The organism is Aeromonas sp. s10, assembly GCF_040907975.1.
Lineage (GTDB): Bacteria > Pseudomonadota > Gammaproteobacteria > Enterobacterales > Aeromonadaceae > Aeromonas > Aeromonas caviae.
Window position 1 is genome coordinate 1 of record NZ_JBFOCV010000043.1, and the last position, 55,528, is coordinate 55,528.

The window sequence follows — 55,528 nt, forward strand, 5'->3', positions numbered from 1 at the left end:
GCTACAACACCAGCACCTACGGTACGGCCACCTTCACGGATGGCGAAACGCAGGCCGTCGTCCATCGCGATCGGGGCAATCAGGGTAACAACCATCTTGATGTTGTCGCCCGGCATTACCATCTCTACGCCTTCCGGCAGTTCGATGGTACCGGTCACGTCGGTAGTACGGAAGTAGAACTGCGGACGGTAGCCCTTGAAGAACGGGGTGTGACGACCACCTTCTTCTTTGGACAGCACGTACACTTCGGATTCGAACTTGGTGTGCGGCTTGATGGTGCCCGGCTTGGCCAGTACCTGACCACGCTCTACGTCTTCACGCTTCACGCCACGCAGCAGTGCGCCAACGTTCTCACCTGCACGACCTTCGTCCAGCAGTTTGCGGAACATTTCAACGCCGGTACAGGTGGTCTTGGTGGTATCTTTGATACCAACGATTTCCACTTCTTCACCAACCTTGACGATACCGCGCTCTACACGACCGGTTACTACGGTACCACGGCCTGCGATGGAGAAGACGTCTTCGATAGGCATCAGGAACGGCTGGTCAATGGCACGCTCCGGCTCCGGAATGTAGGTGTCCAGGTGGCCAGCCAGTTCCAGGATCTTCTCTTCCCACTGAGCTTCGCCTTCCAGCGCTTTCAGTGCGGACCCACGGACTACCGGCAGGTCATCACCCGGGAAGTCGTACTCAGACAGCAGTTCGCGAACTTCCATCTCGACCAGTTCCAGCAGCTCTTCGTCATCTACCATGTCGCACTTGTTCATGAACACGATGATGTACGGAACGCCTACCTGACGACCCAGCAGGATGTGCTCACGAGTCTGCGGCATCGGGCCGTCAGTCGCTGCTACTACCAGGATTGCGCCGTCCATCTGGGCAGCACCGGTGATCATGTTTTTAACGTAGTCGGCGTGACCCGGGCAATCTACGTGAGCGTAGTGGCGGGTAGCAGTGTCGTATTCTACGTGGGAGGTGTTGATGGTGATACCACGCTCACGCTCTTCCGGTGCCTTGTCGATCTGGTCGAAGGCGAAAGCTTTACCACCGAAGTGCTTGGCCAGCACGTTGGTGATAGCGGCGGTCAGGGTGGTTTTACCGTGGTCAACGTGGCCGATGGTACCCACGTTAACGTGCGGTTTATTACGCTCAAATTTTTCTTTAGACATGATCGTCCCTCTAAACTAACGCTGAGTACGCGGTGGCAAGCTAACCACAGAACAGTTTATATGATGGATTTGAATCAAGGGGAGTAGAGAGGTTGGTGCTGACAGGCTGGTTCGATTGCCGAACTCACCCTAAGGTGTGGCTCTCAGAATTACCTGAGCCATATCAGCATCTTGGAGCGGGCAGCGGGAATCGAACCCGCATCATCAGCTTGGAAGGCTGAGGTAATAGCCATTATACGATGCCCGCATTTCTCTAACCCAAAGAACTCAAACCGCAGAGAAATATGGTGGAGGGAGAAGGATTCGAACCTTCGAAGGCAGAGCCGTCAGATTTACAGTCTGATCCCTTTGGCCGCTCGGGAACCCCTCCAGTTGCATAAATGCCACAACGGTAATTCTGCTTGCACCCGTTGTTTTTGTCGCTTTTGCTGGGCAAATAGACGACAGACATCCAAGCGTCGCGCATTTTATGGTAAGGATTTTGGGGATGCAACCATTGCACCTTGCAAAATGTGCATTTATGCCGGGATCCAGGCAAAAAAACGCTCCTTCTCCGTCCCGACCGGACGCGTCCCTTGTCGCTCCCGATCCCTTGGTGTATGGTCGCCCTGCCCAAGAAACAGTGATGACACCATGACGACAGAGCATAACCCCTATTTGCAATTCACCCGCGAACAATGGGCGTTATTGCGCGATGCGGTCCCCCTGACCCTGACCGAGCACGATCTGCAGACCCTGCGCGGGATCAACGAGAAGGTGTCATTGCGGGAAGTGGAAGAGATCTATCTGCCCCTCTCCCGTCTCCTCAATCTCTACGTCAAGGCCAAGCAGCGCCGCAGCCGGGTGTTGGAACAGTTTCTCGGTCAGTCCCGCGGCAAGGGCACCTATATCATCAGTATCGCCGGCAGCGTGGCGGGGGGAAAGAGCACCACGGCCCGTATCCTTCAGGCACTGCTGGAGCGCTGGCCGGAGCACCCCAGGGTGGAGCTGGTCACCACCGACGGCTTCCTGTTTCCCAACAAGGAGCTGGAAGCCCGTGGCCTGATGCGCCGCAAGGGGTTCCCCGAGTCTTATGACATCCGCCATCTGGTGGAGTTTGTCGCCAATATCCGCGCCGGCCACGAGAAGGTCGAGGCCCCCGTCTACTCCCACCTCATCTATGACATCCTGCCCGACGAGAAGAAGGTGGTGGAGCAGCCGGACATCCTGATCCTGGAAGGGCTCAATGTGCTGCAAAGCGGCATGGACTATCCCCAGGACCCTCATCGCGTGTTCGTGTCGGACTTCGTCGACTTTTCCATCTATGTGGATGCCGATGCCGAGCTGCTGCGCACCTGGTACATCGATCGTTTTCTCAAATTCCGCAGCGGCGCCTTCTCGGATCCCGACTCCTATTTCCACCACTACGCCAAGCTGGCCGAGAGCGAGGCGACCGAGATCGCCAACAACATCTGGCAGGATATCAACTACCTGAATCTGCAAGAGAACATCTTGCCGACCCGGGAGCGGGCCAACCTCATCCTCACCAAGGGCAACGAGCACGCCATCGAGCAGATCAAGCTGCGCAAGTGACCACTGTCGCAGTGCATACATGAAAGAGGGGGCCCGCAGGCCCCTCTTTCATTCAGTCGTCATGAGCGTATGGGCTCAGTCCCCCCGCCGCAAGGAGAGTTCCCCTCCCAGATAGAACTTGAGCCCCTCTTCCGTCTCCAGACGCAGGGCTCCGCGTTCGTCGATCCCCCGGGCAATCCCGCGGATCACCTGCTCTCCCATCAGCAGCTTCACCGGCTGGCCGGCGAAGTGGTCGAGCCGGTTCCAGCTCTCGACGAAACTCGCCAGTCCCGTCTGTTCGAAGGTCTGCATGGCCTGCTGCAGGTGCAGCAGCACGCAGGCGGCCAGCTCGTTGCGATCCACCAGCTCGGGCTGGATATGGCGCAGCTCGGACCAGGCCTGATCGATCTTCTCCCCCTCCCGACTCGGCATCGCCAGATTGAGGCCGACCCCGATCACCAGATGGCAGCTGGCACCCGCACTGCCGCTCATCTCCACCAGGATGCCCGCCAGCTTGCGGCCCTGGTAATAGAGGTCGTTCGGCCACTTGAGCTCCACCCCGGGATAACCGAGGGACTCCAGCGCCTCGACCACCGCCACGCCGACCGCGAGACTCAGTCCCATGGCGGCCGCCATGCCCTGCTCAAGCCGCCAGTACATGCTCAGGATCAGCTGGCAACCGAAGGGAGAAACCCAGGGTTTGCCACGACGTCCCCGCCCGGCGGTCTGGCACTCGGCCAGACAGCTTTCGCCGGAGCTCAGGGTGTTGACCCGCTCCAGCAGGTACTGGTTGGTGGAGTCGATGACAGGGAAGCAGTGCACTGGTGCCATCGGTGCCTCTGCCTGCAGCCGCCCCTCGTCATAGAGGGCCATGGGCACCGCCAGCCGATAGCCCTTGCCGGTCAGGCTGAAGAGATCCAGCCCCAGATCCTTGAGCGCGGCCATGTGCTTGCTCACCGCCGCCCGGCTGATGCCAAGGCGCTCGCCCAGCTGCTCGCCGGAATGAAACTGGCCGTCGCTGAGCAGGGTGATCAGGGTCTGTCTGACGGGGGTCAGGGTCATGCCAGTACCTCATCGAGCCAGGTTTCACCGCTGCGCCCCATGAAGCGCACCTCATGTTCCAGCACCACACCGAACTGGTGCTCCACGCTATCGCGGACATGGGCCGCCAGCGCGATGAGCTCCATGGCGCTGGCGCCCCCCAGATTCACCAGCACCAGCGCCTGCTCCTGATGGACGGCGGCACGACCGATGGCAAACCCCTTGAGACCGCACTGATCGATGAGCCAGCCAGCCGCCAGCTTGGCCTGCCCTTCTGCCGCAGGGTAGCAGGGCATCTGCGGGTATTGCTGTTTCAGGGTCTCGGCCAGGGCGGCGGGCACCACAGGGTTTTTGAAGAAACTGCCCGCGTTGCCCAGCACCGCCGGATCCGGCAGCTTGGCCATGCGGGTGGCACAGACGGTGTCGAAAATGGCCTGTGGCGAAGGGGCATCCCCCAGCGCCGCCAGCGGGCCATAGCCGGCGACCGGGCGCCATGCCTTGGGCAGGCGCAGACCGACGGCGATGATGAAGTGGGAGTCCTGATAGTCGTGCTTGAAGATGCTGTCACGGTAACCGAACCGGCAGTCGGCCGCCGCGATGCGCTCAACCTCGCCACTCTGCCAGTTGAACGCCTCCACGTAGGCACAGACGCTGGCCAGCTCGACCCCGTAGGCACCGATGTTCTGTACCGGGGCCGCCCCGACCGTCCCGGGAATGAGTGCCAGGTTCTCCAGCCCGTGCCAGCCCTGTTGCAGGGCGTGACATACCAGCTCGTGCCAGTTTTCACCTGCCGCCACGTGTAGCAACCAGTGCTCGGACTCCTCGTGCAGCGTGATCCCTTTCAGGCCGTTGTGGACCACCAGACCGGCAAAGTCATCGCAGAACAGGATGTTGCTTCCTCCTCCCAGCACCAGGCGCGGCAAGGTGGCCAACTCCGGGTTGGTCCGCAGTTGCGCGAGATCATCCGGCCGGGTCACATCGGCCAGCCAGAGGCAGTGTGCGTCCAGGCCCAGAGTATTGAGGGTCGACAGGGAGGCGTGGGGGGTGAGTTTCATCTGTGTGTTCCGACAAGGACAAGGGCGCAGTTTACCCCAGATCCCCCGGGACAAAAAACCCGGACACTTTTCGGACTCAGGGCTCTGGAGTAGAGTAACCCCTTCATCCCGCTGAGGAAGCATGCATGAACAATCAATTCGCCGTCATCGGCCTGGGCCTGTTTGGCAGCGCCTTGTGCGAAGAGTTGCAACGCCAGAATGCCGAGGTACTGGCCATCGACATCGACGAGAGCAAGACCCGCCAGATAGCCACCCTCTGCAACCACGTCATCGTGGCCGATGCCACCGACGAGGCCACGGTCGCCGAACTGGGCCTGGCGAATTTCGACATCGTCTTTGTCGCCATCGGCGACAACCTGGAGACCAGCATCCTGACCACGCTGGTGCTGAAAGAGGCGGGCGTGAAGAAGGTCTGGGTCAAGGCCCGCGACAAGTTCCACGCCAAGATCCTGCAGAAGGTGGGCGCGGACAAGGTGATCAACCCGGAGTGGGACATGGGCCGCCGGGTGGCCCAGAGCATGCTGGACAACCGGCTGTTCGACTACCTGGAGCTGGGTCACGACATGGTGCTGACCGAGTTCGTGATCGGCTTGCAGCAAAACACCCGCACCCTGGCCGACTTGCGCCTGCTGCAGCAAAGCGATTTCCAGCTGTTGGCCATCAAGCGGGGTGAGGTGCTGCACAACGTCCTGACCGGCAAGATGGAGCTGCAACTCGGTGACATCCTGATCCTGGCCGGCAACAAGCACGCCATCGATCACTGGCTCGACACCCTATGATCAACTGGCGCAGCAACTACGCCTTCACCCTGCATCGGGAAGACAACTCCCGCTGGAGCGAGGCCAAGCTCATCCTGGGCAGTTTCCTCATCATCCTGCTGGTTGGCACCCTGTTTCTGGTCCAGCCCTCCAGCCACAAGGGTGAGGTCACCGTCATCAACGCCCTGTTCACCGCCACCTCCGCCATCAGCGTGACCGGCCTCGGGGTGGTGGATACCGGCACCGCCTTCACCCTGCAGGGGCAGATCATCCTGTTGATATTGATGGAGATTGGTGGTCTCGGCCAGATGACCATGACACTGCTGCTCATCGCCATGTTCAGCAAGCGGGTCGGGCTGCGCCAGCAGGTGCTGGCCAAGGAGGCACTGGGCCAGGAGGGATCCGTCAACATCGTCCAGCTGGTGAAACGCATCGTCCTGTTCGCCCTGATTGCCCAGCTGATCGGCACCGCCATCATGGCCATTCGCTGGGTGCCCGACATGGGCTGGGGCCACGGCCTCTACGTCAGCTTCTTCCACGCGGTGTCGGCTTTCAACAACGCCGGCTTCTCGCTGTTTGCCAACAACCTCATGGACTACCGGGATGACCCCATCATCAGCCTGACCATACCGGCCCTGCTGATCCTGGGGGGGGTAGGCTTCACCGTCATCGTCGACCTGGTGCGCAACCGCCGCTGGCGCAAGCTGAAACTGCACAGCAAGCTGATGCTGCTGATGACCCCTGCCCTGCTGCTGCTGGGGACCCTGATGTTCTGGCTGCTGGAGCACAACAACCCGGGCACCCTGGGCAACGCCTCCTTCGGGAGCCAGTGGCTGGCCGCCTTCTTCCAGTCGGCCACCGCGCGCACGGCGGGCTTCAACACGGTGGATATCGGCCAGATGGTGCCGGCCTCCTTGCTGTTCATGATGATGCTGATGTTCATCGGTGCCGGGGCAACCTCGACCGGGGGCGGTATCAAGGTCACCACCTTTGCCGTCGTCCTGCTGGCGACCCGGGCGTTTCTGACCAAGCGCCCCCATGTCACCGCCTTCGGCCGCACCCTGTCACCCCAGATAGTGACCCGCTCCCTGGCCATCATCATCGTCAGTACCATGGTGCTGATGCTGGCGATGTTCCTGCTGATGCTCACGGAGTCGCAATCATTCGACAAGATCATGTTCGAGACCATCTCGGCCTTTGCCACCGTGGGACTGTCCACCGGCATCACCGCTTCTCTGAGCGAACCGGGCAAACTGATCCTGGTGCTGGTGATGATCTGCGGTCGTCTGGGGCCCCTCACCCTGGCCATCATGCTGGCCCGCCCGGTGGAGACCCGCATCCGTTATCCGGAAGAGAGCGTCTACACGGGGTAAGCCGCTCCATCCATGCAAAGAGGGGCCACTGGCCCCTCTTCTTATTTTTATGTGATCACGGCGCTCGCCAGCCTCAGGCAGCCTTGCCCCTGGTCGTCCCCTTGCCAGTGCTCTTTCCAGGGCTCTTCCCCGCACGAGCACTCTTGCCCGTGCTCGTACGGGGGCGTGCGGCGGTGGACGCAGTCCGCTTGCGGCGGGCAAATCGCTGCTTGCTGTCACCGGGCGCCGCCTTGGGCAGTGCGCTGAAGCTGGCGCCGGAATCCTGCCGGGCCCCCTCGATCAGGCCGTTGAGCTGCTCGGTGAGCGGCCCCATGAACTGCTGGTAGCTGCCGTGACGTTCGGCGATCTGACCCAGACTCTGCTCCCACAGTGCCGTCATGTCCGGTGTCGTGGCGGTCGCGGGCAGCGCCTGGACCAGGGCTCGCCCGGTCGGGGTGGCCTTGATGCTCTTGCCCTGGCGCACCAGGAAGCGGCGCTTGAACAGCAGATCGATGATCCCGGCCCGGGTCGCCTCGGTGCCGAGGCCATCGGTCTCCCGCAGGGTCTTGCGGATCTCGGGATCCTGCACATAACGGGCGATGCCGGTCATGGCGGCCAGCAGGGTGGCATCGGTAAACGGCTTGGGGGGCTGGGTCATCTTCTCCAGCAGCTCCCCCCGCTCGCACAGCAGTTCCTCCCCCTCTTTCAGGGCAGGCAGGGTTCCCGCCTCCTCCTCGTCATCCTCTTCCACTCCGAGCAGCGCCTTCCAGCCCGCCTTGAGGATGCGGCGCGCCTTGGCCTGGAACAGCCCTCCGGCGATGCGCAGCAACACCTTGCTGTCGTTGTACTCGAACGGCGGGTAGAACTGCAGCAGATACTGGCGGGCAATCAGGCCGTAAAGCTTCGCCTCGTCGGCCCCCAGGCTCCCCTCGTTCCCCCTCTTCTCGGTGGGAATGATGGCGTGGTGGGCATCCACCTTGCTGTCGTTCCACGCCTTGCTGCGGATCCTGCCATCCGCTTCGGCGACCGCCCTGGCCAGCGCAGGGGCCGTGCTGGCGATGGCCTCCCGCACCTGGCCGGCCCGGTTGAAGTGCTCGCTCGGCAGATGGCGGCTGTCGGATCTGGGATAGGTGATGAGCTTGTGCCGCTCGTAGAGGCTCTGGCAGATATCCAGCACCCGCTTGGCATCCATGCCAAAGCGCTTGGCCGCGTCGATCTGCAGGCTGGAGAGGTTGTAGGGGAGCGGCGCCGCCTGCTTGCGCGCCTGCTCCTCCACCGCCTCCACCCGGGCGGGTTGCCCCTGGATCCGCTCCACCACCTTGGCGGCCAGCGCCCGGTTGAGCACCCGTCCCTCCTCATCCTGCCAGGGCAGGCAGGCCTCCGATGGCAGCCACCTGGCGGTGAAGCGTTCGTTGCCCTGGGTCAACAGATGGGCCATCACCTCGTAGAACGGCTTGGGAACGAAGGCCTCGATCTCGAGATCCCGGCGCACCACCAGACCGAGCAAGGGGGTCTGTACCCGGCCCACCGACAGCAGTTCGCTGCAGCCCCCCTTGCGGCCAAGCAGGGTATAGGCCCGGGTCATGTTGATGCCATAGAGCCAGTCGGCACGGCTACGGGCCAGCGCCGACACCGCCAGCGGCACGAACTCCTTGTTGTCTCTGAGCTTGTCGAGGGCGCGGCGCACGGCGGGGGGATTGAGATCGCTGATGAGGCAGCGCTGAACCGGTTTGGTCTTGGGATAGCCGAGAAAGTCGATCACCTCGTCCACCAGCAGTTGCCCTTCCCTGTCCGGGTCACCGGCGTTGACCACGCAGTCCGCCTGCTTGATGAGCCCCTTGATGACGGCCAGCTGGGCCTTGGTCTTGGGTTTGGCCACCAGCTGCCACTGGGTCGGGACAATGGGAAGGGATTCCATGCGCCACTGCTTGTAGGCGGCATCGTAGGCATCGGGCTCGGCCTGCTCCAGCAGGTGGCCGATGCACCAGGTCACCACGTCTCCCTGCGCCGTCTCGATGAAACCATCCCCCTTTTTGTGCGGTTTGGGGAGGACATCGGCGATGGCGCGGCCAAGGCTGGGTTTCTCGGCGATAAAGAGTCGCATGATGGATACACCTGAATACTGTATATGTGAACAGTATACAATCCTCTCGCCACAAACCCCAAGCCCCGGGGTGGCGTACTGCCTCCTCGCCCCGGCTTGGGCATCGCTCTCACCACAGCGCATCCCGCTCCCGCTGCATGGGAAAAATGCGATTTAAATTCAAGAAATCATGCCAAAACAAATAACAAAACCAAAAACTAATTATATGACGAAATAAAAACCATGACCGAGGTCAACCCTTTGAATCTTGGGACTACTACTATATTGGTAATACCCGAATTCGAAGGACACCGTCACCATGCTTGGAAAACTGTTGAGAAAGACCTGGTTCTGGCTTCTGCTGCTCGGGGCCCTGCTGGGGGTCGCTGCACTGGGCGTCACCGTCACCGTGCTGCACAAGACCAGCTCCACCGAATTCTGCGTCTCCTGCCACTCCATGCAGACCCCGCTCGCCGAATATCAGGGCAGCGTCCACTTCCAGAACGTGAAGGGGATCCGCGCCGAGTGCGCCGACTGCCACATCCCCAGTGAACCCGCCGCCTATCTCTGGACCAAGATCCGCGCCGTGAAGGACATCTATCACGAGGCGATCGGCACCCTCGACACCCCGGAGAAATACGAGGCCCACAAGCTGCGCATGGCCCAATCCGTCTGGGACGAGCTGAAAGCCAACGACTCCGCCACCTGTCGCAGTTGCCACAGCTACGCCGCCATGGACATCCTGGCCCAGCGCCCCAATGCCCGCGCCGAGCACCCGGTCGCCATCAAGGAGGGTCAGACCTGCATCGACTGCCACCGCGGCGTCGCCCACATCATGCCGGACATGAGCGGCCTGGCCGCCGCCGGTGCCAGCGAACTGGCCGCCGCCGCGGCCCAGACCCCGGTAACCGTCACCACCCGCTATGCCATCGCCACCACCCCGCTCTATCTGGATGCTGGCGCCAAGACTGATGAAGGCACCCTGATGCCCTCCACCCAGGTGGAAGTGCTGGCCAACGACAACGGCCGCGCCCAGGTGCGCATCGACGGCTGGCAGCAGGACGGTGTGAGCGAGGTGTTCTACGCCGCCCCCGGCAAACGGATCCTGAGCGTGCTGGTCGGCGAGGCCGCCAGAAAAGTCCTCGTGACCGGGAAAAGCGAAACCGACAGCGCCACCAACCTCACCTGGCATCAGGTCAGCCTGACCGCCTGGGTCGACCAGAGCCAGCTCATCGGCGACCAGGGCAAGCTGTGGCAATACGCCTCCACCCTGATGTCCAACAACTGCACCGGCTGTCACGGCCTCACCGCGCTGGATCACTTCAACGCCAACCAGTGGATCGGCGTCATCAAGGGGATGGAGTCTCGTACCTCCCTCACCCCGGAGCAGGCGCGCATGCTCACCCAATACGTGCAGAAACACGCCAGCGACATGAGCGCGGCCCATTAAGGCAGGAACAGAGGACTCTCCCATGACTTTTTTCAATGACCAACAGACCAACCTCTCCCGCCGTACTCTGCTCAAGGGGCTGGGGGCCTGTGCCGCCTTGCCCCTGCTGGCCGGTATCTTCCCGAAAAGCGCCCTGGCCAAGGCCGTCAGCACGGCCCTTGAGCAGTTCCCCACCCTGGTGCCCGCCCAGAAGGGCATCCTGACCGGCGCCCACTGGGGGGCCTTCGAGGCCATCGTCTCCGAGGGCCGCATGGTGCGGGTCCAGCCGGTGGCCGATGACCCAGCGCCGAATGACCTCATCGACATGGCGCCGTTCCAGGTCCACGCCAAGAACCGCATCAAGTACCCCATGGTGCGCAAAAGCTGGCTGGAGCACGGCCCGGGCGCCAGACCGGTGTTGCGCGGTGCCGACGAGTGGGTACGGGTGAGCTGGGAAAAGGCCATCGACCTGGTGGCCGGCGAGATCCAGCGCGTTCAGTCTGATTTCGGCCCGCAGGCGATCCACGCCGGTTCCTACGGCTGGAAGAGCGTGGGCATGTTCCACAACAGCCGCACCCTTCTGCACCGCCTGATGAACCTGGCCGGGGGTTTCACCGGCTATGCCGGGGACTACTCCACCGGCGCGGCCCAGGTGATCATGTCCCACGTGATGGGCTCCATCGAGGTGTACGAGCAGCAGACCGCCTGGCCCAACGTGGTGGAGCACGCCGAACTGGTGGTGCTCTGGGGGGTCAACGCCCAGGTCACCCTGAAGAACAGCTGGAACATGCCGGATCACGAAGGTCAAGCGGGCTTCAAGGCGCTGAAAGAGAAAGGCACCCGGGTCATCAGCATCGATCCCGTCTACAACGAGACCGCCAAGCTGGTCGGCGCCGAGTGGATTGCCCCGAACGCCTATACCGACGTGGCCATGATGCTGGGGGTGGCCCACACCCTCTACAGCGAGAAGAAGCACGATCAGGCCTTCCTCGATCGCTACACCGTCGGCTTCGACACCTTCCTCACCTATTTGCTCGGCAAGGAGGACGGCCAGCCCAAGAGCGCCGAGTGGGCGAGCAGCGTCTGCGGCGTCGATGCCAAGGTGATCCGCCAACTGGCCCTCGACATGGCCGCCAAGCGCACCATGATCATGGCCGGTTGGGGCATGCAGCGTCAGCACCACGGGGAGCAGCCGAACTGGATGCTGGTCACTCTGGCCTCCATGCTGGGCCAGATCGGCCTGCCGGGGGGTGGCTACGGCTTCAGCTACCACTACTCCTCCGGTGGCAGCCCCAGCGCCAAGGGCGGCATTCTGGCGGGTATCTCCGCCGGCAATGCCCCGAAGAACAGCCCGGCCCCCATCCCGGTGGCCCGCATCGCCGACTGTCTCGCCAACCCGGGCAAGACCATCGACTTCAACGGCCGCAAGGTGACCTATCCGGACATCAAGCTGGTCTACGTGGCGGGCGGCAACCCCTTCCACCACCATCAGGACACCAACAACCTGCTGCAGGCGTGGCGCAAACCGCAGACCGTGATCGTTCACGAGCCTTACTGGACCGCTACCGCCAAGCACGCCGATATCGTGCTGCCGGTCACCACCAGCTACGAGCGCAACGACCTGGAGATGGGGGGCGACTACTCCCAGCGCTATGTGTTCCCGATGCACCAGTGCGTGCCGCCCCAGCATGAGTCCCGCAACGACTTCGACATCTTCAGCGCCATCGCCGCCAAGCTGGGTGTGCAGGAGCAGTACACCGAAGGGAAGGACGAGATGTTGTGGCTCAAGCAGATGTACGACGGCATGGCGGCCCAGGCTCGCGGTGCCCGGGTGGCGCTGCCGCCGTTCAACATGTTCTGGGAGTCCAACAACTACATCCGCTTCCCGATCCCGGAGGCCAACCGCCAGTGGATCCGTCACGCCGATTTTCGCGAGAACCCGCTGCTCAACCCGCTCGGTACCCCGTCCGGCAAGATCGAGATCTTCTCCAACACGGTGGCGGGGATGGGTTACGCCGACTGCGCCGGTCATCCCAAGTGGTATGAGCCCAAGGAGTGGGTGAAGAGCGAGGTGGCGGCGCGCTATCCGCTGTCGCTCAACACCTCCCACCCGACCCAGCGGCTGCACTCCCAGCTCGACAACACCCCGCTGCGGGACAAGTTCGCCATCGCCGATCGGGAGGCGATCCTGATCCATCCGGACGACGCCAAGGCGCGCGGCATCCAGGATGGCGATCTGGTGCGGGCCTTCAACGAGCGCGGCCAGATCCTGGTGGGTGCCCTGCTCTCCGCCGATATCCGGCCCGGGGTAGTGCGGGTGTGTGAAGGGGCCTGGTACGATCCGGCCAAGCCGGGCGAAGCGGGCAGCATCTGCAAGAACGGCAACGTCAACTGCCTCACCTTCGACGAGGGCTCGTCCAGTCTGGCCCAGGGCAACTGCGGCCACATGGCCCAATTGCAGATAGAGAAGTATATCGGGCCAGTGCTCGCCAACACGGCGCACGAGGTACCGGCCAACGGCTGAGTAGAGGACTGAGCAACAAAAACGGCGCCATCAAGGCGCCGTTTTCTTATCGCAGTTTGTGGTGTGGCTCAGAAGTCTCCTTCCACCATGTACTCTTCGGCGCACTCCACCAGCTGGGGCCAGAGATCTTCCGGCACCCAGGCCTCGGGGTCATCCTCGTCACCGTCATATTGGCTCCAGAAGAAGGCTCGCAGCCCGCTTGCGAAGTCGTCGCTCAACTCCGCCAGTTCGGAGAGGGGCCCCAGCCAGGCAATGCGGCGCAGGCCGGAGGCGAGATCGTTGATGGCATCCATCAGGGTGCGATCATCCAGGCTCTGCTCCACCAGCAGGGTGAAGCGCTCGCGGGCGCTCTCGGTCTGATCCTCGTCCAGCTCGCCCACGTCGGCCAGCAGGTCGACAAAATCCTCCAGCAGGAACTGGATCAGGGCATCCCTGTCCTCGAACCACTGGATCTGGGCCCCCTTGGTGCCCAGCACCGAGGCATCGAACGAATCATCGAGATGGCACAAAGCCCAAGGATCGTCAGTCATTGCTACCCTTCCTACACCTGAAACAAGAGACGTATCTTATGCCGGGTGCCGCACCCTTGCCAGCACGGCGGCACAAAAGGGGCCCCCCGACGGGCCCCCGTCACTCGACCCTGGCCACCTTGGGCAGGGAGAGGGAAGCGGCGAGCCCCCCCAGCTCGGCCCGCCCCATGATGAGGCTGCCACGGTAAGCCTCCGCCAGGTCTGACACTATGTTGAGACCGAGCCCGGAACCCGGCACCTTCTCGTCGAGGCGCACCCCCCGCAGCACCGCCTTGGCGATCTGATCCTCGCTCATGCCGGGACCGTCGTCCTCGATGCGCAGGGTGATCCAGCCCCCCAGCTCGGCGCTGGAGATGCGCAGCTCGCTGGCGGACCACTTGAAAGCGTTCTCCAGCAGGTTGCCCACCATCTCGTCGAAGTCCTGCTCCTCCACCCCGACCGCCAGATTGACCGGCACCTGCAAGTCCACCGTCTTGCCGGGATAGAGGCGGGAGAAGGCGCGGCAGATGTACTCCACCCGTGCCCGCACCGGGGTCGAGACCCCGAGGATCTTGGCGGCGCCGGTCACCCGCGCCTTGCCGAGGTGATAGTCGATGTGGCGCTGGATCTGGTCGAGCTGCTCGCCGAGGGCGGCCTGATCCTCCGGCGGCAGCTGGGTCACCTGGTTGCGCATGATGCTGAGCGGCGTCTTGAGGGCGTGGGCCAGGTTGCCGGTGTGGGAGCGGGCCCGTTGCAGCAGCTCGCCATAGTGGTGCAGCAGGCGGTTGATGTCCTCCACCAGCGGCTGGATCTCCAGGGGGTAGCGCAGCCGGAATCCCTCCTGATGACCCTGATGGACGCGGCTCAGCTCGCGACGCAGCAGGTGCAGCGGGCGCAGGCCGTAGAGGATCTGGAACATGAAGCCGAGCACCAGGCCGGTGGCGGCGAAGCCGAGGCCGAGGAACAGGCTGATGCGGGTCTTCTTCAGGGTCTGGGTCAGGGCGCTGCTGTCCTTGGCCATCACCAGGGTGAAGACCCGATCAGACCCCGGCAGCAGCACGGTACGGGTCATGATGAGCAGGGGCTCCTTGTTGGGCCCCTTGCCGACAAAGAGATCCGGATCGCCGAAGGCCGACTTCAGGCCGTGGGCACTCAAATGGGCATCCCACAGGGAGCGGGAGCGACTGACCACCGTCTCCCCCAGCTCCAGTTGCCAGTAGTAGCCGGAGTAGGGCTGGCGATAACGGGGGTCGGCCATGGGCTCGGTGACCACCGGCATGCCGTCCGGCTGGATCTCGAGGCGGGAGAGCAGATCGTAGAGCTGCAGGCGCAGGCCATCGGCCTCCGCCTCCTGCCAGTAGTTGCGCATCATGGTCTGCAGGCTGAAGCCGGTGGCGAACAGGAAGAGACCGCACCAGACCATGGCGATCACCACCAGCCGACCTCGCAGGGTGCGTACCAGCCTCATTCAACCCACCCCGCCATCGGTTGCGAGGGTGTCATTCGTTGATCCGGTAGCCGAGGCCGCGCACCGTCTCGATGAGATCGGCGTGGGTCTTCTTGCGAATGCGGCCGATGAACACCTCCACGGTGTTGGAATCGCGATCGAAATCCTGGGCATAGATGTGGTCGATCAGCTCGCTGCGGGACACCACCTTGCCCCTGTGCTGCATCAGGTAGCCCAGCACCCGGAACTCGTGGGCGGTGAGCTTGATGGGGGTCCCTTCGTACCATACCTGGGACGCCGCCATGTCGAGACGCACGCCACCGATCTCGAGGATGGAGCTGGCGTTCCCCGCCGCCCGGCGCACCAGCGCCTGCACCCTGGCCACCAGCTCCGCCACCTGGAAGGGCTTGGTGAGGTAGTCGTCAGCCCCGGCGTTGAGCCCTTCAATCTTCTCGTGCAACTGGCCACGGGCGGTCAGCACCAGCACCGGGGTGTCCATCCCCTTGCTGCGCCACTCCTTCAGTACGCTCAGGCCGTCGCGACCGGGCAGGCCGAGATCCAGGATGATGGCGTCATAGGGTTCGGTCTCGCCGAGAAAGCCCGCCTCGTTGCCATCGTGGCAGAGATCGGTGACGAAACCGGACAGACGCAGCTGTTCCGCCAGCTGGCCCGCGAGGATCTTTTCATCTTCAACTATCAGAATGCGCATACATGGGTATCCAAAACAGGGTTGTGCCGGCACCGGCAACGGTTGGGGGGACGAACCGGATGGCGGTACGTTCGCGGACTCACGCCGTTACTCCTCTTCCGGGGGCGGGCGCGGAGCGAACAGGCGTTCCAGATGGTGGCCCTTGAGCCACACCATCTCCAGGTTGTCAGCCCGGTAGCCCACCTTGATGACGCTGTTCTCCTCGTCGATGAGCCTGAGCTCGTAGAGCCAGACGCCATCCTCCTCACCCAGATCGACCCGCAGCACCCGCACCGGCAGGCGGGAGGCCACCGCCATCAGCTCATGAAAAGGACGGACCCGCCCCTCGCTGACCGCCTGTTGCAGCAAGGCCTCGTTCGGCTGGGCCGCCTGAACCAGCATCGGCAGCAGCAATCCCAGCAGGGGCAGCGCGCTATTCATGGGTGATTCATCTCTCAAAACCTAACATAATGCCGTTTATAGTGTGCCAGCCATGAATCCGGAATGAATATGATCCCACGCAGTATCCTGCTGATCTTGTGCCTCTTTTCCACCTTTGGCTGGGCGGCGCAGACACGTCTCGACATGGCCGGACTGGTCAAGTTGTTGCTGGCACAAGGGTATCACGACATTCGGGAAGTGGAGCTGGAAGGGGACAAATTCGAGGTCGATACCCTGAATGCCGACGATCAGCGCGTCCAGTTGCAGGTCGATGCCGACACCGGCGAGATCACCAAAAAAGAGGCCGAATAGGCCTCTTTTGCTATGGGCGTGATGGCTGTTGCGCCGCCCCCTTCCCGGCCACTTGCGGGCGCTTGCGCCAGGGGCGCAGCAGCTTTTCCCGACGGGGCCACAGCAGGGCGCAGGCCAGCACCAGATAGATGAGCGGCTCCTGCCACCCGCTCTTGACCGACCACCAGTAGTGTACCGGCACCAGCAGAGCCACCCCGTAGATCCAGTTGTGCAGCTTCTGCCAGGCCGGCCCCATGCGTCGCAACAGGGCCGGGATCGAGGTGATGCCGAGCGCCAGCAACAGCAGCAGCGCCACCATGCCCACCACTATGTAGCTGCGCTTCACCAGCTCGCCGCCAATCAGCCCCCAGTCGAACTGCAGATCCAGCCCCAGCCAGACCATGAAGTGCAGGGACGCCCAGGCGGCGCACCAGAGCCCGAGGGGGCGGCGCAACTTGATGAGCTGCCCCTGGCGCCAGCGCTTGGCGAGCGGCGACACCAGCAGGGTCAGCAACAGCAGGTGGAGGGCCCCCTTGCCAAGGTAATGGGTCAGCCCCTGGACCGGATCCCCCCCCAGCAGCCCGGCTGGCACGGCATAGCCCAGCCAGAGCAGAAAGCCGAGCGAACCAAGGTGCACCAGCGCCCGCAAGCCGTTGACATGGGCTGTTTTCAGTCTCGGCGTCATATTGCAGTTCCCGTCATGTTTTTCTCGCTTCTCATCCCCTCTCCCACCAGTGGAGAAGGGGACAAGAGATCTGTCGGACAGAGCGTCAGTCTCAATACCATTTACGCAGATCCATCCCCTGATAGAGGGAGGCCACCTCGTCGCCGTAGCCATTGAACATCAGGGTCGGCTGGCGCTTGGCCCCAAAGATGCCCCCCTCGCCGATGAAACGCTCGCTCGCCTGGCTCCAGCGCGGGTGATCCACGCTCGGGTTGACGTTGGCGTAGAAGCCATATTCGTTGGGGGCCAGCAGGTTCCAGGTTGTCGAGGGCATCTCCTCCACCAGGCGGATGGAGACGATGCTCTTGATGCTCTTGAAGCCGTACTTCCAGGGCACCACCAGCCGGATGGGAGCCCCGTTCTGGGCGGGCAGGGTCTTGCCATAAAGCCCCATGGCGAGGAAGGAGAGGGGGTGCATGGCCTCGTCGAGGCGCAAGCCCTCCACATAGGGATAATCGATGCCGCCCCCCAGGGCACGGGAGGCCTGCCCCGGCAACTGTTCCGGATCATAGAGCGTCTCGAAGGCCACGAACTTGGCGCGACTGGTGGGCTCGGCACGGCGGATCAGATCCGCCAGCGCAATGCCGCTCCAGGGCAATACCATGGACCAGGCCTCCACGCAGCGCAGCCGATAGATGCGCTCCTCCAGCGTGCTCTTGTTGATGAGATCCCACACATCCAGGGTGAAGGGTTTGGCCACCTCCCCTTCCACCTTCAGGGTCCAGGGCTCGGCCCTGAGGTAATGGCCGTTGCGGGCCGGGTCCCCCTTGTCGGTCCCCAGCTCGTAGAAATTGTTGTGGGTGGTGGCCTTCTCCTCCGGGGTGAGGATCAATCCCTCTGGCCGGATCGCGGCACGGATGTCGAGGGGTCTGGTGGGGGCCACGGTGGCCGGCTTGTCCGGTGCGAAGAGATCCAGCAGGCTGGCCTTCACCGGAAACGCCAGGGTGGCGGCACCGACGCCCAGGCCCAGCCCTTTCAGGATGCGGCGACGATCCTGATAGACGGTTTCCGGCGTGACATCCTGTTCGGTGGGGTGATGAGAAGTACGGCGCTTGATCAACATGAAAAAACTCCCGGGACGATGAGGTTGACAACCATAAGACCCGCCCCGGCCGAGTTTTATTTCACACAGAATTACATGAGTTGGTAAAGGGGCAGTGCCTTGGCCATGGTACCGGCCAGGAAGAGCACTACGAACACCAGCAGAGGAACGATCACGTTTGGCACCATCAGACTCACTCCATGAGCAGGACAGGGCCTCTAACTATGGAACAAGGTCTGCGGCGCCTCCAATGAATTTTTTTCGCGAGCGCAAGCGTATTCCAGAGTTGCAAAGAGTGACCGGGATCACACACAATCCGGCCCCCGCTTGCTGCCGCTCTACCGCGGAGTAGGCTGCCTCCTTTTCCGGATTCAACCACTGAGAGTCACGCCATGAGCCCACTGTTCGCCATCGCCATCACGACCGGGATCCTCTCCGCCGTCTGGGGTGGACTGGCCGCCGCACTCGGTCTCATCTCCTGGGTCGGCTTCCTCGGCTGCACCAGCTACTTCGCCTCGAGTGGCGGTTACAAGGCGCTGTTGCAGACCCTGCTGTGCAACACCACCGGCATGCTGTGGGCACTCCTGCTGATCCACGGGGAGACCTGGTGGGGGGCCGGCATGGCGGGTTATCTGATGACAGGGGTGGTGGCCACCCTGATGTGCGTGCAGGCCAGGCAGCAGTGGCTCGCCTACATTCCCGGCACCTTCGCCGGTTGCTGTGCCACCTTCGGCGCCGCAGGCGAGTGGCGGCTCATTCTGCCCTCCCTCATCATCGGCGCCCTGTTTGGCTATCTGATGAAGGCGAGCGGCCTCTGGCTCTCCCAGAAGACTCTCTCTACCAGCGGTGTCAGCGACCCGGCCTGAGGCCGATTCTGTCGGAAACCAGAGGGGCGGCCCGTCATCGACGGGCCGCCCCTCTGTCATTTATCCCTTCGACTTGAAGTTGGCCGCCTCGATGCCGTGCCGATTCAGCAGCTTGTAGAAGTCGGTGCGGTTTCTCCCCGCCATGTTGGCCGCCAGGGTCACATTGCCTTCCGTGGTGCGCAGCAGCCGGATCAGGTACTCCTTTTCAAACTCGGCCCGCGCCTCGTTGAACGAGGGAATGCCGCCACCGCCGCCACTCAGGGCCGACTCCACCATGGCCGCGCCGATCACCGGGCTGCAGCAGAGGCTCGCGAGCTGCTCCACCACCCCGCAGAGCTGGCGCACGTTGCCCGGCCAGGCCGCGGCGGCCAGCAGGGCCAGCGCCTCAGGCGAGAAGCCGAGGGCGGCGCAATCGGGGTGACGGTTGCGGTAATCGTCCAGCGCCTGACGGGCCAGCAGGGGGATGTCCTCGCTACGGGCGCTCAGAGGCGGCAGAGTGATGTTGGCCACGTTGAGGCGGTAGAAGAGATCCTCGCGAAAACGCCCCTCTTCCATGGCGGTCACCAGATCCTGATGGCTGGAGCTGATGACCCGCACCTCGGGGGTGCCCTGACCATACTCCGCCAGCACCTGGAGCAACTTGGCCTGGAGTGACTCCGACAGATCCCCTATCTCGTCGAGGAAGAGGGTGCCGCCTTTGGCCTCGGCAAACAGGCCGGACTGGCCATCCTCGCCAAACAGCTGCAAGTCCAGCGCGGGCCAGGGCAGAGCCGCACAGTTGATGGTATGCAGCGGCTTGTCGCGGCGGTGGCTGGCCTGGTGCAGCACCTGGGTCATCACCCCCTTGCCGGCGCCGGAGGGGCCCAGGATCAGCACGGGCACGTCCATGGTGGCGATGCTGCTCGCCTGGATCAGCAACTGCTCCATCTGCGGGTTGCGGGTCTGGATGAGGGACTGCCACTCCTGCTGCTGCTTCGGACGGGTCAGGCTGAGAGCATGTTCTATGGTGACCAGCAGCTCGTCCTTGTCGATGGGCTTGGTGAGGAAGCTGAATACCCCGGAGCGGGTCGCCTGGATGGCGTCGGGAATGGTGCCGTGGGCGGTCATGATGATCACCGGCATGCCGAGCCACTGGGACTGGATCCGCTCGAACAGCGCCAGCCCGTCCATGCCCCCCATGCGCAGATCGCTCAGCACCAGGTCGGCCCGTTGCTGGCGCAGCCTGTCCAGCGCTCCTTCCGCGCTGTCGGCGGTATCCACCTCGTAACCCTGGCTGCGCAGGCGCATGCTCATCAGCTTGAGCAGGCTGGCATCATCGTCCACCAGCAGAATACGGCTCATGCTCTCACCCCCTCTTGGCGAAAAACGCGGTCATTGCGGCGCGGTCCGGAGCTGTCATGGCTGACCTCCCCCATTGAGCTTACGCTGGTTGAGCTGCTCGTCGATGGCGGAGAGCTGCTCTATCTGCTGGCGCAGACGCTTCACCTCCTGACTCTGATCGTCGCGGCGGCTGTCTCGCACCAGCAGCTCCTCCCCGAGGGCGATCCAGCTGCGCAGGAAGGCCTGGGCATCGAGACCGAGCTCCGGCAACAGAGCCTTCAGCTGATCCAGCCCGGCCCGGCGACTGGCCACCGATTCGGACGGGTGGGTGTTGACCATGGCCAGGCTGACCCGGCTCTCGAGGTCGGTGGCGCCGGCCAGTCGCTGGCGCTCCTGCATCCGCTGCTGGGGATGGCTGGCCAGCAGCCAGTCCGAGTATTGCAGGCGCACCTGCATCTCCTTGTTGGCAAACTCCATCCGCCTGGCGATCGCCTCCTGGGAAGGCTCGGTGAGGCTGGTAGAAGGCAGCAGGGAACAGCCAGCGAGCAGGCCTATCATCAATACGGGAATCACAAATCGTTTCATCTTGAATGTCACTTCAGATCCTGGTGGGGAACAGGCACCTGCCCGCTCCTCTCAATATTCGGTGTCAAGGCGCCACCCGCACCTGCGGGGTCGCCGCCACGCCCGTCAGCTCGGGCGCACGTTCAAATCCAGCCGGAAACAGACATCCGCCTGGGCATCCTCGATCAGCCTGAGCTCGCCGCCCAGACTCATGGCAGACTCACGGGCAATGGAGAGGCCCATGCCGGAGCCTTTCAGCAATCCCTGGCGCACTATGCTGCCCTGTTCAAAGGGCTCGAAGATGCGCTCCCGCTCGTCTGGCGGGATGACAGGCCCTTCGTTGGCCACCTCCAGCCAGCCGCCGCCCGCTCCCGCCCCGGCGCGGATCCAGATCTGTCCGCCCCTGGCGCCATAGCTGACCGCGTTGGAAAAGAGATTGTCGAGGATAAGTCGCAGGCGGTAGGGCTCTGCCCGCAGGCTGATGGGCTCGGGCGGCAAGTGTACACTGATTTGCTTGGATTCCAGCGCGAGCCGGTACTCTTCGGACAAGTCTGACAACAAGGGCGCCAGGGGCACCTCGGACAGGGTGAACACCTCCTGCTGGCTGAGGCGATTGAAGTCGAGCAGCCGCTCGATCAGGGTCTGCAGACGGCGGCTGTTCTCCTCCAGCATCTGGCAGATCTCCTGCTGATCCCCGTTGAGGGGCCCCACCAGCTGCTCCGAGAGCAGATCAGCCCCCTCCCGCAGCACGGCAAGGGGGGTTTTCAGCTCGTGGGATACGTGGCGCAGGAACTGGTATTTCTGCTGTTCCAGCTCCTTGAGCTTGTCGTGCAGCCAGCTGATCCGCTCCCCCAGCAGCACCAGTTCGGCCGGGCCATCCACCGGGCGCTGATCCGGCTCGACGCCAGCGCCCAGACTCAGGATCCGCGACTCAATCTGACGTACCGGGTGGATGATGAGGTAGGTAAAGAGCAACACCAGCAGCAGGCTGAGCCCGACCACGAAGCCGCTGACCCACCAGATCTGCTGTTTCAGCTCCACGATGGCGCCCCGCATGCGGGTCACGTGATCATCCACCTGGCTGCGGGTGACCACTTCCAGTTGCTGGTTCAGTTCGTTGAAGTCGGTGAAACGGGGGCTGGTCGCCTCCTGCCTGGCCTTGCGCAGATCCTGCAGGCCGTCGAGCCAGACCAGCGTCGCCTCGAGATCTCCGTAGACCTCGGCATCCGGAATGGAGTCCTGATGGGTCGCGAGCAGTTCCCGGTAGCGCACCAGCTGCTGCCGATAGCTGGCCAGGATGCGGTCATCACCCAGGACCGCATAGCGGCGCAGGGTGCGCTCCAGATCGATGGCCTGAGTGGAGAGCAGCGTCGCCCGGCGAGTGTCCCGCACCGCACGTTCCATCTCGTCGCTGGTGAGCTGGCCCAGGTGGGAGAGAGCCTGACTGTCGTGCCAGATCATGCCCCCCAGGGGCATCAGCACCAGCACGAAGCCCATCAGTACTACCTGGAGCAGGGAGCGGGGCCGAACCTTGGTCATCTTCTGCGGTCTCGATTCGTCATGGGGGAGCCAGCATATCCGCACTGCCCCAAAAAGCAAAACCGGCCATAAAGCCGGTTTGATTGCTCACCGAGGCCGGATTCACGCCAGGCCGACGGACGCCACACAGATGACAATGATCATGGCAAGGGCCCCTGACGCGGCCAACAGTGCCCATTTCATTTCTACGCTCATGCAAACCTCCTTTCTGCCAATCAGCGTTGGATCACAACAGATAACGACATGTTAATTCATAGTGAATCCCATAACCGTGAGCTGCGTATATATTTCAGACGAGCCCAACCCAAGGAATGGAAAGCATGTTTTACCTCTGTAGCATTGGATCCAATCTCGACCCCGCCCTGCACGTCAGTCAGGTCGTCGCCGAATTGCTGGCCCGCTTTGGTCGCCTTCACCTGAGTTCCGTCATCCAGACCAAACCCGTGGGCATGCATTCGCGCCACGACTTCCTCAACTGCCTGTTCGTCGTCCAGAGCGACCTCTCCCCCGTCCAGCTCAAGGCCGAGTTTGTCACCATGGAGCTGGCCCATGGCCGGGATCGCAGCAACCCCCTGTGCAAGGTGGCGGACAGGCCACTGGACATCGACATACTGGCCTGCGGCGAACGGGATGACTTCGCCGAGGCCGGGGTGGATGCCTACCTGGGGGATCTGCTGGCGGAGATGTATCAGGGCGGCAGTGTGGACTCCGGCAAGGTGACCCTCGGCCTGCCGGGCAGCAAGGTGTTTGCGAAGCAGCGCATCGGCCAGGCCCCCATCCATCTCTGCCAGCAAGACGAGGCCCTGCTTCCCGGCAACGGCCACCCCGGCCCCCCTTCCCGGCACGCCGCCATCCGGCACCCTTGAGCCGTTCACACACATGAGGCGCCCAAAGGCGCCTCATGTCATGGCGGCCCGCCTTGCCCTAGATGACGGCGAGGGCGCGCCCCCCGTCCACCCGGATGCTGGCCCCGGTCATGTAGTCGTTCTTCATCAGCATCTGTACCGCCTGCCAGATGGGCTCCAGACCCCCTTCCCGCGCCAGCGGCGTCTTCGCCAGCACCTGCTGGCGCCAGTCATCCCCGTGCTCGTCGAGAAACAGGATGGGGCCAGGCTCTATGGTGTTGACCCGCACGGCGGGTGCCAGTTCGCGGGCAAAGCTCATGGCCAGGGAATGGGCTCCCGCCTTGGTGGCCACGTAGGCGGCAAACTGGGGCGCCGGGGCATGGATGTAGATATCGGTGATGTGGATGATGCCCCCGTTGGGCTGGCGAGCAAGGGCGGGGGCCAGCGCCCGGTTGAGCTGGAAGGGAGCCGCCATGTGTACCCGGTAGAACTGATCGAACTGGGCCAGCTGCACCGCAGGATCCGCCGCCTGGGGCTCGAAGGCGGAGGCATTGTGGATGATCAGGGCAAGATCCTCATGAGCCGCCAGCGCCGTCACCACGGCGCCCACCTCCTCTTCCCGGGTGAAGTCCGCCTGTACCAGCTCGACGCCCACGTCTCGCAGACGATCCAGCTCGGGCCGTTCGCTGCGATAGCTGCCCGTCACCTGCCAGCCAGCGGCCACCAGCTGCTCGCACAGATAGAATCCCAGGCGACGGCCACAGCCCGTTACCAATGCACGCATACCCTCTCCTTGTGGTTGTCGCCCTCCCCGATCCATGCAGGATCGCACGGAGGGCCCATTCATCGGCCATGACCTATCGATGTCCGAGGCAAAACCCATTGGCCCCCTTTCACGGCCACCGGGCATAGTGGCCCCATCGACCCCCATGGAGCCACCATCATGCTACAAATTCGCGATCATATGCAGCCATTGACCCACTCACTGCACCCCGGCCTCGGTCTGGCCGAGGCGCTGGACAGACTCCATCGGGCAAACCTGGGGGGCCTGCCGGTACTGGATGACCATCAGCACCTCGTCGGATTTCTCTCCGAGCAGGATTGCATTCCCGCCCTGCTCACGGGCAGCTATCACTGCGACACCCGTACTCTGGTCGAAGATCTGATGAGCCGGGCCCCGCTGTTCGTCTCTCCCGATGACAACATCGTGGATCTCGCCCGCCAGATGGCCGGGGCCAGACCCAAGGTCTATCCAGTGATGGAGGGAGGCAAGGTGACGGGCATCATCAGCCGTCGTCAGGTGATGCAGGCCCTCAACACCCAGATGAAACAGTGTCAGGCAACCTGAGGCAGGCCACCTCGCACACGTGTCATGCCGACTACCCTCCCGCCCACAGCTGGCGAGTGGCTGGTCCATCCCGCCCGACTCTGCCACGGGGCGGCCTGTCGAGGCAGCCCGCCCCCCCTCCCACCGGCACCGTTCGTTTGTCCCCTCCCCATTTCAGGGTTTGCCATCCGTGGTCGTCTCTAGTTAGATAGGTGCCGGTCACAGTCCCTGCCGGATGCGACCCCGTCCCGAGTGCTCAGGAGATGTAACATGCGACGCTTGCTCGTATTCTGCTTGCTGCTGCCCTGCTGGCTGTCAGCCAGGGAGCTGGTCATTGGTGGCATCCTGGAGCCCCCTCTCAAGTGGCTGGATGCACAGGGACACCCTCGCGGGCTGGATGTGGATCTCGTCACCGCCATCTTCGGCACGCTCCATACCCCCATCAGGATTGAGCTCATCGATTCGGGAGCCAGGCTCACCCGCAATGCCGAAAGCGGCTTCTATGACCTGCTGCTGACCCACTCCTACAAACCGGAGCGGGAGGCCTATCTGCTCTACCCCAAACAGGCCCATATGCTCCATAGCTGGCACTTCTTCATACGCAAGGAGTCCGCAGGCCGGATCCATTATGACCAACTGACGGATCTCAAACCCTGGCGTATCGGTGTCACCCGGGACTTCTCCTATACCCCCGAGCTCGCGGCGGCCATGACAGACCCGAGCTATCACTTCCAGGAGATCCCCATCAACCAGTTGCAACTGCGCAAACTCATCGCCGGTCGCATCGACGTGGTGCCCATGTCCCTGGTCACCGCCTTCACCCAGATAAGAGAGGAGGGACTGGAAGGCAAGCTCGACTACCTGCCAAAACCCCTCAAGACCAGCCCCTACTTCAATGTCTGGACCCGTTCCCGGGCCGATGCCGACACCCCGGCCCTGATGGCCGCCTATGATGCCGAACTGCTGCACATGAAGCGGGACGGCCGGCTCAAAGCCCTCTACGACAAATACGGCATCCCCTATATCGAACCCTGATCCACCGGTCAGGGTGCCCTATCCCGCAGGGTCAAATTCTGCTGCGCGAACAGGGTCTCGCACGGGAGAGGGATCTCTACGCCCCCCTCAGACCACCCGACTCAAGGCTTCACATCCCGCAGGATCGGGTTTTGCAGCGAAATCAGCGTCTCGGTGGACTGGATCTCGTCGATGGTCTGGATCTTGTGGATCAGTACCGTCTGCAACTCGTCGATGGAGCGGGTCATCACCTTCATGAAGATGCTGTAGTGGCCGGTGGTGTAGTAGGCCTCCACCACCTCGTCCAGCGCCTGCAGTTTGGCCAGGGCCGACGGGTAATCCTTGGCGCTCTTGAGGTTGATCCCGATGAAGCAGCAGACGTCGTAGCCCAGCTTCTTGGGGTTCACCTGCACCCGCGTTCCCTCGATGATGCCCGCCTGCTTCATCTTCTCTACCCGCACGTGGATGGTGCCCGGGCTCACCAGCAGTTGTTTGGCCAGCTCGGCGTAAGGCAGGCGCGCATTCTCCATCAGGGCGGAGAGGATGGCCTGATCGAGATTATCGATCCGATAATTTTCTGACACTTTTTTGCGCTCCTTTTAATGATTCATCATTAATTGATGGCTTATTTTGAAGAAAAAAACACACAAAGCCTATTTCAATTATCGAATATTGAATTTAGTTGGCATTCTGTTGAAGAATCACCGCATTCAACGGATTCACGACAGGTAATTCAGCATGAAACAGCACTATATCCGCAGCCAACAGCAGATCAGCTTCGTCAAAGAGATGTTCTCCCGCCAACTCGCACTGCAACTCGGCCTGATGGAGGTACAAGCCCCCATTCTGAGCCGGGTCGGTGACGGCACCCAGGACAACCTCTCCGGCTGCGAGCATGCAGTGCAGGTCAAGGTGAAAACCCTGCCGGAGCACAGTTATGAGGTGGTCCACTCCCTGGCCAAGTGGAAGCGCCAGACCCTGGGCCGCTTCGGTTTCGGCCCGGGTGAAGGCATCTACACCCACATGAAGGCACTGCGTCCGGACGAGGATCGTCTCAGCCCCATTCACTCCGTCTACGTCGACCAGTGGGACTGGGAGAAGGTGATGCCGGGCGAGCGCCGGGATCTGGCCTATCTGCAGGAGACTGTGCGCGGCATCTGGACCGCCATCAAGGCCACCGAGCGCGCGGTCTGTGCCGAACACGACCTGACCCCCTTCCTGCCGGCGGATATCCAGTTCCTGCACAGTGAAGAGCTGCTGACCCGCTACCCGGACCTCGATGCCAAGGGACGCGAGCGCGCCATCGCCAAAGAGCTGGGAGCGGTCTTCCTCATCGGTATCGGTGGCGCCCTCTCCCACGGCGAACGCCACGACGTCCGTGCCCCGGACTACGACGACTGGAGCAGCGAGAGCGAGCTCGGGCTGGCGGGTCTGAACGGTGACATCCTGGTGTGGAACCCGGTGCTGGAAGACAGCTTCGAGATCTCCTCCATGGGGATCCGGGTGGACGCAGAGGCGCTGCGCCGCCAGCTCGCCATCACCGGGGACGAGGATCGCCTGCAGTACGACTGGCATCAGGATCTGCTGGCAGCACGGATGCCGCAAACCATCGGCGGCGGCATCGGCCAATCCCGTCTGGCCATGCTGCTGCTGCAAAAAGAGCACATCGGTCAGGTCCAGGTCGGCGTCTGGCCGGCCGAGATGAAGGCCGCCATTGCGGACATGCTGTAACGAATTGATTTGATTGCCTCTGTCCTCCTATCGCGGCAACACGGCGCGGGACAGACGCGATAGCGAAGCTGGTCAGCCGGGGTGGAGAGCGTATCCCGACTGACTGTAAGGCGGGCATGGTCGCTGACTGTGCCTGCCGACCCTGGGGCTTGCCCCTGCGATCCGCTCAACCCACGTCAGATCGCATCGAATACATTCCTCCCGGCAATCTTCGGATTGCCGCTTTTTTTACGCCGAAAAACTGTGCTCAAAACCCGCCCCGATCTGGTGCTGGCGCGGCAGCCCCGCCTTTCTGCTGCCGGTGCAGTGGCAGGCAAACAACCGCTCCACCGCCTCTTCCTGCAGATAGGCTCCGAGCGCCACCGCCCGCTCTGGGCCGGAAAACTTCAGGTGCAGGCCGCCGATGACGGCGTGGATCCGCTCGTCGCCACACACCTCCTTGGCCCACTCGACGATGTTCTCGACCCCGGCGTGACCGCAGCCGATAAAGACGATGAGCCCCTGCTCGCTCTTGTAGGCCAGCGCCGAGTCGTCGCTGATAAGGTCTTTCTCCACCCGCCCACCCCGCACTATGTAACCAAGCAAGGAGGGTTTGGCCTGCTCCCGTCGCAGTATGGATCCCAGGAACACCAGCCGCTCGGACAGCCAGACCGGCTCAGCTGAACAGTGAGGGAGCAGCCCTCTCGTCGCCAGTTGTCGCGGATCCAGGTCGCCCGAGAGGCGGTAGAGGTTGTAGCGTCGGGGCAGCAACGGCAGGAAGTAGCCCCGCTCATTGAACACATCCGGACAAGCGATCAATGGAATGGGATCGGAATAGACGGGCAGGGAGCCGATGCCTCCCACATGGTCGTAATGACCGTGGGACAGCACCACATGGGTGAGAGAGCCAAGATCTACCCCCATCACCTCGGCATTGTGCCGCAGCGCCCGGCCCCGACCACTGTCGAACAGCACCTTGAGTCCATCGCACTCCAACAGCAACGACAGTCCCTTTTCAGGCAGGCAGCCGGGTAGATGAACATCATCATCCACCAAAACGGAAAACGTCAGCATCTCAATCACCCTGAAAACAAAACGCAGGCACGAGGCCTGCGTTTTTCATCGACAATCCCATTACTGGGTCATGGTGAGGCCGTTGCTGTCGGCCCCCAGCCGCAGTGTCTTGCCCGGGATGACCCGACCGCTGAGCAGGGCCTGGGCCAGCGGGTTCTCCACCTTCTGCTGGATCGCCCGCTTGAGGGGGCGCGCCCCGTAGACGGGATCGAACCCGGCATGAACCAGCTTGGTCAGCAGCTCCTCGCTCACCTCCACCTCGAAGCCCTGGGACTCCAGACGGCTCATCAGGCTCTTGAGCTGGATGCGGGCGATGGATTTGATGTGCTCCTCACCGAGGGGGTGGAACACCACGGTCTCGTCGATCCGGTTGATGAACTCCGGCCGGAAGCTACGGGTCAGCACCTCCATCAACATGGCCTTCATCTCGTCGTAATCCTTCTCGGAGTGGTGCTCCTGGATGAGATCCGACCCGAGGTTGGAGGTCATGATGACGACCGTGTTGCGGAAGTCCACGGTACGCCCCTGACCGTCGGTCAGGCGGCCATCGTCCAGCACCTGCAACAGGATGTTGAAGACATCGGGATGCGCCTTCTCCACCTCGTCCAGCAGGATCACCGAGTAGGGGCGACGGCGCACCGCCTCGGTGAGATAGCCCCCTTCCTCGTACCCCACGTATCCCGGAGGCGCCCCCACCAGACGGGCCACGCTGTGTTTCTCCATGAACTCGGACATGTCGATCCGCACCATGGCGTCCTGGGTATCGAACAGGAACTCCGCCAGCGCCTTGCACAGCTCGGTCTTGCCCACCCCGGTGGGGCCGAGGAAGAGGAAGGAGCCGATGGGGCGGTTCGGGTCGGACAGCCCGGCACGAGAGCGGCGAATGGCGTTGGAGACGGCGTCCACCGCCTCTTCCTGGCCGATCACCCGGCTGTGCAGCTGATCCTCCATCCGCAGCAACTTCTCCCGTTCCCCTTCCAGCATGCGGGCCACCGGAATGCCGGTCCAGCGGGCCAGGACGTCGGCGATCTCCACGTCGGTGACCCGGTTGCGCAGCAGGCTGGTCTCCTGCATCTCGGCCTGGGTGGCGAGATCCAGCTGTTTCTCCAGTTCAGGGATGCGGCCGTACTGCAACTCGGACATGCGGCCCAAGTCCCCTGCGCGGCGCGCCACCTCGAGATCCTGACGGGCCTGCTCCAGCGCCGCCTTGATGTGCTGAGTCCCGGCGAGGGCAGCCTTCTCGGCCTTCCACACCTCTTCCAGCTCGTTGTATTCCCGCTCTTTTTCCGTCAGCTCCTGATTGAGCAGATCGAGGCGCTTGCGGCTGGCGTCATCGTCCTCCTTCATCAGCGCCTGCTGCTCCAGCTTGAGCTGGATGATGCGCCGCTCGAGCCGGTCCAGGGATTCCGGCTTGGAGTCGATCTGGAGCCGGATGCTGGCCGCCGCCTCGTCGATGAGGTCGATGGCCTTGTCAGGCAGCTGGCGATCCGCGATGTAGCGGTGGGATAGCTGGGCCGCCGCGACGATGGCGGGGTCGGTGATCTGCACATGGTGGTGCAGCTCGTAGCGCTCCTTCAGGCCACGCAGGATGGCGATGGTGTCCTCCACCGAGGGCTCCTCCACCAGCACCTTCTGGAAACGGCGCTCCAGGGCGGCATCCTTCTCCACGTACTGCCTGTACTCATCGAGGGTGGTGGCCCCGACGCAGTGCAGCTCGCCGCGGGCCAGGGCGGGCTTGAGCATGTTGCCCGCATCCATGGCACCCTCGCCCTTGCCGGCGCCGACCATGGTGTGCAGCTCGTCCACGAAGAGGATGACGTTGCCCTCCTCCTTGGCCAGATCGTTCAGAACCGCCTTGAGCCGCTCCTCGAACTCGCCGCGATACTTGGCTCCGGCCACCAGGGCCCCCATGTCGAGCGACAGCACCCGCTTGTTCTTGAGCCCTTCCGGCACTTCGCCATTGATGATGCGCTGGGCCAGCCCCTCGACGATGGCGGTCTTGCCGACGCCGGGTGCGCCGATCAGCACAGGGTTGTTCTTGGTGCGGCGTTGCAGCACCTGGATGGTGCGGCGAATTTCGTCATCCCGGCCGATCACCGGGTCGAGCTTGCCGAGTTCTGCCCGCTCGGTGAGATCGATGGTGTACTTCTCCAGCGCCTGGCGATTCTCCTCGGCGTTGGCATCCTCCACCTTCTTGCCGCCACGGACCTTGTCGATGGCTGCCTCGAGTTTTTCCTTGGTCAGCCCCTGGGCACGCAGCAGTTCGCCCAGCGTCCCCTTCTCGTCCAGGGCCGCCAGCACGAACAGCTCGGACGAGATGAACTGATCCTTGCGCTGCTGGGCCAGCTTGTCGCAGACGTTGAGCAGTCGGCCGAGGCCGTTGGAGAGCTGTACGTCCCCTTCCACCCCGCTGACGCGGGGCAGGCGATCCAGCTCCTCGCCGAGGCGCGAGCGCAGGGTATTGATGTCGAGCCCGGTCAGGGTGAGCAGCGGACGAATGGATCCGCCGTCCTGATTGAGCAAGGCGCTCATCAGATGGACGGGTTCGATGAATTGGTGGTCACGACCCAGTGCAAGAGACTGGGCATCGGAAATGGCAATCTGGAATTTGCTGGTCAGGCGATCGAGGCGCATTGCACTCCCCCTTCAAGACAGACGCCGCATGCGCGGCAACAACATCGCTTTCTGACAAGGAAGATGTGGTCTTGAAGGGCAATTTCAAGGGGTGGCTGTTTATTTTTTCCTCAATAGCGGTGACAGAGGGAAAACGACCTCGCAATGGCAGCCTGCCCCTTGAGCCTGCTCGGCAGCAAGACATGGCCGCCAAAGGGCCATCACCAGGGAGTGAAGAGGCGCTTGCGGCCACTCGCGAGCGCCTCTTCGGCTATTTTTCCAGCCACACAAGGGAGGCCATGCGACCCGTCTGCCCGTCGCGGCGATAGGAGTAGAAGCGCTCGCTGTCGCTGAAGGTGCAGTATTCTCCGCCATAGATGGCGGTGACGCCGGCGCGGGCGAGGCGCAGTCGGGCCAGCTGGTAGATATCCGCCAACCATTTCCCCTCGTTGGACGAAGGGGCGAATGCAGTCGCCGCTTCCGCCTGCTCCGCCATGAAGGCCTCACGCACCTCGCCACCCACTTCGAACGCGGCGGGACCGATGGCCGGGCCCAGCCAGGCCAGGATCTCGCCAGGCTCGCAGCCCATGGCGGCGATGCTTGCCTCCAATACGCCCCCCTGCAGTCCGCGCCAACCGGCATGGGCCGCCGCCACTACTGTGCCTGTCCGATCACAGAACAGCACCGGCAGGCAGTCGGCAGTCATCACGATGCAGGCCTGCCCCACCTCATGAGCACAGGCGGCATCGGCATCCGGTACGCGCTCATAACGGTCGCTCACCGGATGGACGGCGATGCCATGTACCTGGTTGAGCCAGTTGAGAGTGCCGGGGATCCCCGCCACCTGCTGCAGTCGGGCGCGGTTGGCCTCGACCCTGGCCGGTGCATCGCCTACATGGGCCCCGAGGTTCAGACCAGCAAAGACCCCTTCGCTGATGCCGCCGTCCCGGGTGGTCGAGAGAGCCCTGACATTGCCCGGTGCGGGCCAGTCGGGTGCGATCCAGTTCATCTGTGGCTCCTTTCGTTCATATGAAAACGGGGCCCCTTGGCTGCAACCAGTCAAGGGGCCCCGCATCAGATCATGGAGGGCCGGTTACGGCAGGAATCGTCGCAAGGCCGCCCTCGGGATCAGTTCCAGACCAGATCGTCAGGATTGGCCAGGGTATCCGCCCGCAGCACTTCCATCAGCGCCACCATATCCTGCGGCGTGGGGGAGTGCCACTCCATCACTTCACCCGTGATGGGGTGCGCCAGCTTCAGCATGGTGGCGTGCAGCGCCTGACGGTGGAAAGCGCGCAGGGCCTCGGTCAGTTCGGGGGTGGCGTTGCGCAGCAGACGCAGACGACCGCCGTAGGCGGGATCCCCCACCAGCGGATGCTTGATGTGGGCCATGTGGACACGGATCTGGTGGGTACGGCCGGTCTCCAGCCGCAACCGCAGACGGGTGTGACCACGGAACTTCTCGTGCACCCGGTAGTGGGTGACGGACTCGCGCCCGTTGGGCACCACGGCCATGTGGGTACGCTGGGTCGGGTGACGACCGATGGGGGCATCGACGGTGCCGCCGGCGGTCATGTGACCGATGGCAATCGCCTCGTACTCACGGGTGATCTGGCGTGCCTGCAGGGCTTCCACCAGGTGGGTCTGGGCGGGAATGGTCTTGGCCACCACCATCAACCCCGTGGTGTCTTTGTCCAGACGGTGCACGATACCGGCACGGGGGACCTCGGCGATGCCGGGGTAGCGGTGCAGCAGGGCGTTGAGCACGGTGCCGTCCGGCGTACCGGCGCCCGGGTGAACCACCAGGCCGGCTGGCTTGTCGATCACCAGGATGTGTTCATCTTCATAAACGATGTTCAGCTCGATGTTCTGGGCATCCCAGCGGGTGTCGTCTGCCAGTTCCACATTCACATGTACCTGCTGCCCGGCCACCACTTTCTCGCGCGGGGTATTGGCAACCTGACCGTCCAGGGTCACTCTGTCCTGTAAAATCCACTCCTTGATGCGGGTCCGGGAGTAGTCGGGAAACAATTCGGCCAGGGCCTGGTCGAGTCGTTGCCCGAATTGGTGATCCTGAAATTCGCCTGTCAGTTCAATATGCTGGCTCATGTATGGTCTCTTGAGCGGGGGTATCAATTCGAAATAATCCGGGTATTCTAGCTTTTCTTTTAGCCAAGCATAACGGATACTTTGCCAATTTCGTGGAAATGGACCGGATGTTGTTGATGGGAAAGAAGTCTCACCTGCTGATGTCGCTCGCCTTGGTCGCTACCCTGATCACTGGCTGTTCCAGCACCAAACCCAAGGTTCCCGACGAACCGCCGGAAGTTCTGTACCAGAAAGCCCGCATCAAACTGGATACCGGCAACTACCTCAATGCCATCGAACTGCTGGAAGCGCTGGACTCTCGTTACCCGTTCGGTGCCTACTCCAACCAGGTTCAGCTCGATCTCATCTATGCCTACTACAAGCAGGATGATACCGCCCAGGCGATCGCCAACATCGACCGTTTTATCCGCCTGAACCCGGCGCACAAGAACATCGATTACGTCTTCTATATGCGCGGCCTGACCAACATGGCGGCGGATTACAACTTCTTCCAGGATTTCCTCGGCATCAATCGGGATGACAAGGACCCCTCCTACGCCCGTCAGGCCTTCCAGGACTTCAAGACCCTGCTGCAGAACTACCCCAACAGCAGCTATGCAGCCGATGCCCGTGCCCGCATGATCGGTCTGAAGAACCGTCTTGCCCGCTATGACCTGGGGGTAGCCGAGTACTACGTCAAGCGTGACGCCCTGATCGCCGCCGCCAACCGCGCCAAGCTGATCGTCGAGACCTATCCCGACACGATGGAAACCGAGAAGGCACTGGAAATCATGGTCAACGCCTATGACACCCTGAAGATGCCGACCCTGGCCCAGCATGCCCGCGAAGTGTTGGCCAAGAACTACCCGGACAACCGTCTCGGTCGCGGCTGAGTAGCGAACGAACAATGAAAAACCGGAGCCACTGGCTCCGGTTTTTTTATGGCCGACGGCGGCACTCCGGGGTCACCGGTGCTTACCCTGCTGCTTGGCCCGCATGATGTTGATGATCTCGATGTCGGTATCCAGCATCCCCTCCCTGGAGAGGCGACCCAGGTTGGCGATGGTCTGGTCCACATCGTCCGAGACGATCCCCTCGCTCTGGGGCACGCGCAGGTTGTTGATGGCCATCAGCGAGGATTTCACCGCCGCCGAGGTGGAGGTGGAGACCTTCATGGAGCAGGCGCTGCCGGCGCCGTCACAGATGATGCCGGAGACATCGCCAATCATGTTGTTGATGCAGTGGCTGATCTGCTCGAACTGGCCCCCCAGCAGCCAGGTGATGGCGGCCCCCGATCCCATGGCGGCGGTACTGGCGGCACACAGGGCGGAGAGCTTGTTCTGGTAGGCCTTGATGTAGATGGCCACCAGGTGGCTCATCACCAGGGCACGGGCTAGCTGCTCGTCATCGGCCTTGAGGAAGCGGGCCGCGGCGACCACCGGCATGGTGGCGGCAATGCCCTGGTTGCCGGAACCGGAATTGGACATGGCGGGCAGCATGGCGCCATCCATCCGCGCATCGGAGGCGGCAGACGACAGGCGCATGGCCAGGGTCATCAGGTCGTCGGAGAGCAGCTTGCGCTCCACCTGATCGGTGAGGATCTTGCCGATGCGCAGGCCATAGCCCTGCAGCCCTTCGTCCGCCAGCGCCTGGTTCATGGTGGCCGCCTCGCGGATGAAGTCGATCTCGACCAGCGGCACCTCCAGGGCGAAGGCCACGATCTCCTTCAGGGTCATGGCGGGCTTGTCGGCCTTGGCTGGCTGGATCTGCACCCCGGGGGCGCTGTCCTGCACCATCAGCACCTCGCCATCCTTCTCCATCAGCACGATGCGGGTATGGTCCGTACAGATCACCACCCGGGCGCTGTGCCCCTCCACTTCGGCCAGCACCTCGGCGTAGAGCACGTCGGGCACATCCTTCACATCCACCTCTATGGTGGGCAGCAGCCCCTTGGCCGCCTCGACCTGATCCGGCGTGAGGCTCTTGAGCACCTCCAGACCGGCATCCGGGTTGCCACCGGTGATGCCGACAGCGGCGGCCACCGGCAGGCCGATCATGCCGGTGCCGGGCACACCGACCCCCATGCCGTTCTTGAACAGATTTCCGCTGACCCAGACGCGGGTGCGGGTCGGTACCTGCCCCAGCAGCTTGCGGCAGTTGGCCGCCGCCAGGGCGACCGACATGGGCTCGGTGCAGCCGAGGGCCGGCACCACTTCACGCTTGAGCAGGGTAATAAAGTCGGTCCATTGTGCGTTCATTGCGATGTGTCTCATGTTCATGGCGCCCGCGTGCGGGCTCGTCATTGTTGTTCGGCCAGTTCCGCCTTGTGATTGCGGATATGCAGGTAAACGGTATGGCGGGAGATGCCGAGCAGCTCGGCCACCAGTTGGGCGGCATCCTTGATCTCGAAGATGCCCATGTCGTAGAGCCGGTGCACGATCGCCTTGTTGCGCACGCTGCTGCCCAGCCCGGGATCCCTGTCCACCTTGGCGATCACCTGCGCCACCAGATCATCCACCGAGCTGGCGAAGGTCTCGGTGCCGTGGGCAGGGGGCACTGCGGGCGGGGCAAAGGTGTCAAGCAGGCTGCCAAGGGACGTGTCCAGGCTGAAATTCACGCACAGCATACCGATGGGTTTGCCCTCGCGGTTGCTGATGGTGATGGACGAGGACTTCAGCAGGGAGCCCTCCCGGGTGCGGGAAAAATAGCTGCTCCACTGGCTGCCGGCGGCACTGTGCAACTTGTCGAGCGCAAAATCGGTGACCGGCGCTCCCTCCTGGCGGCCGGTGATGTGGCCGTTGGCAATCTTGATGACGGAGGCGTGCAGACTGTCAAAGGCGTGCAGCACCACCTCGCAGCCCGGGCCAAACAGGGCGGACAGCGCCGCCACCGCAGGCTCGAAGCTGGCGATCAGATGGCGCTCTTCATCGGTCAGTGTGCTGGCGTCGCGCAAGGGAGCTACCTCGGTCATGGGGTCATCCGGTCAACGTTGGGCAAGGATATTCGAAGCGGACTCAAATAAAATTGAGCAAATCCGCTTTTTGCGCGGGCATTATGCCCGACTGGTGAGACAACACCACAAAATGTGAGCAAAATCACGACTAAAATGACAAAAAGGCCCCATGAGAGGCCTTCAAGGTGGTTTTTTGGTGCTTTTGCTCAACTTTAATTGAGCCAGGGCTCGTCAGTCAGTCCGGACAGGCAGGCAGGCACCACCGTCTGTCTGTTCCCTGCCACGGTCATCCACTCTGGTCATAAAAAAAGGGGGCCGAAGCCCCCTTTTTGTCTCATCCGGTCAACGCTTACAGCGCCTTCAGGATGGCCTCGACGCTGGCCTTGGCATCGCCAAACAGCATCTGGGTGTTCTCCTTGAAGAACAGCGGGTTCTGGACACCGGCGTAGCCAGTGTTCATGGAGCGCTTGAAGCCGATGACGTTCTGCGCCTTCCACACCTCCAGCACCGGCATGCCGGCGATGGGGCTGCCCGGATCTTCCATGGCGGCCGGGTTGACGGTGTCGTTGGCACCAATCACCAGCACCACGTCGGTGTCGGCGAAGTCATCGTTGATCTCGTCCATTTCCAGCACGATGTCATAGGGGACTTTCGCTTCCGCCAGCAGCACGTTCATGTGGCCAGGCAGACGACCGGCCACCGGGTGGATGCCGAAGCGCACCTTGACGCCGCGGTCACGCAGCTTCTGGGTGATCTCGGCCACCGGGTACTGGGCCTGCGCCACCGCCATGCCGTAGCCCGGGGTGATGATGACGGAGCTGGCGTTCTTCAGCATGTCGGCCACGTCTTCGGCGTTGGTCTCGCGGTATTCGCCCAGCTCCTGCTCGGCGGTGGAGGCCACGCCGTCGGAGCCAAAGCCTCCTGCGATCACGGAGATGAAGGAGCGGTTCATCGCCTTGCACATGATGTAGGAGAGGATGGCACCGGAGGAACCCACCAGGGCACCGGTGACGATCAGCAGGTCATTGGAGAGCATGAAGCCCGCCGCCGCTGCCGCCCAACCGGAGTAGGAGTTCAGCATGGAGACCACCACCGGCATGTCCGCACCGCCGATGGAGGCGACCAGGTGCCAGCCGAAGGCGAAGGCGATCAGGGTCATCACCAGCAGAGCGAAGGTGGAGCCACCGGCGTTGACGAAGTGGATCATCAGCGCGATGGAGACCACCACGGCCAGCAGGTTCAGCTTGTGGCGGTGCGGCAGCATCAGCGGCTTGGAAGAGATGAGGCCACGCAGCTTGCCGAACGCCACCACGGAACCGGTGAAGGTCACGGCACCGATGAAGACGCCCAGGAACACTTCCACCAGGTGGATGTTCAGCATGGCGCCGGAGAGGTGCTCGACCTGGGCGACGCTTGCCGCCTGCTCGAACGCCGCCCGGGCGGCTGCCAGGGTCGCATCCAGGTTGGAACCGACGGAGACCACCACCTCGGCGGGGGCGGAGGGGTGCAGATCGATGAAGCTGTTGAAGCCCACCAGCACCGCTGCCATGCCCACGAAGCTGTGCAGCACGGCCACCAGCTCGGGCATCTCGGTCATCTCGACCTTGAGGGCCAGACGCACGCCGATGGCGCCACCGATGGCCATGGCCAGGATGATCCAGTGGACGCCACTGGTTTCCGGGTTGAAGACGGTGGCGAGCAGGGCGATGGCCATCCCCGCGATACCGAACAGGTTGCCATGCTTGGCCGTTTCTTGCTTCGACAGTCCCGCGAGACTGAGGATGAAGAGCACGGCGGCAACGATATAGGATGCTGTTACCAGTCCTTGAGACACGTTAAACCCCCTTAATCCTTACGGAACATCTTCAGCATGCGCTGAGTGACGGTGAAGCCACCGAAGATGTTGATACTGGCAATCAGCACGGCGACAAAGGCCAGCACGGTGACCAGGGTCGACCCTTGTCCAATCTGCAACAGCGCACCGACCACGATGATGCCGGAGATGGCATTGGTGACCGACATCAGCGGCGTGTGCAGGGCGTGAGAGACGTTCCACACCACGTAGTAACCGACCACGCAGGCCAGGATGAAGACGGTGAAGTGGGAGAGGAAGGCGGCAGGCGCCACAGCGGCCACCCAACCGAAGGCGGCGATGCCGAGGGCACCGAACACGAACTTCTTGTTGGAGGGCTTGGCCTCTTCCTTCTTGGCGGCCGGTTTGGCGGCAGCAGGTTTCTGCGGGGCGGCAGAGACGGAGATGGCGGGGGGCGGGAAGGTCACTTCACCGGCCTGGACCACCGTCATGTTGCGCTGCACCACGTCTTCGAAGTCGATGGCGACGTTGCCGTCCTTCTCCTTGCACATCAGCTTCATCAGGTTCACCAGGTTGGTGCCGTAGAGCTGGGAGGATTGGGCAGGCAGGCGGCCCGGCAGATCGGTGTAACCGATCACCTTGACGCCGTTGTCGGTGACATGCAGTTCACCCGGTACCGTGTATTCGCAGTTGCCGCCGGCCTGGGCCGCCATGTCCACGATGACGGAGCCCGGCTTCATGCTGTCCACCATTTCCTTGGTGATGAGCTTGGGTGCCGGCTTGCCCGGGATCAGGGCGGTAGTGATGATGATGTCCACTTCCTTGGCCTGCTGGGCGAACAGCTCCATCTCGGCCTTGATGAACTCTTCGCTCATCACCTTGGCGTAACCGTCGCTGGAAGCGCCATCTTCGCCGCCGAAGTCCAGCTTGAGGAATTCCCCACCCATGGACTCGATCTGCTCGGCCACTTCCAGACGGGTATCGAAGGCACGCACGATGGCACCGAGGGAACCGGCGGTCCCGATGGCGGCCAGACCGGCCACACCGGCACCGATGACCAGCACCTTGGCGGGCGGTACTTTACCGGCGGCGGTGATCTGGCCGGTGAAGAAGCGACCGAACTGGTGCGCGGCTTCCACGACGGCGCGATAGCCACCGATGTTGGCCATGGAAGAGAGGGCGTCGAGGGACTGGGCACGGGAGATCCGCGGCACCATGTCCATCGCCATCACATTGATGTTGCGCTCGGAAAGCTTCTTGACCAGCTCGGGGTTCTGTGCGGGCCAGATGAAGCTCACCAGGGTGGCACCATCCTTAATTTGTGCGATTTCGGCCTCGGTCGGCGCGTTGACCTTGAAGACAAGGTCGGCTTGCCAGACGTTCGGTACCACGCTGGCACCGGCAGCCTCGAAGGCGGCATCATCGAAGCTGGCTCGCAGGCCGGCACCGGCCTCGATGGCAACCTCGAAGCCGAGCTTTTTCAGCTGCTCGACAGTGGCCGGGGTCGCTGCGACCCGGGTCTCACCGGCGAGACTCTCTCTCGGTATTCCAATCTGCATGACTATTCCCTGATGGTTAATAAACAATCATCGCCAAGTCTCTCATGTCTGAGGGGACAAGGCATGATCAAAGTGCAGGTCACGGGCCCTTTGTTATGAAAATCAGCAAGCTTCACCTCGACCTCCTGTCACGGTCAGGCCCCCGCTTTTCAGGCGCGAGGGTGATTAGTATCAAATTTTGGAGTTTTATTACAACCACGGCCCCGGGCGGGCGGGTACAGAATTCAGCCCATCCCGGACCATGATTAAAAAAAACAAACCAAATTAGGGGCTTATACCAGCAAAAAGCGCTAAAAAAAGTGATCCAACCAGTCAAAAAAAATGTTTAACCCGGCCTCTACCTTAGCGTTTTTTGTTCTTACGAAATCTGCCGTTGGCTCATCTGATGAGATGAAAAGGGAAAAAGTAACCATTTTGCAACGATCAGGGGGCCGCGTCCCCGCCTGCTGGCGGGTTCGGGCCCCCTGGTGCAACTGGGCCTTGGGCCCGTTTCAGGCGCGCTCTGCTTACCAGGCCGCCTCATAAATATGCCGGCTCTGGGCGAGATCGATGTCGCCGTGCTCACCCAGGGCGGTCATGCCGTGCTCTTCGAGCTTGGCCAGCAGGGCGTCGATCCGGGCGTCGGCCACGTAATCCCGCAGCCGGGTCTTGATCCCCATCCGCTCGAAGAAATCGCGGGTGGCGGCGATGGCACCGTCGATACGCGCCTCGTCACTTCCGCTGCGCAGATCCCAGACCCGCTCGGCGTATTGCAGCAGCTTGGCGCGCTTCTGCTCGCGCTTGGCCTGCAGCAAGGCGGGCAGCACCACCGCCAGGGTCTGGGCGTGGTCCAGACCGTGCAGGGCGGTGATCTCGTGGCCCAGCATGTGGGTGGCCCAGTCCTGGGGCACGCCGGCTCCGATCAGGCCGTTCAACGCCAGGGTGGCGCTCCACATGATGTTGGCACGCACGTCGTAGTTTTCCGGCTCCACCAGCGCCTTGGGCCCCTCTTCCGCCAGGGTCAGCAGCAGCCCTTCTGCGAAGCGATCCTGCACCTTGGCATCCACCGGGTAGGTGAGGTACTGCTCCAGGGTGTGGATGAAGGCATCCACCACCCCATTGGCCACCTGACGGGCGGGCAGGGTGTAGGTGAGCACGGGGTCGAGCACGGCGAAGCGCGGCATCACGAAGGGCGAGAAGAAGTGCTGCTTGTCCCCTGTGCTCTTGCGGGTGATGACGGCGCCCATGTTCATCTCGGAACCGGTGGCCGGCAGGGTCAGCACGCTGCCCAGAGGAATGGCGGAGGCCACCTCGCCCCCGACGGTCTCGAGGATGTGCCAGGGATCCCTGGCCGGATCGTAGTGAGCGGCCGCGGCGATGAACTTGGAACCGTCCAGCACGGAGCCGCCACCCACTGCCAGCAGGAAGTCGATCTTCTCGGCGCGGGCCAGTTCGACGGCACCCATCAGGGTCTCGTAGGTGGGGTTGGGCTCGATGCCGCCAAATTCAAACAGGGTCAGGCCGGCCAGCTCGCTGCGGATCTGGTCCAGCAGGCCGCTGCGCACCACGCTGCCACCGCCGTAGGTGACGAGGATGCGGGCGTCGCTGCGGATCTGGCCGCGCAGCTGGGCCACCTGGCCCTTGCCGAACAGCACCTTGGTGGGGGTGTGCAGGATGAAGTTGTTCATGGGATCTCCCGGGGTGGTCGTAGTCGGTAAGGTATGGGTTGCATTTTTCTCTTATAACCCCCTACCATCAAGGGAGCTTTCTGCCGATTTCTTGCCTATTTCTACTGAGCCTGGATAAATGAGTACAAATCAGCCCATCGCGGCGACCCACCAGTCCGCCCTCGCCAGCCGACTCGCCGCCCTGGCACCCCACCCGGGGATCACCGCCGCCCCCGTGCCCGGCGTGCACCTCATCTACACCACGGAGCATCACGACCGCATCCCGGTGCTCTACCGCCCGCGCATGATCATCATCCTGCAGGGGCACAAGGTGGGCTATCTCTCGGACTTCACCTTCCGCTACGACCCCGAGCACTACCTGATGATGACCCTGCCGCTGCCCTGCGAGTGCGAGTGCTTCGCCTCCCCCGAATCCCCTCTGGTGGGGCTCTCGGTGGAGATCGACGTGGCGGCGCTGCAGGCCCTGCTGCTGGAGATGGGGGACGCGGCCCCCGCCCCGGCGGAACCGGGTCGCGGCGTGGTCTCCGTGCCCCTCTCCGAGACCATGCTCTGCGCGGTGGAGCGCCTCATCGACGTGATGGACAAACCGCTCCACGCCCGGGTGCTGGGGCCCCAGATCGTGCGCGAGATCCTGTTCCACGCCCTGCACGAAGGGGGGGCCCCCGCCCTGCTGGCCATGGCCAGCCGTCACAGCCAGGTGAGCCAGATCGCCCGGGTGCTGCGTATCATGGAGCAGCGCTTTACCGAGAACCTGACGGTGGAGGAGCTGGCCCGGGAGGCGAACATGAGCGTCTCGGCCTTCCACCACCACTTCAAGGCGGCCACCGCCACCTCACCCCTGCAGTACATCAAGACCCTGCGCCTGCACCGGGCGCGGCTGATGATGCTGCACGACGGCCTCAAGGCCGGGGTGGCGGCGGACAAGGTAGGCTACGAGAGCGGCTCCCAGTTCAGCCGCGAATACAAACGCTTCTTTGGCAACACCCCGAGCGAACACGCGGCACGCTTCCGCTCGGGACAACTGCGTATCGTGGAGGGATGACATGCGCACACTGATCCTGCTCGTTCTGACCCTGCTGGCCACCGCCTGCACCGGCATTCCACCGGGACACCAGGTGGTCAAGCCCTTCCAGCTCGACCGCTACCTGGGCACCTGGTACGAGGTGGCCCGCCTCGATCACGGCTTCGAGCGCGGCCTGAACCGGGTCACCGCCACCTACAGCCTGCGGGATGACGGCGGTGTCAGGGTGATCAACCGGGGGCAGGACGAACAGGGGGAATGGCGCGAGGCCGAGGGGCGCGCCTACTTCGTGGGCGACAGCGACGAGGGGCGCCTCAAGGTGAGCTTCTTCGGCCCCTTCTACGGCAGCTACAACGTGCTGGCGACGGACTATGACCTCTCCCTGGTGAGCAGTTACAACCTCCAGTACCTCTGGATCCTCTCCCGCACGCCCCATCCCCCCAAAGAGAAGGTAGAGGCCCTGGTCGAGCGGGCCCGGGGGCTCGGCTTTGCCACCGACCGGCTGATCTGGGTCAGCCAGGATCCGGCGGGGAACGCCCCATGAGGATCTTCCAGGCCACCCCCGGGGACATTCCCCGGGTCACCCCCCTGTTCGTGGAATACCGGGCGTTCTACCGGCTGCCAGCCCGGCCCGAGGCCGCCGAAGCCTTCCTGCTGGAGCGCTGCACCGCCGGGGAGTCGGTGCTCTTCTTGGCCCAGAGCGAGGCGGGAGAGGTGCTGGGATTTGCCCACCTCTATCCCCTGTTCTGCTCCCTCGCCCTGAAGCCCATCTGGCTGCTGTACGATCTGTTCGTGGCGCCGGCGGCCCGCCAGCAGGGGGTGGCCCAGGCGCTGCTGGCGCGGGCCGATCGCCACGGCCAGGAGACGGGCGCCGCCTTCCTGATGCTGAGCACCGCCACCGACAACCGGCAGGCTCAGGCCCTCTACGAAGGGCACGGCTACCAGCGGGACAACGAGTTCTACAGCTACATCAAGCCTCTCTGAGCCTCTGCCTGCGCCCGTTGCAGGGCCAGGACCCGGCATTATTCAGCGGGTGCATGACGAAATAATATCCATACACAGGATGAATAAAGGCGACCCCGGGGTCGCCTTTGTCACATCCGGGTCGCAGCCTAGAGCCGGAAGCGCCCGATCTCCTGCTCCAGCCGCTCGGTGAGAGACTTGAGCTGGGCCGCCTGGGCGGCCTCTTCACCAGCCTGGGCCGCCAGCGCCTGGGAGACGTGGCGGATATTCTCGGTGTTGCGGCTGATCTCGCCGGTCACCGAGGTCTGCTCCTCGGCCGCCGCCGCGATCTGGGTCGCCATGTCGCTGATGGCGCCGATGGCCTCGTTGATCCGGCCCAGGCTGAGATTCGCCGCTTCGGCGTCCTCCACGCTGGTGCCCGCCAGCTGGCGGCTGGTCTCCATGCCGCCCACCGCCTTGCGGGTGGTCTGCTGCAGCGCCTCGATCATCTGCTGGATCTCGGCGGTGGAGTCGTGGGTGCGGCGCGACAGCACCCGCACCTCGTCCGCCACCACGGCAAAGCCGCGCCCCTGCTCCCCGGCCCGGGCCGCCTCGATGGCGGCGTTCAGGGCCAGCAGATTGGTCTGCTCGGCGATGCCGCTGATGGTGGCCAGAATGCCGCTGATCTGCTGGGCGTGGCCATCCAGCTCGTGGATGGTCTGGCTGGCGTCGGAGACCTCCCCCGCCAGCCCCGTGATGCTGCGCTGGCTCTGGCCGACCTGGGACTGGCCGGCCACCGCGAGGCGCACCGCATCGCCGGCGGTGTTGGCGGCAAACTCGGCGTTGCCGGCGATCTCCTGGGTGGCGGAGGCCATCTCGGTCACCGCGGTCGCCACCATGACGATCTCGTCCTGCTGCTGGCGCACCCGCTGGCTGCGGGCCTCGGCCCCCGCCGCCTGGGTGCGGGACTGGGCCGCCAGCTCGACGGTGACGTCCCGCAACCGGCTGACAATGCCGTGCAGTCGCGCCACGAACTGGTTGAAGTTCTGGGCCAGCTGCCCCACCTCATCCTGGCTGCGGGTGGCAATCTGCACCGTGAGATCCCCCTCCCCGTGGGCGATGTCGGCGAGCGCCCTAGAGACCCGTCCCAGATCCGCGAACAGGTAGTTGAACATGGCGATGAGCAGGGCACCGAACACCAGCAGCAGTACCAGGGTCAGCCCCACCAGTTGCCACAGCAGGGAGGCGAGCGGCGCCTCCAGCACCTCCTTGTACATCACCATGGCGAGCAGCCAGTCGGTGCCGGGCACGCCCTGCACCGAGAGCAGCACCTCGCGCCCGTTCAGGTTGGCGCCGTGCAGTTCGCCGTCGCGGCTCCACGCATCCAGCGCCGCCCCGGTGAGACCGGGATCCAGCTCCGCCACCTGCTTGAGCGCCAGCTCCTTGTTCGGGTGGCCGACGATGAGGCCGGTGCGATCGAGCAGCATGGCGTAGCCCTCCCCCTGCACCTTCATGGCCAGCACCTCGTCGATGAGGGCGTCGAGGGAGAGATCCGCCCCGGCCACCCCAATCACCCGGCCCTGATGGCTCACCGGCTCGGCCAGGGTCACCACCATCTGCTGCATGGTCACGCTGACATAGGGCGGCGTGACGATGAGCTTGCCCGCCTTGTCGGCGTTCTGGTACCAGGGGCGGGCCCTGGGGTCATAGTTGGCGGTGTTGAGGGCGGGATCGTGGCGGGTCATCTCCCCCTGCGCCGAACCAAAATAGGTGAGGCCGAAACCGCCGGAGGTGCGGGTCTGCAACAGGTGGGGCACCAGGGCCGTGTCGGGGTCGCGCGCAATGACGGCGGCCAGGGCGTCGACCGCGTGCTTGCGATCCTCAAGCCAGTTGCCGATGGCCACCGAGTGGGCGTGGCCGTAGTTGACCGCCTCGCTCTGGATGGCGTCAAGGGTGCGGGATTTGAGGGTGTGGAAGGCGACAATACCGAGCAGGGCTGCCATCAGCAGCACTACCCCCAGGCTGGCCGCGAGCAGCTTGCCGCGCAACGAGAGAGTCATGACAACGAATCCTTGTGGTAGCCGGGGGCCGGGAATACCCCCATCTTGGTAGTTCTATCGGCACAATCATGAACGGTCTTTAGTGAATCCTGATATTTTTTCATCTATCAACAACAGAACGCACTACCCGCAACAGGCTGTTCACTATTCCATGCTGACACCCGCAGGCACCACAAGGCCGCCCTAAGGCGGCCATGAGGTCAGGTCGCGGATGACGGGCAGGCACCGGCAGAGCAGGCCAGCGCCCGCTGACCTGTCTCTTGAGGGCGGTTTCAGGTGCCTGCAAAGAGGGTTGGCGGGCAGGGTTGAGCATCCATCAGGAACCGAGCTGGTACTCCCCCTGTTGCCCCCCTCTCGACAACGTGGGCTGTGCTAGATTGGGTATCCCGTTTTCAAGGAGAACCCGCTGCCATGCCACGAAATATCGAGATCAAAGCCCGCATAGCCGGGGTCGATGACCTTATCCCCAGAGCCGCGGCCATCGCCGACAAGGGCCCCGTCGACATCGCCCAGGACGATACCTTCTTTCGCTGTGAATCGGGCCGCTTCAAATTGCGGACGCTCTCCCCGTCGGCAGGCCAGCTCATCTTCTACCGCAGGCCTGATCAACAGGGTCCGAAGGAGAGCTACTACCACATCACGCCAACGAACGAGCCGGACAAGCTGCGGGAAACGCTCACCCTGGCTTGCGGCCAGATTGGCAGAGTGCGAAAACAGCGGACCCTGTTTCTGGTGGGCAGAACCCGGATCCATCTCGACCGGGTTGAAGGGCTGGGTCACTTCCTCGAACTGGAAGTGGTGCTGGAAGATGACGAGCCGCGCGAGGTGGGGATGCAGGAAGCTCACGACATCATGGCGCGTCTCGGTATCGAGCCCTCCCGGTTGATCGAAGGCGCCTATCTGGATCTCCTGCTGCAACGACAACCCTGAGTGATTCACAACAACAAGGCCGCCTCAAGGGCGGCCTTTTACTGTCCGGCGGTTGGGTTATTTGACCCGCGCCAGCGCCGTGTTGATCCTCAGGTTGGTCGCCTCCAGCCCCGGCTGCTGGCCGTAGAAGTCGAACGCCAGCTCGACACCGGGGCGAAACAGCAGGCAGTGGGTGGAGCCGCCGAAGTGGAACATGCCGAGCTGCTCCCCCTTCGCGATCCGCTGCCCCGGCTGCACCGTCACCTCGCAGCTCGACACCTCGGCCATCCCCACCGGCACCACGCACATCAGGCCGATTTTGGGGTTGTCCGCCTCGATGAAGATGAGTGCCCGGGTCGCCACTGCGGTGAGGAAGGGCTGGGACTGGTTCGGGGCGCTGGGGTCGGGCCCCGCCGGGCTGTCGAAACCCTGGTGGCGGTTGGCCAGGTAGTAGCTGCCGTTGACCACCTTGACCGAGCGCACCGTGCCGCTCACCGGGCTGTGCCAGCGGTGATAGCTGAGGGCGCTGAGGAAGGCCTGATAGAGGGTGCCCCCCTCGAACGCGGCGGCGCGCGGGTCGAAGTCCAGCAGGTTGTCCAGGGAATAGGGCTGCCCCTTGAGCCAGAACGCGTCCTGCCGCTGTACCCCGGTCACCACCTGCAGCGGGGCCGATTCGCAGGCGTTGGCGATCACGCTGTCATCGTCCGGGGCCGTCACCGGCCGCACGCCGGGGCAGAAGCGGCGGGTGAAGAAGTCGTCCCAGCTGGCGAAGCCCTCGTATTCCTCTCCCGGCGCGGTGTGGAAGATCCCCTCGAAGCGCTCTGGGGTGGGGTTGTCGCCGGCCCCGAGCGCCCCCTGCGCCACCTTGACCATCTCCCGTTTCGCCACGTCACCCAGCCAGGGGACGATCAGGGTCTGGCGATCCAGGGGGCTCACCGACTCCGTCAGCACATAACGGGACGCGGGACTTTGCAGGAAGTCGGCCCAGTAGCCGAGGATTTTGCGCAGTTGCTGGTTCACCAGCGCATTGGCAAAGAAGTCGTACCCGGCAGCCGTCGCCATGGGCCAGTTGAGCAGGGCATTGATGGGGAATCCGATCAGCCCGGCGGGCTCCTGGGTCTGCACATCCTGATAGGCTTCCGGGGCCGTGGTCATGATGCCGTTGAGCAACTGCAGGAACTCATCGAAGCTGCGCACCTGGACCTGACCGAGCGGCGTGCTGTGCTCATGCTGCCACGCCTCGTCAAACATCCCCTGGGCCTGCTGATGCAGGAGGGGATCCTGCTCCACCAGCGCCTTCAATCCGGCGATCGGGGCCACCAGCGGGCGAGGCTGGCGGGTGACCGCCTGACGCAGCCGCTGTACCCAGCGCGCCACATGGGCCTGATCCCGGGGGACCCAGCCACCGGCATGGGCATGGGGGTGACGCGTATCCACTGCCTTGTTCATCGCTCTCTCCTTGTTGAAGCGCCTTGGGCCCGCCGGATGCGATGCGCCTGAAGGCGCCATCTGGCAGGAAGCAAGGTGTAGCACAGGGGAAAAGCGGCCTCCATTGACAGAAATGGCAGCGGCGAAGCGGAGAAAAAGAGGCTAACGGAGGCGGTGGCAAACGCCGCAAATGCGAAAGGCCAGCTCAATGAGCTGGCTTTTCTGAAAAATGGCAGGGGCGGCAGGACTCGAACCCGCAACCATCGGTTTTGGAGACCGCTGTTCTACCAATTGGAACTACGCCCCTGCAACAAACGAGGCGTAGTATACAAAGCGGAGGTCAAAGGTAAAGGCTTTTTTTCTCACTTTCGATGCGATCGAACAAATGACGAGCAGATCCCCGCAATTCCAACAAGGAGCGGGGGTAAGCTGCTGTATTTGCAGCCCCGACGGGGTAGGAATGGGACACAAATGGGGGTAGGGTGAAACCAGGCTCAGGGAGGCTGCCCATGCTCAATTACCGACTGCTGCAACAGCTTGCGCCCCTCAACTTCCGGGATGAGCGCAAGACGGAGACCCTGGCCGACTATCTGGACAGAGTCTCTCCCCTGGTGCCCTCCATTCCCTCCAATGTGCTCGCCCAGTGGATTTACCGTCATTGGCGCGGTTTTGAATCCAACTGGAGCTTTATCGATCTCGCCAGCCACCAGTTCGAGTGCGAGCACTGGCCCACCGCGCAGATTATCGAGCAGATAGACTCCCGCCACATGGAGGTGATCGATCGCTGGGGCGAGATGCTGCGCAGCAACCGCTACGTGCGCCGCTCCTGGCTCGGCGATGACATGCTGCACCGGGGCACCTGGTCCGAGCCTGTCATCGTCCTCGCCACCGCCCCGGGAACCTGCTACCCGGACGGTCACCCCCTGCCCCATCCCTACTGCCTGCTGGAGGGGCACCACAGGCTCGGCTACCTGCGCAGCATGGCCGCCGATGGCGCCCCCTTGCAGGCGCAACACGCACTCTGGATTTGTCGACCCGTTCGCGGTACTTAAACGTTTTTCTGGGCAAATCCTGCCTCTGAAATAAATTTTTGACAATTCAAAAACCAGCCCTATAATCGGTGCGGTTTTGAAAAAGGTCGGGACAGGACAATGCCGTTTTTGATGAAAAAAGCAGCCTTGCAGACGGGTGGAGCGCACCAGAGCGGCCCCGTTGTTTCCGGTTCCCGTCCCACAGATCCCCCGTTTTTTTTGAAAAGAGCCCCTGTTTCAGGGGCTTTTTTTTGTGCCGGAAAAACCTTCATTGATGCCAAAGGGAATGCAGACGATGACCAATCCACTCTATAACAAACACGTCATCTCCATCTCGGATCTGACCCGGTCCGACATGGAACTGGTGGTCGCCACCGCACAGCGGTTGAAGGCCGAACCCGACAGCCGCCTGCTGAAAGACAAGCTGGTCGCCAGTTGCTTCTTCGAAGCCTCCACCCGCACCCGTCTCTCCTTCGAGACCGCGGTCCAGCGCCTGGGCGGCAACGTCATCGGCTTCGCCGACGGCGGCAACACCAGCGCCAAGAAGGGTGAGACTCTGGCCGACTCCATCAAGATCATCGGCTCCTACACCGATGCGGTGGTGATGCGCCACCCGAAGGAAGGGGCAGCCCGTCTGGCCTCCGAGTTCTCCCGGGTGCCGGTCATCAACGGCGGTGACGGCTCCAACCAGCATCCCACCCAGACCCTGCTCGACCTCTTCTCCATCCACGAGACCCAAGGCAAGCTGGACGGCCTCAACGTCGCCTTCGTCGGTGACCTGAAGTACGGCCGCACCGTCCACTCCCTGGCCCAGGCCCTGAGCCTGTTCAACTGCCGCTTCTTCTTCATCTCGCCGGAGGCGCTGGCCATGCCGGACTACCTCTGCGAGGAGCTGGAAGAGAAGGGCATCCGCTTCAGCGTGCACGAGACCATGGAAGAGGTGATGCCGGAGCTCGACATCCTCTACATGACCCGCGTCCAGAAGGAGCGCTTCGACGAGACCGAGTACAAGCACATGGCCGCCAAGTTCGTGCTGGAGCTGGCGACTCTGGAAGGGGCCAAGCCCACCATGAAGATCCTCCATCCCCTGCCCCGGGTTGACGAGATCGAGGTCGCCGTCGACAAGACCCCCCACGCCTACTACTTCCAGCAGGCAGAGAACGGGGTCTATGCCCGCCAGGCACTGCTGGCACTGGTACTGAACGAAACCGTCTAAGGGAAAGGGGAACATCATGTCCGAGAAGAACCAACTGCAAGTCGAAGCCATCCGCCACGGCTCCGTCATCGACCACGTCCCCGCCGGCCAGGGCATCAAGATCCTCAAGCTGTTCCAGCTGATCGAGACCCAGGAGCGGATCACCGTCGGCTTCAACCTCAAATCCGGCGCCCTCGGCAAGAAGGATCTCATCAAGATCGAGAACACCCGTCTGACCGAGCAGCAGGCCAACCAGCTCGCCCTGTTCGCCCCCAAGGCCACCGTCAACATCATCGAAGACTTCGTGGTGGTGAAGAAGCACCAGCTGGCGCTGCCGGAGTTCATCGAAGGGGTCTTCCACTGCCCCAACTCCAACTGCATCTCCCACAACGAACCGGTGGAGAGCTACTTCCGGGTGCGCGAGGTGAAAGGGGCGGTGCGGATGAAGTGCAAATACTGCGAGAAGTCCTTCACCCAGGACATCGTCAGCGAACGCTACTGATTTCCTGCCGACAAAAGATATCCATGTGGGCCCCATTGGGCCCATTTTTGAACCCTGTCACATCACTTATTCCCCCTTTGGTTATAATTTGCCATCCCGTAATGGATATACCTCGCTCATCCCCTGCTTGAGTGCTCCTCATTAGTGTTTTTCGCTATGAAAAGCCGGAACGACAGACTGGGCGAGACCGCCATCGCTCATCGCCAAAGGAAGTCGCCATGGTCAACACCCTCAGCCGCCCAGCAGAACCAGAGTCCGACCTGGCCCAGCTCGACGCCTGCCGCCAGATCATCGGCCAGCACTGTTACAGCACCCAGGAGGAGATCCGCCGCGAGCTCTCCGCCCGCGGTTTTGCGGACATCAGCCAGTCCACCATCTCCCGCCTGCTGCGCCGTCTCGGGGTCGCCAAGGCCCAGAACGCCAACGGCAAGAAGGTCTACACCCTGGTGGACGAGCAGCTAGAGCCCGCCGGCAGCACCCGCTCCATCCACGACATGGTGCGCGCCGTGGTCCACAACCAGCAGATGGTGCTGGTGCATACCACCCCGGGGGCCGCAACCGTGGTGGCTCGCCTGCTGGATCGCAACGCCAATCCCGAGATCCTGGGGGCCGTGGCCGGCAACGACGTGGTACTGATCGCCCCGCGCCACATCAGCCGAACCCGCCAGGCTCACGCTGCCGTGGTGCGCACCCTGGAAAACGCCCGCTGACCCCTGCTGGATGCCAGAAGGCGACCCCGGGGTCGCCTTTTTGTTGCCCGCGCGGCAAGGAGTCAGACCACGGGAGAGGCCGGGCGCCCCGCCTTGCCTGCCATAAAAAACGGGAGCCCCAGGCTCCCGTTGTTGTCCCTATGTCTGTCGGCATTCATGCCAGCACGGCGCCCAGGCTCAGGCAGAGCACGATCAGCACGGTCAGCATGCCGAGCAGCGGGGCCACCCACTTCAGCCAGCGCACATAGGGCACCTTGGCAATGGCCAGCCCCCCCATGACCACGGCGGAGGTCGGGGTCACCAGGTTCACCAGGCCGGAAGCGGACTGGTAGGCGGTGACCACCAGCTCACGGCCCACGTTGGCGAAGTCGGCGAGCGGCGCCATGATCGGCATGGTCAGCACCGCCAGACCGGAGGAAGAGGGCACCAGGAAGGAGAGCACCACTTCCAGCACGAACATCACGTTGATGAAGACGATGGTGGAGAGGCCGGTCACTATCCCCTCTGCACTGTGCAAAATGGTGTGGGTGATCATGCCGTTGTCCATCACCACCACGATACCGCGGGCGATACCGATGATGAGGGCCACACCGAGCAGATCGCGGGCACCGTCGATGAAGTTGGAGGTCAGCTCCTCCTCGCTCATGCGGGAGATGACACCGACGATGATGGCGGCAGCCAGGAACACGCCGGAGATCTGCGCCATCCACCAGCCCAGCACGGCCACCCCGTAGATCATCACGGCGAAGGCGGCGACGAAGATGCCCAGCACGATCTTGCGGGTGGTGGTGAACTCCAGCATCTGGTCGCTCTTGTTGCCAAGGAAGTGGGCACGGTTCTCTTCCCACTTGTCGGCCACCAGGGACTTGCTGGGATCGCTTCGCACCATCTTGGCGTAACGCATCACATAGGCCACGCAGATCAGCCAGCCGGCCACCAGCATGGCGACCCGCAACCAGATGCCGTCGGTGAAGGAGATGCCGGCCGCGTTGGCGGCGATCACGGTGGCGAACGGGTTGATGGTGGAACCGAGAGTACCGATACCGGCTCCCAGCAGCACGGTCGCGGCAGCCACGACAGGGTCGAAGCGGGCGGCCATCATCACCGGCACCAGCAGGGTGTAGAACGGCAGGGACTCTTCCGCCATGCCGTAGATGGTACCCCCTGCGGCGAACAGCGCCATCAGGATGGGGATCATCCACTCTTCACGGCCACGCAGGCGATCGGTGACGCGCTCGATACCGGCATCGATGGCACCTGTCTTGGTCACGATGCCAAGGAAGCCACCGATGATCAGGATGAAGAGGGAGACGTCGATGGCGCCAGCCTCATAGGTGTCGTGGTTGTAGAGACCGTCGATGGGTGCCAGCAGCACGTCGACGATCCCCTGGGGATTGGCATCCACCAGTTTGTAGGTACCGGCCACCGGCACTTCCTTGCCGAGGGCCTCGTTCATGGTCATCTCGTATTTGCCGGCCGGCACTATCCAGCTCAGGGCGGCCACCAGGGCGATCAGCACAAACAGTATCGTGTAGGCTGACGGGAACTTGAATTTGGTCATGGTCCAGCTTCCTTCTGTGGGTGTGGTATCCATGCAGGCTGCGGGTCGTAGGGTTGGAGGTATTATGCCGCTGTCACATGGTTGAAAAGCCGGGGGTCACCCCCCGGCACCACTGACGACCTTAGTCGCCCAGCGTAGCAACCATCACTGCCTTGATGGTGTGCATCCGGTTTTCGGCCTCATCGAAGACGATGCTGTGCTCTGATTCGAACACGTCCTCGGTCACTTCCAGGCCCTTCATGCCATATTTGTCGGCCACTTCCTTGCCCATGGTGGTCTCATCGTTGTGGAACGCCGGCAGGCAGTGCATGAACTTCACATCCGGGTTCTTGGTCGCGTTGATGACATCCATGTTGACCTGATACGGGGTCATCAGTTTCACCCGCTGATCCCAGGCTTCCTTCGCTTCACCCATGGAGACCCAGACGTCGGTGTAGAGGAAGTCGGCACCCAGCACACCCTCTTTCACGTCTTCGGTCAGGTGGATGCGCGCACCGGTCTCTTCGGCGATGAGGCGGCAGGTGGCAACCAGCTCCTCTTCCGGCCAGAAGGCTTTCGGCGCCACCAGACGGATGTCCATGCCCATCTTGGCGGCACCCACCATCAGGGAGTTGCCCATGTTGTTGCGGGCGTCACCCAGGTAGGCGAACTTGATCTGATCCAGACGTTTGCCCTTGCCGTGCTCCAGCATGGTCATGAAGTCCGCCAGGATCTGGGTCGGGTGGAATTCGTTGGTCAGGCCGTTCCAGACCGGCACACCGGCGTGGGCCCCCAGCTCTTCGACGATCTCCTGGCCATAGCCGCGGTATTCGATGCCGTCATACATGCGGCCCAGCACCCGGGCGGTGTCCTTCATGGACTCCTTGTGACCGATTTGGGAACCGCTCGGGCCGAGGTAGGAGACCTGGGCGCCCTGGTCGAAGGCCGCCACTTCGAACGCACAGCGGGTGCGGGTGGAGGTCTTCTCGAAGATCAGGGCAATGTTCTTGCCGACCAGATGCTTGCGCTCATAGCCACCGTATTTGGCTTTCTTCAGGTCGATGGCCAGATCGATCATGTATTGGATTTCGCGTGGGGTGAAGTCCAGCAGTTTCAGGAAGTTACGGTTACGCAGATTAAAAGCCATGATGAGTTCTCTCTATATTTGTTCAGACCAATTTGGCAGTGTCATTGACTACGCAGTTGTTCAGACCAGAGCCTTGGCTCAGGCATTGACGGTATTGGTGGCGACGATGTTGGTGCCGGCTTCCCCCTTGAGGATGGCGAGGCCATCTTCCAGGGAGCCGATGCCGACCATGCCGCCGGTCGCCTTGACGAATTCGCAGGAGGCTTCGACCTTGGGCCCCATGGAGCCGGCATCGAACTTGACGCCAGCCAGCTCGTCCGGGCTGGTGACCCGCAGCGGACGCTGGGTCGGTTTGCCCCAGTCCAGGTAGACGGCATCGGCATCGGTCAGGATCAGCAGGGCGTCGGCCTTGATCTGCTTGGCCAGGTAGGCGGCAGACATGTCCTTGTCGATGACGGCTTCGATGCCGGTCAGGCTCTGGCCATCCCAGGTCACCGGGATGCCACCACCACCGGTACAGATGATGAGGTGGCCCTGGGCGATCAGGGTTTCGATGGCGTCGCCTTCGACGATGCGCTGGGGCAGCGGGGACGGCACCACGCGGCGGAAGAACTTGCCGTCTGCCTTGACCGACCACTGCTTCTCGGCAGCCAGGGCGCGGGCCTCCACTTCTTCATAAACCGGGCCGATAAACTTGGTCGGGTTGGCAAACGCCGGATCTTGCGGGTCGACCTGCACCTGGGTCAGCAGGGCGGTGACGTTGCGGCTCGGCATCAGGTTCTTCAACTCCTGGATCAGCATGTAGCCGATCATGCCCTGGGACTCGGCACCCAGCACATCCAGGGGATAGGGGGAGACCTTGGTGTAGGCGCTGTTTTGCAGGGCCAGCAGGCCGACTTGCGGGCCGTTGCCGTGCACCAGCACCACGTTGTAATCCTCGGCGATGCGGGCGATGGTCTTGGCGGCGGTGGCGATGTTCTTGCGCTGGATGTCGGCTTCCAGAGGTTCACCGCGGCGGAGCAGGGCATTGCCCCCCAGGGCGACGACGACAGTTGGTTTTTTCATGGGTGTTACTCTCGAATTCGTGTGTGTGTGGCGCCAGCCTCTGCCGGCGCCACGCCGTCTTGTCAGATGCCGTCACGTTCCATCGGGCAGCTCATGCAGCGGGCGCCGCCGCGACCACGTCCCAGCTCTTCACCCGGGATGGGCAGCACAGTGATGCCGGCCTTGTCGTACTTCTCGTTGGTGTAGGTGTTGCGCTCGTAACCCACCACCACGCCGGGGCGCACGGTCAACACGTTGTTGGCGTCGTTCCACTGCTCCCGCTCGGCCTCGAAGCTGTCGCCGCCGGTGGTGATGAGCCTGAGCTGATCCACCCCCAGCGCCTTCTCGATGGCGGTCACGAAGTAACCCTCTTCCTTGATGTTCATCCCGGTGGCACCGCCCGGGGTCAGGCTCCAGCAGTTCACATCCTTGCGGATGACTTCCGGATAGACGGAGAAGGTGTCGACATCCATGTGGGTCATGACGGTGTCGAGGTGCATGCAGCTGCGGTGTTTCGGCAGCTCCATGGCGATGACCTGCTTGGCCTGACCGTGCTTGAACAGGCTGCGGGCCAGGTGCTCCACCCCTTGTGGCGTGGTGCGCTCGGACATGCCGATGAGCACGGCGCCACGGCCGATGACCAGGACGTCGCCCCCTTCGATGGTGGAGTTGTCGTAGTCGCGCTCCTCGTCACCGAAGTACTTGATGAACTCCTGACCGGCAAACTGCGGGTGCCAGCGGTAGATGGCCTTCACGTGGTTGGTCTCGCGACGACGGGCGGCCTTGGCCATGGGGTTGATGGAGACGCCGCCATAGACCCAGCAGGAGGTATCGCGGGTGAAGAGGTGGTTGGGCAGCGGTTCGATGATGAAATCGGTCGGGGCATGCATGCCGACCACCATGTTGACGCCGCTGTAGGGCATCTCGGAGTAGGTGAGGCCGCCGGAGAGGATGCGGGCCAGCTCGCGGTGAGGCATGTCCGCCAGGAAGCAGCGCACGTCGT

Annotated in this window: 51 protein-coding genes and 3 tRNA genes (1 of these 54 cut by a window edge); 20 read left to right on the top strand and 34 right to left on the bottom strand. The window is 63.1% G+C overall.

The window, feature by feature from the left end:
* The 3 genes from tuf to AB5Y59_RS15850 form a co-directional block, all read right to left on the bottom strand.
* Positions 1 to 1,169 (bottom strand): elongation factor Tu (gene tuf / locus AB5Y59_RS15840; protein WP_202041923.1); only part of this gene is annotated, 1,169 nt, incomplete at its 3' end.
* Positions 1,170 to 1,341: 172 nt separating this feature from the next.
* Positions 1,342 to 1,416: transfer RNA gene (locus AB5Y59_RS15845), tRNA-Gly, on the bottom strand.
* A 38-nt stretch (positions 1,417 to 1,454) separates the two neighbouring features.
* Positions 1,455 to 1,539 (bottom strand) — tRNA-Tyr (locus tag AB5Y59_RS15850).
* Positions 1,540 to 1,802: 263 nt separating this feature from the next.
* Here AB5Y59_RS15850 and coaA point away from each other — a divergent pair.
* Positions 1,803 to 2,741: a type I pantothenate kinase gene (coaA, locus tag AB5Y59_RS15855; protein ID WP_029314861.1), complete on the top strand. Its 939-nt coding sequence runs from the start codon at positions 1,803 to 1,805 to the stop codon at positions 2,739 to 2,741.
* A gap of 75 nt (positions 2,742 to 2,816) precedes the next feature.
* Here coaA and birA read toward each other — a convergent pair whose 3' ends face one another.
* Both birA and murB read right to left on the bottom strand, forming a co-directional pair.
* On the bottom strand, positions 2,817 to 3,782 hold the full coding sequence (birA, locus tag AB5Y59_RS15860; RefSeq protein WP_010675963.1) for a bifunctional biotin--[acetyl-CoA-carboxylase] ligase/biotin operon repressor BirA: 966 nt from the start codon (positions 3,780 to 3,782) through the stop codon (positions 2,817 to 2,819).
* Entirely contained in the window at positions 3,779 to 4,816 is a 1,038-nt protein-coding gene (murB, locus tag AB5Y59_RS15865) for a UDP-N-acetylmuramate dehydrogenase (RefSeq protein ID WP_143236953.1), read from the bottom strand. The genes birA and murB overlap by 4 nt, the downstream gene beginning before the upstream one ends.
* Positions 4,817 to 4,941: 125 nt before the next feature.
* Here murB and AB5Y59_RS15870 point away from each other — a divergent pair, with 125 nt between their 5' ends.
* Positions 4,942 to 5,595: a TrkA family potassium uptake protein gene (locus AB5Y59_RS15870; protein ID WP_010675965.1), complete on the top strand. Its 654-nt coding sequence runs from the start codon at positions 4,942 to 4,944 to the stop codon at positions 5,593 to 5,595.
* Entirely contained in the window at positions 5,592 to 6,947 is a 1,356-nt protein-coding gene (locus AB5Y59_RS15875) for a TrkH family potassium uptake protein (RefSeq protein WP_041211921.1), read from the top strand. The genes AB5Y59_RS15870 and AB5Y59_RS15875 overlap by 4 nt, the downstream gene beginning before the upstream one ends.
* Before the next feature lie 73 nt (positions 6,948 to 7,020).
* Here the strand turns inward: AB5Y59_RS15875 and AB5Y59_RS15880 are convergent, their stop codons facing one another.
* A complete protein-coding gene (locus tag AB5Y59_RS15880; RefSeq protein ID WP_368212314.1) occupies positions 7,021 to 9,030 on the bottom strand; it encodes a DNA topoisomerase III in 2,010 nt (669 codons plus the stop codon).
* Positions 9,031 to 9,328: 298 nt separating this feature from the next.
* Here AB5Y59_RS15880 and AB5Y59_RS15885 point away from each other — a divergent pair, with 298 nt between their 5' ends.
* Complete coding sequence (locus AB5Y59_RS15885; protein ID WP_139736487.1) at positions 9,329 to 10,459, top strand: NapC/NirT family cytochrome c; 1,131 nt, start codon at positions 9,329 to 9,331, stop codon at positions 10,457 to 10,459.
* 22 nt (positions 10,460 to 10,481) lie between these two features.
* Positions 10,482 to 12,962, top strand: coding sequence for a trimethylamine-N-oxide reductase TorA (torA, locus tag AB5Y59_RS15890; protein ID WP_139736488.1), 2,481 nt, complete (start codon positions 10,482 to 10,484; stop codon positions 12,960 to 12,962).
* Between the two features lie 68 nt (positions 12,963 to 13,030).
* On the opposite strand, the gene AB5Y59_RS15895 is transcribed toward torA, so the two are convergent.
* The 4 genes from AB5Y59_RS15895 to AB5Y59_RS15910 form a co-directional block, all read right to left on the bottom strand.
* A complete protein-coding gene (locus tag AB5Y59_RS15895; RefSeq protein WP_010675970.1) occupies positions 13,031 to 13,492 on the bottom strand; it encodes a hypothetical protein in 462 nt (153 codons plus the stop codon).
* Positions 13,493 to 13,592: 100 nt separating this feature from the next.
* On the bottom strand, positions 13,593 to 14,939 hold the full coding sequence (locus AB5Y59_RS15900) for a sensor histidine kinase (RefSeq protein WP_010675971.1): 1,347 nt from the start codon (positions 14,937 to 14,939) through the stop codon (positions 13,593 to 13,595).
* Positions 14,940 to 14,970: 31 nt separating this feature from the next.
* Positions 14,971 to 15,627 (bottom strand): response regulator transcription factor, encoded by a 657-nt coding sequence (locus AB5Y59_RS15905; protein WP_005332666.1) that lies wholly within the window; start codon positions 15,625 to 15,627, stop codon positions 14,971 to 14,973.
* 87 nt (positions 15,628 to 15,714) lie between these two features.
* Positions 15,715 to 16,047, bottom strand: coding sequence for a PepSY domain-containing protein (locus AB5Y59_RS15910; RefSeq protein WP_041211926.1), 333 nt, complete (start codon positions 16,045 to 16,047; stop codon positions 15,715 to 15,717).
* A 63-nt stretch (positions 16,048 to 16,110) separates the two neighbouring features.
* Here AB5Y59_RS15910 and AB5Y59_RS15915 point away from each other — a divergent pair, with 63 nt between their 5' ends.
* Positions 16,111 to 16,359, top strand: coding sequence for a PepSY domain-containing protein (locus AB5Y59_RS15915; protein WP_368212316.1), 249 nt, complete (start codon positions 16,111 to 16,113; stop codon positions 16,357 to 16,359).
* Between the two features lie 10 nt (positions 16,360 to 16,369).
* Here the strand turns inward: AB5Y59_RS15915 and msrQ are convergent, their stop codons facing one another.
* Together msrQ and msrP are read right to left on the bottom strand one after the other, a co-directional pair.
* Positions 16,370 to 17,023, bottom strand: a complete 654-nt coding sequence (gene msrQ, locus AB5Y59_RS15920; protein ID WP_219596417.1) for a protein-methionine-sulfoxide reductase heme-binding subunit MsrQ — start codon at positions 17,021 to 17,023, stop codon at positions 16,370 to 16,372.
* A gap of 91 nt (positions 17,024 to 17,114) precedes the next feature.
* Positions 17,115 to 18,125 (bottom strand): protein-methionine-sulfoxide reductase catalytic subunit MsrP, encoded by a 1,011-nt coding sequence (gene msrP, locus AB5Y59_RS15925; protein ID WP_319873450.1) that lies wholly within the window; start codon positions 18,123 to 18,125, stop codon positions 17,115 to 17,117.
* 371 nt (positions 18,126 to 18,496) lie between these two features.
* On the opposite strand from msrP, the gene AB5Y59_RS15930 reads away from it, so the two are divergent.
* The gene (locus AB5Y59_RS15930; protein WP_043153924.1) at positions 18,497 to 18,970 is read left to right on the top strand and encodes a DUF1097 domain-containing protein; all 474 of its coding nucleotides are present in this window, start codon (positions 18,497 to 18,499) and stop codon (positions 18,968 to 18,970) included.
* A 60-nt stretch (positions 18,971 to 19,030) separates the two neighbouring features.
* On the opposite strand, the gene AB5Y59_RS15935 is transcribed toward AB5Y59_RS15930, so the two are convergent.
* The 4 genes from AB5Y59_RS15935 to AB5Y59_RS15950 all read right to left on the bottom strand — a co-directional run bounded on the left by AB5Y59_RS15935 (position 19,031) and on the right by AB5Y59_RS15950 (position 22,588).
* Complete coding sequence (locus tag AB5Y59_RS15935; RefSeq protein ID WP_124245197.1) at positions 19,031 to 20,311, bottom strand: sigma 54-interacting transcriptional regulator; 1,281 nt, start codon at positions 20,309 to 20,311, stop codon at positions 19,031 to 19,033.
* 54 nt (positions 20,312 to 20,365) lie between these two features.
* Positions 20,366 to 20,875, bottom strand: a complete 510-nt coding sequence (locus tag AB5Y59_RS15940) for a hypothetical protein (RefSeq protein WP_039039694.1) — start codon at positions 20,873 to 20,875, stop codon at positions 20,366 to 20,368.
* Between the two features lie 105 nt (positions 20,876 to 20,980).
* Positions 20,981 to 22,393 carry a sensor histidine kinase KdpD gene (locus AB5Y59_RS15945; RefSeq protein ID WP_045522797.1) on the bottom strand — a complete coding sequence of 471 codons (1,413 nt, stop codon included), beginning with the start codon at positions 22,391 to 22,393 and terminating at the stop codon, positions 20,981 to 20,983.
* A gap of 102 nt (positions 22,394 to 22,495) precedes the next feature.
* The gene (locus AB5Y59_RS15950) at positions 22,496 to 22,588 is read right to left on the bottom strand and encodes a YnhF family membrane protein (RefSeq protein WP_010675981.1); all 93 of its coding nucleotides are present in this window, start codon (positions 22,586 to 22,588) and stop codon (positions 22,496 to 22,498) included.
* Positions 22,589 to 22,713: 125 nt separating this feature from the next.
* Between AB5Y59_RS15950 and folK the strand changes: the two genes are divergently transcribed.
* On the top strand, positions 22,714 to 23,259 hold the full coding sequence (gene folK / locus AB5Y59_RS15955) for a 2-amino-4-hydroxy-6-hydroxymethyldihydropteridine diphosphokinase (protein ID WP_010675982.1): 546 nt from the start codon (positions 22,714 to 22,716) through the stop codon (positions 23,257 to 23,259).
* Between the two features lie 58 nt (positions 23,260 to 23,317).
* On the opposite strand, the gene AB5Y59_RS15960 is transcribed toward folK, so the two are convergent.
* Positions 23,318 to 24,022 carry an SDR family oxidoreductase gene (locus AB5Y59_RS15960; RefSeq protein ID WP_039039618.1) on the bottom strand — a complete coding sequence of 235 codons (705 nt, stop codon included), beginning with the start codon at positions 24,020 to 24,022 and terminating at the stop codon, positions 23,318 to 23,320.
* Between the two features lie 159 nt (positions 24,023 to 24,181).
* Here AB5Y59_RS15960 and AB5Y59_RS15965 point away from each other — a divergent pair, with 159 nt between their 5' ends.
* Complete coding sequence (locus AB5Y59_RS15965) at positions 24,182 to 24,586, top strand: CBS domain-containing protein (RefSeq protein ID WP_039039619.1); 405 nt, start codon at positions 24,182 to 24,184, stop codon at positions 24,584 to 24,586.
* Positions 24,587 to 24,835: 249 nt separating this feature from the next.
* Complete coding sequence (locus AB5Y59_RS15970; protein ID WP_221366058.1) at positions 24,836 to 25,600, top strand: ABC transporter substrate-binding protein; 765 nt, start codon at positions 24,836 to 24,838, stop codon at positions 25,598 to 25,600.
* 101 nt (positions 25,601 to 25,701) lie between these two features.
* On the opposite strand, the gene asnC is transcribed toward AB5Y59_RS15970, so the two are convergent.
* On the bottom strand, positions 25,702 to 26,163 hold the full coding sequence (gene asnC, locus AB5Y59_RS15975; protein ID WP_041214272.1) for a transcriptional regulator AsnC: 462 nt from the start codon (positions 26,161 to 26,163) through the stop codon (positions 25,702 to 25,704).
* A 154-nt stretch (positions 26,164 to 26,317) separates the two neighbouring features.
* Here asnC and asnA point away from each other — a divergent pair, with 154 nt between their 5' ends.
* The gene (gene asnA, locus AB5Y59_RS15980; protein ID WP_048209521.1) at positions 26,318 to 27,310 is read left to right on the top strand and encodes an aspartate--ammonia ligase; all 993 of its coding nucleotides are present in this window, start codon (positions 26,318 to 26,320) and stop codon (positions 27,308 to 27,310) included.
* A gap of 228 nt (positions 27,311 to 27,538) precedes the next feature.
* On the opposite strand, the gene AB5Y59_RS15985 is transcribed toward asnA, so the two are convergent.
* The 4 genes from AB5Y59_RS15985 to rluD all read right to left on the bottom strand — a co-directional run bounded on the left by AB5Y59_RS15985 (position 27,539) and on the right by rluD (position 33,085).
* The gene (locus AB5Y59_RS15985; RefSeq protein WP_368212319.1) at positions 27,539 to 28,363 is read right to left on the bottom strand and encodes an MBL fold metallo-hydrolase; all 825 of its coding nucleotides are present in this window, start codon (positions 28,361 to 28,363) and stop codon (positions 27,539 to 27,541) included.
* A gap of 60 nt (positions 28,364 to 28,423) precedes the next feature.
* Complete coding sequence (clpB, locus tag AB5Y59_RS15990) at positions 28,424 to 30,997, bottom strand: ATP-dependent chaperone ClpB (protein ID WP_052816170.1); 2,574 nt, start codon at positions 30,995 to 30,997, stop codon at positions 28,424 to 28,426.
* A gap of 250 nt (positions 30,998 to 31,247) precedes the next feature.
* Positions 31,248 to 31,985: a peptidoglycan editing factor PgeF gene (gene pgeF, locus AB5Y59_RS15995; RefSeq protein WP_368212321.1), complete on the bottom strand. Its 738-nt coding sequence runs from the start codon at positions 31,983 to 31,985 to the stop codon at positions 31,248 to 31,250.
* A 119-nt stretch (positions 31,986 to 32,104) separates the two neighbouring features.
* The gene (rluD, locus tag AB5Y59_RS16000) at positions 32,105 to 33,085 is read right to left on the bottom strand and encodes a 23S rRNA pseudouridine(1911/1915/1917) synthase RluD (protein WP_042864780.1); all 981 of its coding nucleotides are present in this window, start codon (positions 33,083 to 33,085) and stop codon (positions 32,105 to 32,107) included.
* A 116-nt stretch (positions 33,086 to 33,201) separates the two neighbouring features.
* Between rluD and AB5Y59_RS16005 the strand changes: the two genes are divergently transcribed.
* Positions 33,202 to 33,957, top strand: a complete 756-nt coding sequence (locus tag AB5Y59_RS16005) for an outer membrane protein assembly factor BamD (protein ID WP_029314864.1) — start codon at positions 33,202 to 33,204, stop codon at positions 33,955 to 33,957.
* 72 nt (positions 33,958 to 34,029) lie between these two features.
* Here the strand turns inward: AB5Y59_RS16005 and AB5Y59_RS16010 are convergent, their stop codons facing one another.
* From AB5Y59_RS16010 to yqhD, 5 genes are all read right to left on the bottom strand, one after another.
* The gene (locus tag AB5Y59_RS16010; RefSeq protein ID WP_323940177.1) at positions 34,030 to 35,337 is read right to left on the bottom strand and encodes an L-serine ammonia-lyase, iron-sulfur-dependent, subunit alpha; all 1,308 of its coding nucleotides are present in this window, start codon (positions 35,335 to 35,337) and stop codon (positions 34,030 to 34,032) included.
* A gap of 26 nt (positions 35,338 to 35,363) precedes the next feature.
* A complete protein-coding gene (locus AB5Y59_RS16015) occupies positions 35,364 to 36,035 on the bottom strand; it encodes a transcriptional regulator (RefSeq protein ID WP_368212323.1) in 672 nt (223 codons plus the stop codon).
* A 331-nt stretch (positions 36,036 to 36,366) separates the two neighbouring features.
* Complete coding sequence (gene pntB / locus AB5Y59_RS16020) at positions 36,367 to 37,851, bottom strand: Re/Si-specific NAD(P)(+) transhydrogenase subunit beta (RefSeq protein ID WP_010675995.1); 1,485 nt, start codon at positions 37,849 to 37,851, stop codon at positions 36,367 to 36,369.
* Positions 37,852 to 37,862: 11 nt separating this feature from the next.
* Positions 37,863 to 39,389, bottom strand: coding sequence for a Re/Si-specific NAD(P)(+) transhydrogenase subunit alpha (locus tag AB5Y59_RS16025; RefSeq protein WP_010675996.1), 1,527 nt, complete (start codon positions 39,387 to 39,389; stop codon positions 37,863 to 37,865).
* A gap of 506 nt (positions 39,390 to 39,895) precedes the next feature.
* On the bottom strand, positions 39,896 to 41,056 hold the full coding sequence (yqhD, locus tag AB5Y59_RS16030) for an alcohol dehydrogenase (protein WP_368212325.1): 1,161 nt from the start codon (positions 41,054 to 41,056) through the stop codon (positions 39,896 to 39,898).
* 118 nt (positions 41,057 to 41,174) lie between these two features.
* Between yqhD and AB5Y59_RS16035 the strand changes: the two genes are divergently transcribed.
* The 3 genes from AB5Y59_RS16035 to AB5Y59_RS16045 are packed head-to-tail and all read left to right on the top strand — an operon-like array spanning position 41,175 to position 43,061.
* Positions 41,175 to 42,098 carry an AraC family transcriptional regulator gene (locus tag AB5Y59_RS16035; RefSeq protein WP_010675998.1) on the top strand — a complete coding sequence of 308 codons (924 nt, stop codon included), beginning with the start codon at positions 41,175 to 41,177 and terminating at the stop codon, positions 42,096 to 42,098.
* A gap of 1 nt (position 42,099) precedes the next feature.
* Positions 42,100 to 42,621, top strand: coding sequence for a lipocalin family protein (locus AB5Y59_RS16040; protein ID WP_039039627.1), 522 nt, complete (start codon positions 42,100 to 42,102; stop codon positions 42,619 to 42,621).
* On the top strand, positions 42,618 to 43,061 hold the full coding sequence (locus tag AB5Y59_RS16045) for a GNAT family N-acetyltransferase (protein WP_368212326.1): 444 nt from the start codon (positions 42,618 to 42,620) through the stop codon (positions 43,059 to 43,061). Before AB5Y59_RS16040 ends, AB5Y59_RS16045 begins: the two co-directional genes overlap by 4 nt.
* 128 nt (positions 43,062 to 43,189) lie before the next feature.
* Here the strand turns inward: AB5Y59_RS16045 and AB5Y59_RS16050 are convergent, their stop codons facing one another.
* Positions 43,190 to 45,079 (bottom strand): methyl-accepting chemotaxis protein, encoded by a 1,890-nt coding sequence (locus tag AB5Y59_RS16050; RefSeq protein ID WP_042015637.1) that lies wholly within the window; start codon positions 45,077 to 45,079, stop codon positions 43,190 to 43,192.
* Between the two features lie 411 nt (positions 45,080 to 45,490).
* On the opposite strand from AB5Y59_RS16050, the gene AB5Y59_RS16055 reads away from it, so the two are divergent.
* Positions 45,491 to 46,009: a class IV adenylate cyclase gene (locus AB5Y59_RS16055; protein ID WP_042864778.1), complete on the top strand. Its 519-nt coding sequence runs from the start codon at positions 45,491 to 45,493 to the stop codon at positions 46,007 to 46,009.
* A 57-nt stretch (positions 46,010 to 46,066) separates the two neighbouring features.
* On the opposite strand, the gene AB5Y59_RS16060 is transcribed toward AB5Y59_RS16055, so the two are convergent.
* Together AB5Y59_RS16060 and AB5Y59_RS16065 are read right to left on the bottom strand one after the other, a co-directional pair.
* Positions 46,067 to 47,437 carry a phosphatidylserine decarboxylase family protein gene (locus AB5Y59_RS16060; protein WP_048209537.1) on the bottom strand — a complete coding sequence of 457 codons (1,371 nt, stop codon included), beginning with the start codon at positions 47,435 to 47,437 and terminating at the stop codon, positions 46,067 to 46,069.
* 209 nt (positions 47,438 to 47,646) lie between these two features.
* Positions 47,647 to 47,723: transfer RNA gene (locus AB5Y59_RS16065), tRNA-Trp, on the bottom strand.
* A gap of 202 nt (positions 47,724 to 47,925) precedes the next feature.
* Between AB5Y59_RS16065 and AB5Y59_RS16070 the strand changes: the two genes are divergently transcribed.
* From AB5Y59_RS16070 to AB5Y59_RS16085, 4 genes are all read left to right on the top strand, one after another.
* The gene (locus AB5Y59_RS16070; protein ID WP_048209539.1) at positions 47,926 to 48,468 is read left to right on the top strand and encodes a hypothetical protein; all 543 of its coding nucleotides are present in this window, start codon (positions 47,926 to 47,928) and stop codon (positions 48,466 to 48,468) included.
* 274 nt (positions 48,469 to 48,742) lie between these two features.
* Positions 48,743 to 49,663 carry an aspartate carbamoyltransferase gene (gene pyrB / locus AB5Y59_RS16075; RefSeq protein WP_048209542.1) on the top strand — a complete coding sequence of 307 codons (921 nt, stop codon included), beginning with the start codon at positions 48,743 to 48,745 and terminating at the stop codon, positions 49,661 to 49,663.
* A 16-nt stretch (positions 49,664 to 49,679) separates the two neighbouring features.
* Complete coding sequence (gene pyrI / locus AB5Y59_RS16080) at positions 49,680 to 50,144, top strand: aspartate carbamoyltransferase regulatory subunit (protein ID WP_010676006.1); 465 nt, start codon at positions 49,680 to 49,682, stop codon at positions 50,142 to 50,144.
* A gap of 218 nt (positions 50,145 to 50,362) precedes the next feature.
* Positions 50,363 to 50,854, top strand: coding sequence for an arginine repressor (locus tag AB5Y59_RS16085; protein WP_039039633.1), 492 nt, complete (start codon positions 50,363 to 50,365; stop codon positions 50,852 to 50,854).
* A gap of 154 nt (positions 50,855 to 51,008) precedes the next feature.
* Here AB5Y59_RS16085 and AB5Y59_RS16090 read toward each other — a convergent pair whose 3' ends face one another.
* From AB5Y59_RS16090 to arcA, 4 genes are all read right to left on the bottom strand, one after another.
* The gene (locus tag AB5Y59_RS16090) at positions 51,009 to 52,415 is read right to left on the bottom strand and encodes a YfcC family protein (protein WP_010676008.1); all 1,407 of its coding nucleotides are present in this window, start codon (positions 52,413 to 52,415) and stop codon (positions 51,009 to 51,011) included.
* A 121-nt stretch (positions 52,416 to 52,536) separates the two neighbouring features.
* Positions 52,537 to 53,541, bottom strand: coding sequence for an ornithine carbamoyltransferase (argF, locus tag AB5Y59_RS16095; RefSeq protein WP_010676009.1), 1,005 nt, complete (start codon positions 53,539 to 53,541; stop codon positions 52,537 to 52,539).
* 78 nt (positions 53,542 to 53,619) lie between these two features.
* Positions 53,620 to 54,546, bottom strand: a complete 927-nt coding sequence (locus AB5Y59_RS16100; protein WP_048209544.1) for a carbamate kinase — start codon at positions 54,544 to 54,546, stop codon at positions 53,620 to 53,622.
* A 62-nt stretch (positions 54,547 to 54,608) separates the two neighbouring features.
* Positions 54,609 to 55,528, bottom strand: partial view of an arginine deiminase gene (arcA, locus tag AB5Y59_RS16105; RefSeq protein WP_010676011.1) — the 3' portion only. It continues 301 nt past the right edge of the window; 920 of the gene's 1,221 nt are visible here — the last part of the coding sequence; its start codon lies beyond the right edge, outside the window; the stop codon is at positions 54,609 to 54,611.

Coding starts and splice junctions, on each gene's coding strand:
- coaA (WP_029314861.1), top strand. CDS start 1,803: ATGACGACAGAGCATAACCCCTATTTGCAATTCACCCGCGAACAATGG.
- birA (WP_010675963.1), bottom strand. CDS start 3,782: ATGACCCTGACCCCCGTCAGACAGACCCTGATCACCCTGCTCAGCGAC.
- murB (WP_143236953.1), bottom strand. CDS start 4,816: ATGAAACTCACCCCCCACGCCTCCCTGTCGACCCTCAATACTCTGGGC.
- AB5Y59_RS15870 (WP_010675965.1), top strand. CDS start 4,942: ATGAACAATCAATTCGCCGTCATCGGCCTGGGCCTGTTTGGCAGCGCC.
- AB5Y59_RS15875 (WP_041211921.1), top strand. CDS start 5,592: ATGATCAACTGGCGCAGCAACTACGCCTTCACCCTGCATCGGGAAGAC.
- AB5Y59_RS15880 (WP_368212314.1), bottom strand. CDS start 9,030: ATGCGACTCTTTATCGCCGAGAAACCCAGCCTTGGCCGCGCCATCGCC.
- AB5Y59_RS15885 (WP_139736487.1), top strand. CDS start 9,329: ATGCTTGGAAAACTGTTGAGAAAGACCTGGTTCTGGCTTCTGCTGCTC.
- torA (WP_139736488.1), top strand. CDS start 10,482: ATGACTTTTTTCAATGACCAACAGACCAACCTCTCCCGCCGTACTCTG.
- AB5Y59_RS15895 (WP_010675970.1), bottom strand. CDS start 13,492: ATGACTGACGATCCTTGGGCTTTGTGCCATCTCGATGATTCGTTCGAT.
- AB5Y59_RS15900 (WP_010675971.1), bottom strand. CDS start 14,939: ATGAGGCTGGTACGCACCCTGCGAGGTCGGCTGGTGGTGATCGCCATG.
- AB5Y59_RS15905 (WP_005332666.1), bottom strand. CDS start 15,627: ATGCGCATTCTGATAGTTGAAGATGAAAAGATCCTCGCGGGCCAGCTG.
- AB5Y59_RS15910 (WP_041211926.1), bottom strand. CDS start 16,047: ATGAATAGCGCGCTGCCCCTGCTGGGATTGCTGCTGCCGATGCTGGTT.
- AB5Y59_RS15915 (WP_368212316.1), top strand. CDS start 16,111: ATGAATATGATCCCACGCAGTATCCTGCTGATCTTGTGCCTCTTTTCC.
- msrQ (WP_219596417.1), bottom strand. CDS start 17,023: ATGACGCCGAGACTGAAAACAGCCCATGTCAACGGCTTGCGGGCGCTG.
- msrP (WP_319873450.1), bottom strand. CDS start 18,125: ATGTTGATCAAGCGCCGTACTTCTCATCACCCCACCGAACAGGATGTC.
- AB5Y59_RS15930 (WP_043153924.1), top strand. CDS start 18,497: ATGAGCCCACTGTTCGCCATCGCCATCACGACCGGGATCCTCTCCGCC.
- AB5Y59_RS15935 (WP_124245197.1), bottom strand. CDS start 20,311: ATGAGCCGTATTCTGCTGGTGGACGATGATGCCAGCCTGCTCAAGCTG.
- AB5Y59_RS15940 (WP_039039694.1), bottom strand. CDS start 20,875: ATGAAACGATTTGTGATTCCCGTATTGATGATAGGCCTGCTCGCTGGC.
- AB5Y59_RS15945 (WP_045522797.1), bottom strand. CDS start 22,393: ATGACCAAGGTTCGGCCCCGCTCCCTGCTCCAGGTAGTACTGATGGGC.
- AB5Y59_RS15950 (WP_010675981.1), bottom strand. CDS start 22,588: ATGAGCGTAGAAATGAAATGGGCACTGTTGGCCGCGTCAGGGGCCCTT.
- folK (WP_010675982.1), top strand. CDS start 22,714: ATGTTTTACCTCTGTAGCATTGGATCCAATCTCGACCCCGCCCTGCAC.
- AB5Y59_RS15960 (WP_039039618.1), bottom strand. CDS start 24,022: ATGCGTGCATTGGTAACGGGCTGTGGCCGTCGCCTGGGATTCTATCTG.
- AB5Y59_RS15965 (WP_039039619.1), top strand. CDS start 24,182: ATGCTACAAATTCGCGATCATATGCAGCCATTGACCCACTCACTGCAC.
- AB5Y59_RS15970 (WP_221366058.1), top strand. CDS start 24,836: ATGCGACGCTTGCTCGTATTCTGCTTGCTGCTGCCCTGCTGGCTGTCA.
- asnA (WP_048209521.1), top strand. CDS start 26,318: ATGAAACAGCACTATATCCGCAGCCAACAGCAGATCAGCTTCGTCAAA.
- AB5Y59_RS15985 (WP_368212319.1), bottom strand. CDS start 28,363: ATGCTGACGTTTTCCGTTTTGGTGGATGATGATGTTCATCTACCCGGC.
- clpB (WP_052816170.1), bottom strand. CDS start 30,997: ATGCGCCTCGATCGCCTGACCAGCAAATTCCAGATTGCCATTTCCGAT.
- pgeF (WP_368212321.1), bottom strand. CDS start 31,985: ATGAACTGGATCGCACCCGACTGGCCCGCACCGGGCAATGTCAGGGCT.
- rluD (WP_042864780.1), bottom strand. CDS start 33,085: ATGAGCCAGCATATTGAACTGACAGGCGAATTTCAGGATCACCAATTC.
- AB5Y59_RS16005 (WP_029314864.1), top strand. CDS start 33,202: ATGGGAAAGAAGTCTCACCTGCTGATGTCGCTCGCCTTGGTCGCTACC.
- AB5Y59_RS16010 (WP_323940177.1), bottom strand. CDS start 35,337: ATGAGACACATCGCAATGAACGCACAATGGACCGACTTTATTACCCTG.
- AB5Y59_RS16015 (WP_368212323.1), bottom strand. CDS start 36,035: ATGACCGAGGTAGCTCCCTTGCGCGACGCCAGCACACTGACCGATGAA.
- AB5Y59_RS16025 (WP_010675996.1), bottom strand. CDS start 39,389: ATGCAGATTGGAATACCGAGAGAGAGTCTCGCCGGTGAGACCCGGGTC.
- yqhD (WP_368212325.1), bottom strand. CDS start 41,056: ATGAACAACTTCATCCTGCACACCCCCACCAAGGTGCTGTTCGGCAAG.
- AB5Y59_RS16035 (WP_010675998.1), top strand. CDS start 41,175: ATGAGTACAAATCAGCCCATCGCGGCGACCCACCAGTCCGCCCTCGCC.
- AB5Y59_RS16040 (WP_039039627.1), top strand. CDS start 42,100: ATGCGCACACTGATCCTGCTCGTTCTGACCCTGCTGGCCACCGCCTGC.
- AB5Y59_RS16045 (WP_368212326.1), top strand. CDS start 42,618: ATGAGGATCTTCCAGGCCACCCCCGGGGACATTCCCCGGGTCACCCCC.
- AB5Y59_RS16050 (WP_042015637.1), bottom strand. CDS start 45,079: ATGACTCTCTCGTTGCGCGGCAAGCTGCTCGCGGCCAGCCTGGGGGTA.
- AB5Y59_RS16055 (WP_042864778.1), top strand. CDS start 45,491: ATGCCACGAAATATCGAGATCAAAGCCCGCATAGCCGGGGTCGATGAC.
- AB5Y59_RS16060 (WP_048209537.1), bottom strand. CDS start 47,437: ATGAACAAGGCAGTGGATACGCGTCACCCCCATGCCCATGCCGGTGGC.
- AB5Y59_RS16070 (WP_048209539.1), top strand. CDS start 47,926: ATGCTCAATTACCGACTGCTGCAACAGCTTGCGCCCCTCAACTTCCGG.
- pyrB (WP_048209542.1), top strand. CDS start 48,743: ATGACCAATCCACTCTATAACAAACACGTCATCTCCATCTCGGATCTG.
- pyrI (WP_010676006.1), top strand. CDS start 49,680: ATGTCCGAGAAGAACCAACTGCAAGTCGAAGCCATCCGCCACGGCTCC.
- AB5Y59_RS16085 (WP_039039633.1), top strand. CDS start 50,363: ATGGTCAACACCCTCAGCCGCCCAGCAGAACCAGAGTCCGACCTGGCC.
- AB5Y59_RS16090 (WP_010676008.1), bottom strand. CDS start 52,415: ATGACCAAATTCAAGTTCCCGTCAGCCTACACGATACTGTTTGTGCTG.
- argF (WP_010676009.1), bottom strand. CDS start 53,541: ATGGCTTTTAATCTGCGTAACCGTAACTTCCTGAAACTGCTGGACTTC.
- AB5Y59_RS16100 (WP_048209544.1), bottom strand. CDS start 54,546: ATGAAAAAACCAACTGTCGTCGTCGCCCTGGGGGGCAATGCCCTGCTC.